Origin of the sequence: Pseudarthrobacter sp. NamE2, from assembly GCF_005796205.1 — a bacterium.
In the GTDB taxonomy this organism is placed as follows: domain Bacteria; phylum Actinomycetota; class Actinomycetes; order Actinomycetales; family Micrococcaceae; genus Arthrobacter.
The window spans coordinates 56,344-113,062 of record NZ_VAHN01000012.1 but is presented as its reverse complement, the minus strand read 5'-3'; the positions used below and the strand labels follow the sequence as shown (position 1 = coordinate 113,062).

General features: G+C 62.2%; 52 protein-coding genes, 1 pseudogene and 1 riboswitch (2 of these 54 running past the window's edge). Of the genes and pseudogenes, 29 read left to right on the top strand and 24 right to left on the bottom strand.

Annotated elements, in window-relative coordinates; translation table 11 throughout:
* From FDW83_RS14655 to FDW83_RS14630, 6 genes are all read left to right on the top strand, one after another.
* Positions 1-437 carry the 3' portion of a dimethylamine monooxygenase subunit DmmA family protein gene (locus FDW83_RS14655; RefSeq protein WP_138138813.1) on the top strand. 169 nt of this gene lie to the left of the window's left edge, so the window shows 437 of its 606 coding nt (coding positions 170-606); its start codon lies off the left edge, out of view; the stop codon is at positions 435-437.
* Entirely contained in the window at positions 434-1,405 is a 972-nt protein-coding gene (locus tag FDW83_RS14650) for a PDR/VanB family oxidoreductase (RefSeq protein WP_138138812.1), read from the top strand. Before FDW83_RS14655 ends, FDW83_RS14650 begins: the two co-directional genes overlap by 4 nt.
* A 10-nt stretch (positions 1,406-1,415) precedes the next feature.
* On the top strand, positions 1,416-2,510 hold the full coding sequence (locus tag FDW83_RS14645) for a DUF3445 domain-containing protein (protein ID WP_138138811.1): 1,095 nt from the start codon (positions 1,416-1,418) through the stop codon (positions 2,508-2,510).
* Positions 2,511-2,747 (top strand): hypothetical protein, encoded by a 237-nt coding sequence (locus FDW83_RS14640; protein WP_138138810.1) that lies wholly within the window; start codon positions 2,511-2,513, stop codon positions 2,745-2,747. It abuts the gene before it with no gap.
* Positions 2,748-2,763: 16 nt separating this feature from the next.
* The gene (locus FDW83_RS14635; RefSeq protein ID WP_138138809.1) at positions 2,764-4,140 is read left to right on the top strand and encodes an NAD-dependent succinate-semialdehyde dehydrogenase; all 1,377 of its coding nucleotides are present in this window, start codon (positions 2,764-2,766) and stop codon (positions 4,138-4,140) included.
* Between the two features lie 220 nt (positions 4,141-4,360).
* On the top strand, positions 4,361-4,792 hold the full coding sequence (locus FDW83_RS14630; protein WP_240720997.1) for an HPP family protein: 432 nt from the start codon (positions 4,361-4,363) through the stop codon (positions 4,790-4,792).
* 16 nt (positions 4,793-4,808) lie between these two features.
* On the opposite strand, the gene FDW83_RS14625 is transcribed toward FDW83_RS14630, so the two are convergent.
* Both FDW83_RS14625 and FDW83_RS14620 read right to left on the bottom strand, forming a co-directional pair.
* Positions 4,809-5,873, bottom strand: coding sequence for a glycerophosphodiester phosphodiesterase family protein (locus tag FDW83_RS14625; RefSeq protein WP_138138807.1), 1,065 nt, complete (start codon positions 5,871-5,873; stop codon positions 4,809-4,811).
* 144 nt (positions 5,874-6,017) lie between these two features.
* Positions 6,018-6,866, bottom strand: coding sequence for an alpha/beta fold hydrolase (locus FDW83_RS14620; protein WP_138138806.1), 849 nt, complete (start codon positions 6,864-6,866; stop codon positions 6,018-6,020).
* Between the two features lie 102 nt (positions 6,867-6,968).
* On the opposite strand from FDW83_RS14620, the gene FDW83_RS14615 reads away from it, so the two are divergent.
* Both FDW83_RS14615 and FDW83_RS14610 read left to right on the top strand, forming a co-directional pair.
* A complete protein-coding gene (locus tag FDW83_RS14615; protein ID WP_138138805.1) occupies positions 6,969-8,189 on the top strand; it encodes a hypothetical protein in 1,221 nt (406 codons plus the stop codon).
* A gap of 158 nt (positions 8,190-8,347) precedes the next feature.
* Entirely contained in the window at positions 8,348-8,968 is a 621-nt protein-coding gene (locus FDW83_RS14610; protein ID WP_171027574.1) for a hypothetical protein, read from the top strand.
* A gap of 90 nt (positions 8,969-9,058) precedes the next feature.
* On the opposite strand, the gene FDW83_RS14605 is transcribed toward FDW83_RS14610, so the two are convergent.
* Positions 9,059-9,988 (bottom strand): NADP-dependent oxidoreductase, encoded by a 930-nt coding sequence (locus FDW83_RS14605; protein ID WP_138138803.1) that lies wholly within the window; start codon positions 9,986-9,988, stop codon positions 9,059-9,061.
* A 177-nt stretch (positions 9,989-10,165) separates the two neighbouring features.
* Here FDW83_RS14605 and FDW83_RS19205 point away from each other — a divergent pair, with 177 nt between their 5' ends.
* The 3 genes from FDW83_RS19205 (at position 10,166) to FDW83_RS14595 (ending at position 11,679) form a co-directional block, all read left to right on the top strand.
* The gene (locus FDW83_RS19205) at positions 10,166-10,309 is read left to right on the top strand and encodes a hypothetical protein (protein WP_171027573.1); all 144 of its coding nucleotides are present in this window, start codon (positions 10,166-10,168) and stop codon (positions 10,307-10,309) included.
* A 101-nt stretch (positions 10,310-10,410) separates the two neighbouring features.
* Positions 10,411-10,710, top strand: a complete 300-nt coding sequence (locus FDW83_RS14600; RefSeq protein ID WP_138138802.1) for a glycosyltransferase — start codon at positions 10,411-10,413, stop codon at positions 10,708-10,710.
* Between the two features lie 72 nt (positions 10,711-10,782).
* Positions 10,783-11,679, top strand: coding sequence for a glycosyltransferase (locus tag FDW83_RS14595; RefSeq protein WP_138138801.1), 897 nt, complete (start codon positions 10,783-10,785; stop codon positions 11,677-11,679).
* Between the two features lie 18 nt (positions 11,680-11,697).
* On the opposite strand, the gene FDW83_RS14590 is transcribed toward FDW83_RS14595, so the two are convergent.
* The 3 genes from FDW83_RS14590 to FDW83_RS14580 all read right to left on the bottom strand — a co-directional run bounded on the left by FDW83_RS14590 (position 11,698) and on the right by FDW83_RS14580 (position 13,756).
* Positions 11,698-12,411, bottom strand: a complete 714-nt coding sequence (locus FDW83_RS14590) for a hypothetical protein (protein WP_138138800.1) — start codon at positions 12,409-12,411, stop codon at positions 11,698-11,700.
* Between the two features lie 214 nt (positions 12,412-12,625).
* Positions 12,626-13,183 carry a hypothetical protein gene (locus FDW83_RS14585; protein ID WP_138138799.1) on the bottom strand — a complete coding sequence of 186 codons (558 nt, stop codon included), beginning with the start codon at positions 13,181-13,183 and terminating at the stop codon, positions 12,626-12,628.
* A 6-nt stretch (positions 13,184-13,189) separates the two neighbouring features.
* Entirely contained in the window at positions 13,190-13,756 is a 567-nt protein-coding gene (locus tag FDW83_RS14580; protein ID WP_138138798.1) for a hypothetical protein, read from the bottom strand.
* A gap of 551 nt (positions 13,757-14,307) precedes the next feature.
* On the opposite strand from FDW83_RS14580, the gene FDW83_RS14575 reads away from it, so the two are divergent.
* Positions 14,308-14,919, top strand: coding sequence for a hypothetical protein (locus FDW83_RS14575; protein ID WP_138138797.1), 612 nt, complete (start codon positions 14,308-14,310; stop codon positions 14,917-14,919).
* A gap of 132 nt (positions 14,920-15,051) precedes the next feature.
* Positions 15,052-16,026, top strand: a complete 975-nt coding sequence (locus FDW83_RS14570; RefSeq protein ID WP_138138796.1) for an IS481 family transposase — start codon at positions 15,052-15,054, stop codon at positions 16,024-16,026.
* A gap of 59 nt (positions 16,027-16,085) precedes the next feature.
* On the opposite strand, the gene FDW83_RS14565 is transcribed toward FDW83_RS14570, so the two are convergent.
* Together FDW83_RS14565 and FDW83_RS14560 are read right to left on the bottom strand one after the other, a co-directional pair.
* Positions 16,086-17,747 carry a thiamine pyrophosphate-binding protein gene (locus tag FDW83_RS14565; RefSeq protein ID WP_138138795.1) on the bottom strand — a complete coding sequence of 554 codons (1,662 nt, stop codon included), beginning with the start codon at positions 17,745-17,747 and terminating at the stop codon, positions 16,086-16,088.
* A gap of 119 nt (positions 17,748-17,866) precedes the next feature.
* Positions 17,867-18,370 carry an Lrp/AsnC family transcriptional regulator gene (locus FDW83_RS14560; RefSeq protein WP_138138794.1) on the bottom strand — a complete coding sequence of 168 codons (504 nt, stop codon included), beginning with the start codon at positions 18,368-18,370 and terminating at the stop codon, positions 17,867-17,869.
* 93 nt (positions 18,371-18,463) lie between these two features.
* On the opposite strand from FDW83_RS14560, the gene hisC reads away from it, so the two are divergent.
* Positions 18,464-19,564: a histidinol-phosphate transaminase gene (gene hisC, locus FDW83_RS14555; protein WP_138138793.1), complete on the top strand. Its 1,101-nt coding sequence runs from the start codon at positions 18,464-18,466 to the stop codon at positions 19,562-19,564.
* A 54-nt stretch (positions 19,565-19,618) separates the two neighbouring features.
* Complete coding sequence (locus FDW83_RS14550) at positions 19,619-21,031, top strand: amino acid permease (RefSeq protein ID WP_138138792.1); 1,413 nt, start codon at positions 19,619-19,621, stop codon at positions 21,029-21,031.
* Between the two features lie 281 nt (positions 21,032-21,312).
* Here FDW83_RS14550 and FDW83_RS14545 read toward each other — a convergent pair whose 3' ends face one another.
* The 6 genes from FDW83_RS14545 to FDW83_RS14525 all read right to left on the bottom strand — a co-directional run bounded on the left by FDW83_RS14545 (position 21,313) and on the right by FDW83_RS14525 (position 28,463).
* Positions 21,313-21,846, bottom strand: coding sequence for a hypothetical protein (locus FDW83_RS14545; RefSeq protein WP_138138791.1), 534 nt, complete (start codon positions 21,844-21,846; stop codon positions 21,313-21,315).
* A gap of 78 nt (positions 21,847-21,924) precedes the next feature.
* Positions 21,925-22,635: an HNH endonuclease gene (locus FDW83_RS14540; RefSeq protein ID WP_171027572.1), complete on the bottom strand. Its 711-nt coding sequence runs from the start codon at positions 22,633-22,635 to the stop codon at positions 21,925-21,927.
* A 541-nt stretch (positions 22,636-23,176) separates the two neighbouring features.
* Positions 23,177-23,374 carry a transposase gene (locus tag FDW83_RS19560; RefSeq protein ID WP_240720998.1) on the bottom strand — a complete coding sequence of 66 codons (198 nt, stop codon included), beginning with the start codon at positions 23,372-23,374 and terminating at the stop codon, positions 23,177-23,179.
* A gap of 45 nt (positions 23,375-23,419) precedes the next feature.
* Entirely contained in the window at positions 23,420-23,626 is a 207-nt protein-coding gene (locus FDW83_RS19555) for a hypothetical protein (protein WP_240720996.1), read from the bottom strand.
* 47 nt (positions 23,627-23,673) lie between these two features.
* Positions 23,674-24,939, bottom strand: coding sequence for a hypothetical protein (locus tag FDW83_RS14530; protein ID WP_138138789.1), 1,266 nt, complete (start codon positions 24,937-24,939; stop codon positions 23,674-23,676).
* Positions 24,940-25,052: 113 nt separating this feature from the next.
* On the bottom strand, positions 25,053-28,463 hold the full coding sequence (locus tag FDW83_RS14525; protein WP_138138788.1) for a serine/threonine-protein kinase: 3,411 nt from the start codon (positions 28,461-28,463) through the stop codon (positions 25,053-25,055).
* Between the two features lie 564 nt (positions 28,464-29,027).
* Between FDW83_RS14525 and FDW83_RS14520 the strand changes: the two genes are divergently transcribed.
* The 6 genes from FDW83_RS14520 to FDW83_RS14495 all read left to right on the top strand — a co-directional run bounded on the left by FDW83_RS14520 (position 29,028) and on the right by FDW83_RS14495 (position 38,020).
* The gene (locus FDW83_RS14520) at positions 29,028-30,920 is read left to right on the top strand and encodes an ATP-binding protein (RefSeq protein WP_171027571.1); all 1,893 of its coding nucleotides are present in this window, start codon (positions 29,028-29,030) and stop codon (positions 30,918-30,920) included.
* Entirely contained in the window at positions 30,913-32,094 is a 1,182-nt protein-coding gene (locus tag FDW83_RS14515; protein ID WP_138138786.1) for a hypothetical protein, read from the top strand. The genes FDW83_RS14520 and FDW83_RS14515 overlap by 8 nt, the downstream gene beginning before the upstream one ends.
* 397 nt (positions 32,095-32,491) lie before the next feature.
* Positions 32,492-33,799 (top strand): DNA cytosine methyltransferase, encoded by a 1,308-nt coding sequence (locus FDW83_RS14510; protein ID WP_138138785.1) that lies wholly within the window; start codon positions 32,492-32,494, stop codon positions 33,797-33,799.
* A gap of 144 nt (positions 33,800-33,943) precedes the next feature.
* Entirely contained in the window at positions 33,944-35,350 is a 1,407-nt protein-coding gene (locus FDW83_RS14505) for a hypothetical protein (RefSeq protein WP_138138784.1), read from the top strand.
* Complete coding sequence (locus tag FDW83_RS14500) at positions 35,350-37,182, top strand: DEAD/DEAH box helicase (RefSeq protein ID WP_138138783.1); 1,833 nt, start codon at positions 35,350-35,352, stop codon at positions 37,180-37,182. The genes FDW83_RS14505 and FDW83_RS14500 overlap by 1 nt, the downstream gene beginning before the upstream one ends.
* Before the next feature lie 184 nt (positions 37,183-37,366).
* Positions 37,367-38,020 (top strand): protein NO VEIN domain-containing protein, encoded by a 654-nt coding sequence (locus tag FDW83_RS14495; RefSeq protein ID WP_138138782.1) that lies wholly within the window; start codon positions 37,367-37,369, stop codon positions 38,018-38,020.
* Between the two features lie 1,127 nt (positions 38,021-39,147).
* Here FDW83_RS14495 and FDW83_RS14485 read toward each other — a convergent pair.
* The 3 genes from FDW83_RS14485 to FDW83_RS14475 form a co-directional block, all read right to left on the bottom strand.
* Entirely contained in the window at positions 39,148-40,083 is a 936-nt protein-coding gene (locus FDW83_RS14485) for a NaeI family type II restriction endonuclease (protein ID WP_138138781.1), read from the bottom strand.
* A gap of 631 nt (positions 40,084-40,714) precedes the next feature.
* Positions 40,715-41,224 carry an N-acetyltransferase gene (locus tag FDW83_RS14480; RefSeq protein WP_171027570.1) on the bottom strand — a complete coding sequence of 170 codons (510 nt, stop codon included), beginning with the start codon at positions 41,222-41,224 and terminating at the stop codon, positions 40,715-40,717.
* Positions 41,221-42,090 carry a ribokinase gene (locus FDW83_RS14475; RefSeq protein WP_138138780.1) on the bottom strand — a complete coding sequence of 290 codons (870 nt, stop codon included), beginning with the start codon at positions 42,088-42,090 and terminating at the stop codon, positions 41,221-41,223. The genes FDW83_RS14480 and FDW83_RS14475 overlap by 4 nt, the downstream gene beginning before the upstream one ends.
* 148 nt (positions 42,091-42,238) lie before the next feature.
* Between FDW83_RS14475 and FDW83_RS14470 the strand changes: the two are divergent.
* Positions 42,239-43,683: pseudogene (locus FDW83_RS14470) on the top strand (MFS transporter).
* A gap of 29 nt (positions 43,684-43,712) precedes the next feature.
* Positions 43,713-44,708, top strand: coding sequence for a nucleoside hydrolase (locus tag FDW83_RS14465; protein WP_138138779.1), 996 nt, complete (start codon positions 43,713-43,715; stop codon positions 44,706-44,708).
* 145 nt (positions 44,709-44,853) lie between these two features.
* On the opposite strand, the gene FDW83_RS14460 is transcribed toward FDW83_RS14465, so the two are convergent.
* Entirely contained in the window at positions 44,854-45,132 is a 279-nt protein-coding gene (locus FDW83_RS14460; protein WP_138138778.1) for a DUF4190 domain-containing protein, read from the bottom strand.
* A 312-nt stretch (positions 45,133-45,444) separates the two neighbouring features.
* A riboswitch (TPP riboswitch) is annotated at positions 45,445-45,540 on the top strand.
* 106 nt (positions 45,541-45,646) lie between these two features.
* Between FDW83_RS14460 and FDW83_RS14455 the strand changes: the two genes are divergently transcribed.
* Positions 45,647-46,411 carry a 3-oxoacyl-ACP reductase gene (locus FDW83_RS14455; RefSeq protein WP_138138777.1) on the top strand — a complete coding sequence of 255 codons (765 nt, stop codon included), beginning with the start codon at positions 45,647-45,649 and terminating at the stop codon, positions 46,409-46,411.
* Positions 46,412-46,425: 14 nt separating this feature from the next.
* Entirely contained in the window at positions 46,426-47,799 is a 1,374-nt protein-coding gene (locus FDW83_RS14450; RefSeq protein ID WP_138138776.1) for an LLM class flavin-dependent oxidoreductase, read from the top strand.
* 40 nt (positions 47,800-47,839) lie between these two features.
* Here the strand turns inward: FDW83_RS14450 and FDW83_RS14445 are convergent, their stop codons facing one another.
* From FDW83_RS14445 to FDW83_RS14430, 3 genes are all read right to left on the bottom strand, one after another.
* A complete protein-coding gene (locus FDW83_RS14445; RefSeq protein ID WP_240720995.1) occupies positions 47,840-48,487 on the bottom strand; it encodes a hypothetical protein in 648 nt (215 codons plus the stop codon).
* Positions 48,488-49,084: 597 nt separating this feature from the next.
* Entirely contained in the window at positions 49,085-49,543 is a 459-nt protein-coding gene (locus FDW83_RS14435; RefSeq protein ID WP_138138774.1) for an SRPBCC family protein, read from the bottom strand.
* Between the two features lie 36 nt (positions 49,544-49,579).
* The gene (locus tag FDW83_RS14430; RefSeq protein WP_138138773.1) at positions 49,580-50,305 is read right to left on the bottom strand and encodes a hemerythrin domain-containing protein; all 726 of its coding nucleotides are present in this window, start codon (positions 50,303-50,305) and stop codon (positions 49,580-49,582) included.
* Positions 50,306-50,418: 113 nt separating this feature from the next.
* Here FDW83_RS14430 and FDW83_RS14425 point away from each other — a divergent pair, with 113 nt between their 5' ends.
* Entirely contained in the window at positions 50,419-50,844 is a 426-nt protein-coding gene (locus tag FDW83_RS14425; RefSeq protein WP_138138772.1) for a hypothetical protein, read from the top strand.
* 197 nt (positions 50,845-51,041) lie between these two features.
* Here the strand turns inward: FDW83_RS14425 and FDW83_RS14420 are convergent, their stop codons facing one another.
* The gene (locus FDW83_RS14420; RefSeq protein WP_138138771.1) at positions 51,042-51,815 is read right to left on the bottom strand and encodes an SDR family NAD(P)-dependent oxidoreductase; all 774 of its coding nucleotides are present in this window, start codon (positions 51,813-51,815) and stop codon (positions 51,042-51,044) included.
* Complete coding sequence (locus FDW83_RS14415; RefSeq protein ID WP_138138770.1) at positions 51,812-52,540, bottom strand: FadR/GntR family transcriptional regulator; 729 nt, start codon at positions 52,538-52,540, stop codon at positions 51,812-51,814. The genes FDW83_RS14420 and FDW83_RS14415 overlap by 4 nt, the downstream gene beginning before the upstream one ends.
* A gap of 154 nt (positions 52,541-52,694) precedes the next feature.
* Between FDW83_RS14415 and FDW83_RS14410 the strand changes: the two genes are divergently transcribed.
* On the top strand, positions 52,695-54,188 hold the full coding sequence (locus FDW83_RS14410; RefSeq protein WP_205754683.1) for a GntP family permease: 1,494 nt from the start codon (positions 52,695-52,697) through the stop codon (positions 54,186-54,188).
* A gap of 87 nt (positions 54,189-54,275) precedes the next feature.
* Here FDW83_RS14410 and FDW83_RS14405 read toward each other — a convergent pair whose 3' ends face one another.
* Complete coding sequence (locus FDW83_RS14405) at positions 54,276-55,052, bottom strand: GntR family transcriptional regulator (RefSeq protein WP_138138844.1); 777 nt, start codon at positions 55,050-55,052, stop codon at positions 54,276-54,278.
* Between the two features lie 113 nt (positions 55,053-55,165).
* On the opposite strand from FDW83_RS14405, the gene FDW83_RS14400 reads away from it, so the two are divergent.
* Positions 55,166-56,053 (top strand): cyclopropane-fatty-acyl-phospholipid synthase family protein, encoded by an 888-nt coding sequence (locus FDW83_RS14400; protein ID WP_138138769.1) that lies wholly within the window; start codon positions 55,166-55,168, stop codon positions 56,051-56,053.
* 69 nt (positions 56,054-56,122) lie between these two features.
* Positions 56,123-56,719, top strand: the 5' portion of a protein-coding gene (locus FDW83_RS14395; protein ID WP_240720994.1) for a class I SAM-dependent methyltransferase. 45 nt of this gene lie beyond the right edge of the window; only the first 597 of its 642 coding nucleotides appear in the window; the start codon lies at positions 56,123-56,125; its stop codon lies off the right edge, out of view.

Below are 56,719 nucleotides of genomic sequence, written 5' to 3'. Positions count from 1 at the left end.
CGGAGTCATTCACCGGGCAGAACTACCTTGCCGAACTTCAGCAATTCAAGGTCCGCAACCTGGCCGTGTTCACAACCAACGCCGATGCCGTGCGTGGACTCGACGCCTCACTTGCCGACGCGAAGATGGGCACCCGACTCTACCTGTCCGGTTCCGAAGGCTTCATCGGCACCTCAATGCAGGTAGCCACCTCCTACGGAATGAACCGGGACGAGGTGCTGCGCGAGCAAGCAGGGTCATCTGCCAGACGCGTGTGGTGCGCCCACTGCGGGCACTATTCCGAAAATGTCACCCACAGAGTGTTCACGTGCCCCGGCTGTGAACTCAACCTGATCGTTCGGGATCACTACTCCGGAAGGCTCGCCGCGTTCCAGGGAGTAAAAGCAGACGGCGAAGTCCCCGGCGAAATGCCGGACAACGAGGAGTTGGACACATGAGCGAATCCCAGCACGGAGCCCTCAAGCTCCGGGTCAAAAGCATCGAAGCAGTCACGCCGGAAATCAACCGGTACACCTTCTGCCCGGCCGACGACTCCTGGCTTCCTCCATTTTCCGGCGGCAGCCACCTCACCGTCCTGATCCCGTCCGAGGAGGGCACCAAACGCAACGCATACTCGCTGATGAGTTCGCCCTACGACACCAGCCAGTACCAGATCGCCGTCCGCAGGGTCGACGACGGCAAGGGCGGGTCCTTGGCCATGCACAACAACGTTCGCGAGGGCGATGTCCTCCTCGCGGGCATCCCGGCGAATCTCTTCCCGGTCTCGAAACACGCACGGCACCACGTCTTCATCGCAGGCGGAGTGGGCATCACTCCGGTCTTTGCCCAAGTCGAAGAACTCAGCCTCAAAGGAAGCCCCTTCGAACTGCACCTTGCCGTCCGCGGCCCCGATCACGCCGCCCTTGGCTGTGAACTCAAGGAGCGCTTCGGCGACCAGGTCACCCTCTACGGCCATGACGGGCAGTCCCGGCTGAACACCATGGAAATCCTGGCGGGACGTCCCCTCGGTACCCACGCTTACATCTGCGGGCCGACACGCATGATCGACGACGTCGTCACATCGGCTCACTCCCTTGGCTGGTCCGATGCAAACATCCACTTCGAAAGGTTCGAGGACCTGGGATCCACCGGCGATCCCTTCTCCGTCACGCTGGCACGCTCCGGCGCAGTCATCGAAGTGTCTCCGGAGCAGTCCCTGCTCGAAGCCGTGGAAGAAGCTGGCCACAAGCTGCCCTACCTCTGCCGCGGAGGGGCCTGCGGGGAATGCGAGACCGAGGTCCTGGAACTCGACGGAACCATCGACCACCGCGACGACTGGTTGTCCGAATCGGACCGCGCAACCTGCAAGCTCATCATGCCCTGTGTCTCACGGGCCACCTGCACCAAACTCGTCATCAACGCCTGAGGAAAATCACGTGACAACTGCACCCGAAACCACCGCATTCAAGACCAACGAAACCTACACCCCAGAAGGGGACTACCAGTTCCGCAACTCGGCCGAAGGCGTCCGGCGGCTGCCGTTCCCGTTCCCGGACGACGACTACATGTACTCGATGAACCTGGAACCGCACGTTCCGGCCGGGGATGGCGCTCTCAGGGCGGCCTTCGACATCGACGAACACTACGTGTCCGAGTGCGCCCACCGCGACCAGATGCTCAGGGATATGCCGGGCGTCCATTACCTGGCCCTGCCGCACATGATGGAAGCGCAGTGGGACCTGCTTGAGCTCATTTTCGAGTCATACGCCAGGGACTTCCCGGAACAGTTCACGCTCACGAAAAACGGCAATGAGTGGCGCTGGCAGAACCGGCTCCTTGGAATCGACGATTCCTTCACCTTCGGCGACCCCGCGACTCTGCCCATGGACCCCATGGAATACGCCACCCGGCAGGCCCAGGGCGAGTTCGTAGTCCTGGAGGAGAAGGACAACACGCTCGTCATCGGCGCCGGGATGACAACCCAGCGGGCCGACTACTCGCTGAAGTTCAACCTGGGCATGAGCTTCTTTGAATTCCACGGACCGGTACCCAAGCTGCATGACATGGGCATCCTGGACAGGGCGCTGAAGTTCCTGCTCCGCATGAAGCCCGGCCACCCGGTCCGGCGCGTCAACTGGTCCCTTACGGTCAACCCGCGGCTTGAGACTTCAGTGGAAACGCTCCCTGAATGGGCTCCTGACCGGGCCACCGTGGACAGCGAAAACGCCGGTGAAAAAGTGTACCTGCGCATCGAACTGCAACCGCTCCACCGCCTGCCCCGCTCCAACGCCATAGTTTTCCCCGTGCGCACCTACCTGGTCAGCCTCGCTGAACTGGTCCAGCACGCTCCCAACTGGGCCAAGCGCATCCACCGCGCCCTCGCTTCCTTGGACCACGAGCTCGTTGATTACAAGGGTTTCCACCGCTACCACGCCGCGGCGGTCGAGTGGCTTTCCCAGTACGACGACGGCGCCCCGCTGGCCACCGGCTACCCCTGGGCCCCTGACGGAATACAGCCCAACGGCCAGTAGATGAACGTCAAGCCCGCAACGCGTTCTGACTGGGCCCGGGTGGAGCTCGGCACCCAGGTCTCGCTCTCCGGCAACGGCCAACTGCTGCACCAGGGGACGGTCGTGGCCAAGACCACGAGCGGCTCGGCGCTGTGGATAGTTTCCGCTAACCGGGAGCGCCGAATGTACCGCAACGGCAGCGGCCACCACCTCACGGTGGAGGAAGCGCCACAAAAGGGCAGCCGAGTGCCGCTGTAAGACAAGAAGGAGCAACATGTCACGCTACCGAACCCAAAACCCTGCCACCGGTGAAGTCGTCAGGACCTTCGAGGCAGCCTCCGTGGAAGACATCCAGCAGGCCTTGGCCAGTGCTGAGACCACATACCGTCAGTGGTCCGACCGCAGTATCCAGGACCGGGCAGCTGTTGTCCGCAGGGTTGCTGAGCTGTTCACCGAGCGCAAGGAAGAGCTGGCCAGGATCATTGCCGGGGAGATGGGCAAGCCCCTGTCCGAGGGCATCGAGGAAGTCGAGTTCGCCGCGGCCATCATCGACTACTACGGCGTCCACGGCCCCAGCCTCGCCGTGGACCAGGAAATCCCCAGCACGATTCCGGGAAAGGCAATCATTGAGAACCGCCCCGTAGGAGTTCTACTGGGGGTCATGCCGTGGAACTTCCCCTATTACCAGGTTGCCCGATTCGCCGGCCCCAACCTGGTCCTCGGCAACACCATCCTCCTCAAGCACGCGGACATCTGCGCCGCCTCGGCCTTAGCAATCGAGCAGATCATGCTCGACGCGGGCGTTCCTGCCGGTGGTTACACGAACGTCTTCGCCTCGCACGAGCAGGTTGCGGCGATCATCGCCGATCCCCGCGTCCAGGGTGTCTCGGTCACCGGGTCTGAACACGCCGGCTCGATCATCGGCGAGCAGGCAGGCCGGCACCTGAAGAAGGCCGTACTCGAGCTCGGGGGCACCGACCCGATGATCGTGCTCGACTCCGACAACCTCGCCGCCGTTGCCGCCGACGCCTGGGGCTTCCGCACGTACAACGCCGGCCAGGCCTGCAACGCCAACAAACGGATGATCGTGATGGACAACATCTACGACGAGTTCGTCGCGCAGTTGAAAAAGCATGCTGAAGGCCTCGTACCGGGTGATCCGCTGAACATGCCGGATAACGGCTACGGTCCGCTCTCAAGCCGTGCCGCTGCCGAGCAGGTCAACGCCCAGGTGCAAAAGGCGGTCGCCGAGGGCGCGACCCTGGAAGCTGGCGGCGTGCTGTCGGAAGGGGAGGGCGCGTACTTCTCGCCTGCCGTCCTCACAGGAATTAGCCCGGAGTCGGCGTCGTTCAACGAAGAGATTTTCGGCCCGGTTGCCATCGTCTACAAGGTCTCCAGCGACGAGGAAGCCCTGGAACTCGCGAATGCTTCCAGCTTCGGCCTCGGCGGCTCGGTCTTTTCCACCGACACGGCACGGGCCGCAAGAATCGCCTCCCGCCTTGACGTTGGCATGGCCCACGTTAACATCATCGCCGCGGAATCGGCGGAACTGCCCTTCGGCGGTGTGAAGCGGTCAGGCTACGGGCGGGAGATGGGTCCGCTGGGCATGGGCGAATTCGTTAACAAGCGGTTGTACTTCGTCGCGGAGTAACCATGCCCAACGGCCCGTGGCCCATATTCCGCCGGCCCTTCACCACCACTGACTGGAGGACCCGCCAGGTTCCAACTGGCGGGTCCTCCAGTGCCCCAAGCCATGTCAGGGAATTACCATGTCCGTCACCACTGATGTCCCATCAAAGGCTGGTTCAGCTCCTGCTGTTCCGCTGTGGTCCTCCCGGGCCCCCAGCAGGCCTGCGGCAACAAGGCTCTTGATGATCAGCCTTGCCAGCATCATCGCCCTGGGCAGCCTTGCACTCCTCGGGGAGGTGTCGGGACACCTCCTCCTCATCCCGCCGATGGCTGCGTCGATGGCACTCGTGTCCTCAGCACCCCTGTCTCCGTTGTCCCAGCCCAGGAGCGTCATCGGGGGTCACTCGATTGCCGCCGTCGTGGGTGTTTGCGCCGGGCTCGTGAGCCACTCGGTCTGGGCCGCTGTCATCGCCGGTGGCCTCACCATCGGGATCACATTGTGGATGCGGATGCCGCATTCACCGGCTGCTGCCACGGCGGTGATCGGTACCCTGGCCACAACGGAACAAGTGGCCTTCGTCGTGTGCTCCGTCATCGCTGCCTGCGTGCTGGTGGCCTTTGAAATCCTCAGAAGCAGGCTCAGCAGGGGCAGCTACCCGGTCTATTGGATTTGAACCGGAGGCGGGGAGGTTACCCCTTCACCTCATAAGCCTTTGGCAGCTTCAGCCCGCGTTCCTCCACGAGGGTGCGCAGGCGGGTGGGGTAGTCGGTGATGATGCCGTCCACGCCGAGGTCCATAAGGCGTTCCATGTCGGCGGTGGTGTTCACGGTCCAGGGAATGACGGGCAGGCCCAGCTCGTGCGCTTCGGCGATCATCTCCGGGGTGACGGAGCGGAACGTGGGGGAGATGACGTCGTACCCCTGGGCGGCTGCCGCCTTGGGGAGGGAGCCGTCGTAGTCGTCGATGTCGATGCCACCCAGGTTGCGGCTGGCACCGGGCTGGCCGACGCCCATCCACGCGTCGCCGCTGGAGAGCGCGACGAGCGGCAGCTCCGGGGCGAGTTCCTTGGTGAGGTTCAGCGAGGACCAGTCGAAGGACTGCAGGGTGGTGCGGGCGGCCATGCCGGAGGCCTGGATCTCGGTGACGACGGCGCGGGTGAGCGATTCCATGCCGGCGCCGCCGACCTGGCTGGACTCGACCTTGGTTTCGACGTTGAAGCGGACCTTGGCGGCGCCGGCGTCGCGGACCAGCTGGTAGACGTCCTTAAGCTCGGCGATCCGGTTGCCCTCGATGACGTCCTGCTCCGGGTAGCCGGGCAGTTGCACGTAGCCGCAGTTGAGGGTTTTGATCTGGGCCAGGGACAGCTCGGCCACGCGGTCGCCCACGTAGGGGAACTCGGGGTCGCCGGCGGTGGCGGGCGCGGTGTCGATGCACTTGGCGGCCTGGATGGTGTCGTCGTGCCAGACGATGACCTTGCCGTCCTCGGTCAGGTGGGTGTCCAGTTCGAGGGTGGTCACGCCCAGCGCCAGCGAGTTCTTGAAGGCGGCGAGGGACTCTTCGGTCCATTCGCCGCGGCCGCCGCGGTGGCTCTGCAGGTCGAAGGAGCCGTTGCGCTCGTTCACCTTCAGCCCCGAGGTGGCGGCGCCGGCAGCGTTCGACGGCGTGCCGGCTTCGGTCTCCGAGCTTGCGACGGCGGGGCTCGCCATGGCGGCGATAAGGGCGGCGGCTGCCGCTGCGGTCAGGACTGTGCGCATGGGTGGTTTCCTCCAGCAAGAAACGGGGCGGCCTCTGGGCCGGTGACCCGTCAACGCTAGGGAGGGCAGGTTGCGGTTGTGGTGCCGGGAGTTGGAGCGGAGGTGAATTGCGGGTGGTGCGGAATGTATCCGCGGCCTTGCTGTTTAGAACTCTTTGTTGTGTTCTTTCCGCAGTAGCTTCGCGAAGGCCGAGGCGTGGGTCGTCGGCCACCAGTGCCCGGCCCTTACTTTCGTCACCGAGAGCCTGGGAACCCAGTCATTCAGACCGTCGGTCAGGCTTGGGGAGACGAATGGGTCCCTGACCGGGACGATCACGTGGACGGGAATCGACACCCGACCCGGAGGCCGCCGCTTGGCTCGGAAATTTGCCCGGTAGAGGGCAAGTCCGCGGACGGGATTGTTGCCTACGGCGCGCCCGGTGGCACGCTCGTAGGAGCGGGTGAGGAAAAAGCGCCAGAGCACCTCGGGCAGCAGGGGAATCTGGAACACGGCCACATAGGAGCTGCGCAGGAGTTGTCCCAACAGCTGGGACCAGCCCCGCGGGTGCCGCAGCCTTTCGCGTATCCACCGGGAAAAGTGCTGCAGGTCCGGCCCGGACACGCTCGTGAAGCGGCTGATCCTTCCGGCGGCACGTGGGTCCTGGACTGCTGCCCAGCCCTGGATGGACCCCCAGTCGTGGCCCACGAGGTGAACGGGTGAGGCGGTCGTGGCCGCCAGAACCGCATACAGGTCATCCACCAGGGCCTGCAGCACAAAGCTCCCCAGCTTGTCCGTGACACACGATGATCCGGCGTTGCGGGTGTCATAAGCGATGATGTGGAATGTTTCCGCCAGTTCGCGGATGAGCGGAAGGTATAAGCGGTGGTCGTCCGGGTAGCCATGGACCAGAAGCAGGACAGGAATATCGGCTGCCGGGTCCAACCCGTACTCAAAGACCGCCAGGTCCGCCCCGTTGGAACGGATTGTCCGCTGCCTTTCGTTCCAACTGCCCATCGGCAAAGACTATAGCTCTATGCGGCAACACATGGCTCCGCCGGTAGGCCGGTAGGATCGGAGGATTGCCGAGGGGGTCGGCAGGATTCTGGGGGAATATTAATGACATCCAAGCCACCACGCCGGCGTGCCTCGCCACTTCCAGCCGTTCAGCGGGTGCTGCTCGCCGGCGTCGCGCTCTCACTGGCCACCGCCGTCGTGGCCGTCCCAGCGTCCGCCGCGGACGCAAAGGTCATCCACGTGGCCGGTCAGCCGCTGGGCGTTGCGACGGGGCCGGACGGCACGCTGTATGTCAGCGACTATGGCTGGGACGGCGCCGTCAGCGTGTACCGGCCGGGAGAGACCATGCCGTCACGCACCATCAAGACCGGGGGCTTCCCAACCTCGCTGGCCGTGACGCCGGACGGGACGTTGTACGTGGCGCAGAGCGATGGCGCGCAGTCCGAAATTGGTGTGGTGGCGCCAGGCGCGGGTGAAGTGTCCCTGGTGATGAAGGTGTCTGCCGGCACGCACTGGCTGACGGTGGGGCCGCAGGGCTCGCTCTACGTGGTCGATCCGGCCGAGGACTCGGTGTCAGTGGTGAAGCCGGGCGACGCATGGGTGCACCGGACCATCCAGGCCGGGCCCTATCCCATAGAGGTAGTCCTGGCCAAGGACGGGACAGCCTACGCCACCAACCAGCTTGCCGGCACTGTCACCGTGATTCCGCCCGGTGCACCATCACCGTCGCACAGCATCGAGGTAGGGGCGAAGGCCCATCCGCACGGGATTGCGGCAGCTCCCGACGGGACCGTCTATGTGGCCAACATCCTGACGAACGACGTCGCTGTCATCGAGCCCGGCGGGACGACAGTGGCACGGCGGATTCCAGTGGGCGAGGCTCCGCAGGAGGTGCTGGCCGCTGCCGACGGGACGGTGTACGTGACCAACAGCCTGGACGATACAGTCTCGGTGATTCCGGCCGGAGCGGCGGCTGCCGCGGAAACCATGGCCACGGGTGACGATCCCGGCAGGATGGTGGAGCGGGGCGACGGTTCCGTGGTGGTGGTGAACAGGGGCGGCAAGTCTTTGACGGTGCTCGATAGCGGATCGGCCGGGGCTGTTGCGGCGCGCGCCACCGTTGGGGAAGAGCCTGCAGCAGCCGACGGCGGCGGGTCAAACGGCGAGGCCGTCGCCCAGGGTTCCTTCGACCTGGCAATTCCGGCCGTCGCCGCCGGCTCGGGTGTTGTGCTCCTGACTGGCGCCGTTTTCCTTGTTGCGGTGCTGCGCCGGCGCAGGAAGGTCGCCGGTGCGGACAGCCCTGAGGCCTGGACTTTCGAGTAGGGTCCGCCCACAGCGGCGGCGTCCGCCGTCGGCTGTTAGCGTGCGGCTATCAAAGCGATGGGTGGAACGACAAGGGGAGCATTGTGCGGGGAAGATCTCAGCCGAATGAATCGGCCCAGCCGCGCTGGGCCAGAATTGCGATGGTCGCCTATGTGTTGGTGACATCTGCTGTTGTTGTCACGTCGCTTTTGGCCGGAACCGTCGGAATGGGCTGGGATGCGAGGTTCAAGGAGGGCGTGACGCTCGCCATGGTGGTTCTGACGCTGCCAGTTTCGGCTGCGTATTTCGTCATCGGGACTTTTGACTCCGGGGGAGGACCGATGCCGACGGCGGTCCTCTACTATTCCGGGTACCTCCTCCTTGCGGTGGTCAACGCGGGTTTCTTCCGGTGGGTTGTCCGCAGTGCACGGAAGCGTGCACCGGGCTCGACCCCCATCCCGGACGCCTCGGCCCGGCATCCGGGGGTGAGGCTACGTGGGGTGACGCCGGACGCCAGGAAGCTCTGGTGGACCGTGCCGCTGGCAGTGCTGCTGAGTCTTCCGCAATGGATGGTGGCGAGTTTTGCGTGGTGCGGGATCAGCGGTTGCAGCGGCGGAGGTTTCGGGGTGGCCACCGGAACCGAATGGATCGCCGTCATCCTGAGCGTTGTCAACGGCGTGATTATGGCAGTGGCCGTGTTCGCAGTGCGCTGGCTGTATCCCATTCGGCAGCGTGCCCTCATTGCCCTGGCGGCCGGGACTTTCTTCGGTTTAGTGGGCGCTGCGGTCACCCACGGATAGCGGAGTTCCATGTCCCTGGAGTGTGGACCCCCTCTACACGGCTAAGGCTCCGTTGCGGGGAACGGAGCCTTAGTCAGCCAGCTGCCTGGATCAGGAATCCTGGTCTACGGCAACCACGATCTTGCCGCGGGTATGCCCTTCCATGTTGGACCGGAAAGCGTCAGCGGCTTTTTCCAGCGGAAAGACCTCGGCAACTTCCACGCGCATGTTCCGGTTGTCCACCAGGTCGGCCAGTTCCTGCAGATCGGCTCCCACCGGCTTGACCCACATCCAGTCGCCACCATGCTCTTCCACTGCACTGTCGGCGATCGAGGCATGCCGGCCTCCTCCGGCCAGCACGGCCAGCGTCGCCGCGAGGTTTCCGCCTACGAAGTCGGCAACGACCTCCACGCCGTCAGGACGCAGGGCGCGGACACGCTCAGCGAGCCCGTCCCCGTAGGCGACCGGCTCCGCTCCCAGGGAGCGGAGGAACTCGTGGTTCTTCTCGGAGGCAGTGGCAATGACATTGGCACCAAGGGCCACACCGATCTGGATGCCCAAGGAGCCCACGCCTCCGGCACCTCCGTGGATCAGGACAGTTTCGCCGGACTTCAGGCCCAGTCGGTTGAGCACCTGGTAGGCGGTCAGGCCGGCCAGCGGCAGGCCCGCCGATTCGTTCCACCCGAGCGAGGCAGGCTTGCGGGCCAGGAGCCGCTCCGGCAGCGCGATGTACTCGGCAAAGCTTCCGCCGTGGACGTAGTCCTTGCGGCCGTAGGCGATGACCTCGTCGCCCGGCTGGAACTGCCGGACGTCAATCCCCACCGAGTCCACAACCCCTGCCACATCCCAGCCGGGGATGGCGGGAAACTGCAGATCCATGACGGCATCCAGGTACCCAGCCATGATTTTCCAGTCCACCGGGTTCACCGCGGCTGCCTTGACTTTGATCAGGACCATTCCCGGCCCAACCTTCGGCATTGGCTGGTCGCCGAATTCGAGGACATCGGGGTTTCCGTATGAGCTGTAAGTGATTGCCTTCATGCCTTTCACAATGGCACAGGCATGCTGCGCTATTCCGAATCCCGGGGCAAAGTGGTGTATCGCACGGCCGGGCTAGCCGCGGGAGCGTACGACGGCGGCGCCCGCCTCCGTTCCTGAACAGGCCAGAAGCCCGTGTCACGAAAGCGGGTCAGGCTGTGGCGCCCTTAAGGTCGGTTCATGGGCACTAAGCGGAACGGCGAGCTGGAAGGGCAGAGCTCCATCAACGAGTTGCTCGACGAGCCCATCGGCGACAAGCCGATCCAGCTGCCGCTGCCGTTCCATCTCCAGCTCCGCCCCGGAGAATTCCGCCGGGCATCCTGAATTGACGGTGTAACATCCCAAATGGAGTGCCGGGAAGCCTGGTCGGCGGCGATGCCGCCCTGCCTTAGGGCGGCATCGGAGCCCGTCTGGAGGAGACTGCCATGCATGTCTTGATCATGTCTTTCGGAACCCGCGGCGATGTTCAGCCTTACGCCGCCCTCGCCGGCGAGCTTGCCCGTGCAGGCCATGATGTCACCCTCGCTGTTCCTGAAGGGTTTGCGGAGCTGGTGCCGCACGCCGGTCCCGGAACCATCACCCACCAACCGGCCGGCTCCACGATGTTGCGCCTGGTCCAGGAGGTCATGCCCGAGCTGAGCGGTCCCAGGGATGCATTGCGAACACTGAGGATTATGACCTCCGCGATGCGTGAGTTGAACGCGGAATGCTGGGCCGCCGCCTAGGCGGCGCAACCCGACGTCGTCGTATACCATCCCAAGTGTCTTGCCGGGCCGCATATCGCCGAAGCGCTGGGGGTGCCCGGCGTCCTTTCCCTCCCGTTGCCGTTCTTTACCCCGACGCGCGCGCACGCCATGCCGTTCTTCGGCGGCGCCTCTTTCGGGGCGCTGGGCAACCGGGCGTCCTACGGGCTGCGCCGGATGAGTGGGGCCATGTACGGCGGCATGATCAACGACTTCCGACGCGGGATCGGCCTGGGGCGCATCCGCCGCCTCACCGATCCGCTCCGGAATCCGGACGGCAGCCCCGTCCACGTCCTGTACCCGTACAGCAGGCACGTTGTTCCTGTCCCCGACGACTACCCTCCGTCGGCCCACGTCACCGGCTACTGGTTCCTGGATCACAGCGACGACGGCTGGGATCCGCCCGCGCAGCTGGTGGACTTCCTCGCAGCGGGCGAGCCTCCGGTCTATATCGGGTTCGGCTCCATGGGCTTCGGCAAGGGAGCGGACGAGCGCCGGGAGATTATCCTGGCCGCGCTGCGTGCTCATGGCCTACGCGGAATTGTGGCGACCGGGTGGGGCGGCATCGCTCCGGGCGAGTCAGGGACCGACGACGTCCTGGTCCTGGAGGGCGCACCCCACGAATGGCTCTTCCCGCGGGTCGCGGCAGTCGTTCATCACGGAGGTGCGGGCTCGACGGCGGCGGGCATCCGGGCGGGCCGGCCGACGCTGGTGGTGCCGTTCCTCGCGGACCAGCCGTTCTGGGGCGCGCGGGTCCATGCACTCGGCGTCGGACCTGCCCCGCTACCGGCCAGGCGATTCCACACAGGCTTTACCGACCGTCTCGGCGACCTGGTCCACACCGGCTCTTACGCCTCCCGTGCCAATGAGTTGGGTGCCGCCGTCCGGGCCGAAAACGGTCTCGCAGCCGGCGTGCTCGCCCTGGAGCAAATCACGCGTGACGGCAGGTAGCGCCGGTAGACGCCGGTGTTAGAGGTCGTGCGGACAAATTTCCGTGTTCGCGAACTCAGGCCTTCCCTGTCCGAATGAGGAGTCGTCCTCGCTTCCTGCCCAGATGACACCGCCTCCTGGGCAGGGCATCACAGCGAAGGCCCGGCCATTGAGGTGTGCCCGCAGTTGGCGCCCGTCATCCTCGACCACTTCCCAGCCCGCCGCTGCTAGCGCTCCGCGATAGTGCTCCAACACATCGGCGTCTCCTGAGAGCTTGAACCCGCGGGTACAGCCGCCGACACCGCCAATGCCGCCACCACTGAAATGGCCGATATGGCTGATCGAATCGAACACCTGCTGGGCCTCACGATCCGCGCTGGCCATGGGCTCCTGGGTGCCCTCGATCACGCACTGCGGACTTGAGACGTATTGCGTCTCAAGCCGCTGCCCTAGTGCGGAGGGGGTTACAGCGAACATCCCGGCCAGCATGAGGACAGGGATGGCCACGGCCGTCAGCCGCATCCACCGTCGCGTGGAGAGCATGAAGGCGCTTATGGTAACCACCGCCACCAGACTGAGTCCCAGTCCTGAGGGGCCGGCCGTGAGCCCCCAGGTGAGTCCCTCGAACGCGGTGCCGGTGACATCGCCGTAGATCCGCATGAATTCGTAGTGGACCAGCACGGCCAGCAGAGCCAGGCCTGCCCCTATGAAGAGCAGCACCGTGGCGGAGACGGCTCGGCCGGTCACGGGCATGGCTCATAGTAATCCTGCTGGATCGCACCTCAACAGATGCCGATGTCCATGAGTACGACGGCGGGACCGGCCGCTATCCGCCGACGTCAATATTGGGGTAGTTGTCCCTGACCCACCTGGCCATCCGACTGCTTCGTGGGCAGACGAGTCCATGTGGCCGAACCGAAACGCTGCAGGGCCGACCCTGCATCTTGGTATGCGAGTCTGAAGGCCGTCAGTCGGTGGCCACGGTCGCCATAAGTAGCCGATCGAAACTGGCGGTTCCATAGTCGGGTGCGCTAGCGCTAACTACGACTTGTGTTGTCCAGACTCTGTCACTGACCCTTGCTATGGCGGCCAGGTGTTCTTGCCGTGGCGCGTCGCTGACAACGCTAAGAGACAGTCCCGAGACACCATTGACGGTTATCGGCATACCGTAGCCGGATTGCCGCAAGGCCACTAGGTCGGTCACGGATAATATGGCCTCCCTGTTGCCAGTAAGTTCGACAAGGGTGTCATTCACATCCGCCAGAAGGGCGTTCACAAAATGCTGTTGGGGGGAGAGGCTTCCCCTGGTCCTATTTATAGCGACAATTACGGCTATAACAGCGAAGACCAAGAGCGCGAGCCAGAAACCGGCGAGGTTCGCGAATATGGCGAAGACAACGAAGCCGATGCACAAGCCCTTTCCGTCCATCGCTGCGAAGACATTCACAGGTCTTGGATTGCTGAGGCCATCCCACTGCCCTGATGTGAAGGTCCGGATAACCACGCTGTCCGATGATGGTTGCATAGCGAGTCACTTTTCCTTCAGTTCCAGCAGCGCTTCGGCCAACTTGATGGCTCTCTTAGCATCGTTAAGATCTTCCCGGAGGCTTGGGTCTGTTGAGGAGGGGGCCGCAAGCTGAACTGTTCCGGACAAGTCGGCTACGACCTTATTGAGGTACTCATGATCGCGTGACTGCATACGCGATGTATGGAGTTTGATCTTGCTTCTGTCCAACTCGACAAGAGACTTATCGATCTCATCAAAGTTGGCCGCTACTGCGAACTGTTTCTCTCGGATTCGCTGCGTGCGAAGCTTGAACGTCGATTCCATCTGATTGGCGACCTCATACAACTCCCGCAAAGAGTCTGCCTTTTTGAGAGGTAAGACTTGCTGGCTGAGCAACTCCTCCAACGCGGTCCGTCTTTCTTCCCAGAGCTTTAGTCCAAGCTCGTTCTGTTTGAACAGCACGCCCGCGATTTGGAGAGTCATACCGAGCGAATCTTGACGGGCATGAAGGTTCTTCGAAGCGGTGTTCAATTGCTCGATGAAATGCGCATAGTTGTCCGTCAACTCTCGCTCTTGCTTTTTCCATTTCACGACGGGTAGTTGTCCTTTCCGTGAAGCATGAGTCCGCGGTGTAGTTCGAATAACTGGGAAACTGATATCGACAGGATAGATGCCCTTCAGCAATGCAAAGACAGGAGTCAATCAAGATCGGGACAAGATTCCTTCTACTCGCTTTGTCGGCTAGGGACGGCTGATTGGGACTTCACATCGGGAAGTTGCGGGCTCCGTATTCGACGTTCCCGGGCTATGCCACGCGGTCCCTAGGTTGTCGCGAGTGATTAGTGAGTCGCCGTTTCATCCCATCACCGATGGCGCCCGTGCGGCGCGATTTATCAGCCCGTCCAGCCTGGTTAATGTACTTACGGGGTTAAGGATCAAGATTGGCGCAAGAACTTCATAGTATTGGCCGAGGAATGTCATCTCACGCCAATGCGGGGTTCACAGGAGACGCTTTGGAATGGTTTTATTTTGTTCCGGGGGGACGAAACAGTTATCTGTTTGGCGCAGGCTCTATCTGAGTGATATCGCAGGCAGACAAGCCACCCAGAGAAAATTAGCCGACCAGTTAGACAGGATCTGCAGTGACAGATAACACGATGCTGCAAGACGCGCAGCGCCATGGAAAAGCACAAGCGGCAGCCGAGAAGGCTTACCGAAAGGCATCCCGCCCATGGTTTAAAAAGAAGCGTTTCATAATCCCGCTTGTATTTGTTCTGATAATGATCATTTCGTCCATCGCCAACGGTGGCAAGGACGAAAATGCAACGAGTTCCACTCCTGCCGCGGAGGCGCCGGCAGTTGCACCCGCTGCGGCAGCAGCACCGGCGGCACCCGAGGCCCCCGCGCCGGCGGCCGCTCCTGCTCAAGCGGCTCCTGAGGTGATGCAAGTCGAAGCTGGTCAGCTGTTGGCGGATTTCGAGGGCAATGAGGCCGCTGCCGATGCGAAGTACAAGGGAAAGGTTCTGCAGGTTACCGGCTTCGTCGATAAGGTCGACACAGAATTCCTGGATAAGGATCAGTACGTCGTGCAGGTCGACAACGGGGACAAGTACAGCTTCATCCACGTCAACTGCAATGATGTGGACGCAGCACGGGCAGCCGCCATTGTGCCGGAAAGCGCAATCACCGTGCGGGGCACGTTCCAGGATGGCGGCGACCTCGGCGTCGAGCTGAAGGCCTGCGAAGTCCTCTAATCAGACTCATTCAGTCTCGCGGTCCAGGCCTGCGCCTAGATGTACTAAGTCAGGACATTGGTTACATCGTGAATAGGTGAAGACCTCTTAGGTTGGTGGTTACCACACACAGCCAACGACTAAGAGGTCTTCATGTCCCACCGTAATGCCCGCCTGACCCCAAGGGGTAGGCGGATCATCGTCGAGCGCGTCCTCTCAGGCCGCCCAGTTGCCCATGTCGCCAAGGAAATGGGCGTCTCGCGGGCTTGCGCACATCGCTGGCTTGGCCGATATCGGGCCGAAGGCTGGGACGGTCTTGAGGACCGCAGCTCCCGGCCGAAGTCGTGCCCACATGCCACACCGGCGAACGTGGTTGCCGATGTTCTGAGTCAGCGTGTCAATCACCGTGAAGGACCGGCCGATCTGGCACGGCGTTGCGGTACCAGCGCCCGGACCGTCTCCCGCATTCTGGCTCGGGCGGGCATGCCGAAACTGTGGGACCTTGACCCGGTGACCGGTGCAAGGATCCGGGCCTCCCGGGCCACGGACCGCCGCTATGAACGCGACGCCCCGGGCGACATGCTCCACGTTGATGTCAAGAAACTCGGGCGTATCCCCGAAGGCGGAGGCTGGCGGGCCGACCCAGACCAGAGCCCTGCCAACCACCGCTCCTCGGGCAAGAACCTGGGCTTCGACTACGTCCACGTGGCTGTCGATGACCACACCCGTCTTGCCTACGCTGAGGTCCTGCCCGACGAGAAAGGCCCGACCTGCGCCGGGTTCCTCACGAGGGCATCGGCGGCCATGGCAGCCAACGGAGCCCCGGTGCGCCGGGTGATGACCGACAACGCCTTCGCCTACCGGCGCTCCCGCGACTTCCAGGACGCATTGGCTGCACTCGGCGCCAAACACATCCTGATCAAACCCCGCCACCCCTGGCAGAACGGCAAAGCAGAGCGCTTCAACCGAACCCTCCAGGAAGGCTGGGCCTACCGGCAGCCCTTCACCTCAAACCAGGCACGCACCGATGCCCTGCAGCCATGGCTAGACTTCTACAACAACCACCGGCCACACAGCAGCCTCGGAGGCAAACCACCCATCAGCAGGAGTAACCAACCTACTGGCTGAGTACACCTAGATATCTAACTAGGCACAGGCCTGGACTTTTTTATGGCCGTCGACCGGGGTCACCCCGCTACCGCCGCCTTCGCCGCAGCCTGGGAGGCCTTCATCCACTCGCTCAGCCATGGCGCCCGGACGGAGGATGTGATCCGGCAGTCGGCCACGAAGGTTCCCTTCGCGCCGGCATCGATCCAGTCCTGAAGCGCGGATAGGTCAGACAGGGAGCGGATGATCGCCGACTCCGCACCTAAAGCGCGGGCGATGCCGCTGAAGTCCACCTCGGGGATCAGCATCGGCTTCTCGGTCAGGCCCTGGGAGCCGTACTGGTGAATCTCGGCTCCGTAGGCGGCGTCGTTGTAGATCACCACAATGGCGCTGCGGGCCGCGGCAATCAGCGACTCGAGGTCGGACAGGCCCATCAGGAAACCGCCGTCGCCGGAGGCCAATACCAGGGTGCGGTCGTCCTCCACGGCACGGGCTGCCCCGACGGCGCTGGCCAGGCCCAGCCCGATCGTCTGGTAGGCGGTGCCCACCATCACCAGGTCCTGCGGCCGGGGGATGTTCCAGTACATGGGCGCCCAGCCGATGAAGTGCCCGCCGTCCTGGACCACCGTGCGGCGCTCCGGCAGCACGGCATCCAGCGCCATGGCAAGGGCACGCGGGTCCAGCCGGCCGTCCACAGTTTCCGCCGAACCGGCATCATGGCCGGGTCCCAGAGCCAGTCGCCGGGAAACCTCCGCGCGCCAGCCCTTCGCCACACCCTCACCGTTCAGCAAAGACGAAAGCCGCGAAGGAGCAACCTTCGCGTCCGCGCGAACAAACACGTCCACCCGTGGATGCGTCGGCTGCAGCGCGGTGTCGATCTGAATAAGGATACTGTCCGGGCCGAGCAGGTGCCCGAACCGCATGGTGAACGGGCTCAGGCTTGCCCCGGCCACCAGGACCACGTCGGCCTCGCCCATGAGCCCGGCCGCGGTGTCGGTGCCGAAACCGCCCGCGACGCCCAGGTACCCCTCGCCATTGAGGAGGTTGAGCGCGAGGGCGGTTCCGGCGGTCAGTGCGCCGAGCCGGTCGGCGAGTTCGCGGAGCTCCGGCCCGGCGCCGGCGAGGTGCGCACCTCGGCCGGTCAGGATCAATGGCCGCCTGGCCACGGCGAGCAGGTCAGCGACCTGTCCAAGGCCGCCGTCGACGTCGTCCGCCACCTTGGATGCCGTCGGCTCCGGAAGCTCCTCGTCCGCAGCCTCGAACGCCGCGAGGTCGTAGGGGATGGCAAGCACGACGGCGGTGCGCCGGGTGAGTGCGTACTCCACAGCCTGCCGGGTGACGGCGCCCGCGGCATCACGGGTGACGGTGAAGGTGGCCGCGCCGAGGCCGGTGGCGATGGCCGCCTGATCCACGTCCCACGGCCGGGCGCCGCTGCTCGGCGCGTCCCCGGTGACCAGCACGACCGGGATCTGGGCCTGGACCGCCTCGGCGAGGGCGGTGAGCGCGTTGGTGTAGCCGGGGCCGTAGGTGGTGGTGCCTACGGCGAGCCGTCCCGAGGCCCGGTAGTAGGCGTCGGCCGCGGCGATAGCGGCGCCTTCATGCCGGACCGGGGTGAAGCGCAGGCCCTGCTTCTCTGCGGCGTCCAGGAAGTAGGCGTTGCCGTTGCCCATGACGCCGAAGACGTCGCTGACGTAGCTGCTGAGAACCTGGGCCACGCGGCCGGAGACGGTAAGTGAAGTCATGCAGGAATCCTGTGGCGCAGCTCTCTCACAAGCAAGAGACGAGATTGCAGCTGGGATTTTTGGCAGCAGAAGTGAACAGGGGTGACAAAACGCCCACTTATGGCGCGCGTCACCCGTGCTTAGTCCGCGTCGCGGGCTTCCTGCTCGGACAGCCGGCTGATGAGGCCGTCGTACCGCGGCGGCATGAGTTCCATGACCGAGATGGCGGTGCTGGTCCGCTGGATCCCGTCAATCTCCAGGATCTGGTTGGTGATGCGGTAGAGGTCGGCGGTGCCGCGGGCCACCACCTTGGCCATGAGGTCCGCGTCGCCGGTGGTGGCGTGCACCTCGATGACTTCCGGGATCGCTGCGAGGCCGCTTTCCACGGAGCCGAACCGCGTCTGGCTGATTTCCAGGGAGAGGAAGGCCATGAGCTCGTAGCCGAGCGCGGCGGGGTCCAGCCTGCGGCTGAAGGAGCGGAGCGCGCCGCTGCGCTCCAGCCGGGCCAGCCGGGCGTGGACGGTGTTGCGGGCGACGCCGAGTGTCCGGGAGAGTGCCAGGGCGCTGGCTTCGGGGTCCTTGTCGAGGGCAAGGATGATCCTGCCGTCGAGGGAATCGAGGGTGCGAGAGTTCGCGATGGTCATATTTTCACCACAGGTATTAGAAGTTGAGCAGAAGTCCCAGGCACCAGAGCGTACCTTGCAATGTGGCACGGGTCACTTCCATGATCGGAAGTCATGAGCCCTGATCAACTCCTGGCCCCTCCGGCAACAGCGCTGCCCACCCTTCGTACCGCCGTCACCGGACTTCCCGCGTACGTCCCGGGCCGGCGCAGCGCAGGCGCGGACATCGCCGCCCTCGCCAGCAACGAAAGCCACTACGACCCGCTGCCCGCAGCCACCGCCGCGGTGGCCGAGGCGGCGGGCAGGATGAACCGCTACCCGGACATGGCCGTCGTCGAACTCCGCGAACGGCTCGCCCGGCACCTGGGCGTGACCGCCGCGGAGGTGGCCGTGGGGCCCGGCAGCGTGGGCGTCCTGCAGCAGATCATCACCGGACTGTGCGACGCCGGGGACGAGGTGGTCTTCGCGTGGCGCTCCTTCGAGGCCTACCCCATCCTGGTGGAGCTGGCAGGCGCCCGGCCGGTCCGCGTCCCGCTGGATGACGCCGAGGGCCACGACCTCGACGCCATGGCCGCCGCCGTCACCGACCGCACCAAGGTCATCCTGCTCTGCACGCCCAACAACCCCACCGGCGTGCCGATCAGCCACCACCGCCTCGAGGCCTTCCTGCAGTCCGTCCGCCCCGACGTCCTGGTGGTGATCGACGAGGCCTACGTGGAATACGCCGACGCGGGCACCGGCCCCGATTCCCTGGCGCTCTACCGCCGGTATCCGAACGTCTGCATCCTGCGTACCTTCTCCAAGGCCCACGGGCTCGCCGGCCTGCGCGTCGGCTGCGCAATTACGACGGCGGCAATCGCCGAAGGTCTGCGCCGCACCGCCCTGCCGTTCGCCGTGAGCGCGCTGGCCCAGAAGGCGGCGATCGCGTCACTGGACGCGGGGGAGGAGATGGCAGCACGGGTCTCCGCGGTGAAGGAGGAGCGCGCCCGGATGGCCGCGGAACTGGACGCCCTGGGCTGGAAGCTGCAGCGGAGCCAGGGCAACTTCCTCTGGATCCGCGCCGATGACCAGTTGCTGGCGCGGCTGGTGGACGCGTTCGACGCCGCGGGCATTATGGTCCGCGCGTACCAGGGCGACGGCGTGCGCATCACCGTGGCCGACCCCGCCTCCAACAACCGCGTGCTCCGGCTCCTCGCAGCCCACACGGCCGCCTGACAACTTTCTGACCTGTTACCCCAAACCGTTCCACCTACAACCAGAGGACTCCCCATGGAACAACAGACAACGACGTCTGCCCGCGCCCTCGGCGCGGCCCTGAAACCCCGCCAGCTCACCATGATGGGGCTGGGCAGCGCCATCGGCGCTGGCCTGTTCATCGGCTCCGGCGCGGGCATCCAGGCCGCCGGCCCGGCGGTGCTGATCTCCTACCTCGTGGCCGGCACCCTCATCATCCTGGTGATGTGGGCGCTCGGCGAGATGGCTGCCGCCAACCCGGACAGTGGCGCCTTCTCCGTCTACACCGCCAAGGCCTACGGGCCGGTGGCCGGCGCCACGGTGGGCTGGCTCTGGTGGATCCAGCTGGTGGTGGTCATAGCGGCCGAAGCACTCGGTGCGGCGGGTCTGCTGGCCACGATTTTCCCGGCACTGCCCGTGTGGCTGATGGCCTTGGTGTTCATCGTGGTGCTCACCGCCGTGAACCTGACCAGCGTGAAGAACTTCGGCGAGTTCGAGTTCTGGTTCGCCCTGCTGAAGGTGGTGGCGATTGTCGGGTTCCTGCTGGTGGGCTTTGCCCTGCTGTTTGGCTTGATTCCGGGAGTGCAGTCGCCGGGCCTGTCCAACTTCATGGGGGAGGGCTTCGCGGTCAACGGCTTCGGCGGGATTGCGACGGCGCTGTTTGTGGTGGCGTTCGCGTTCGGCGGCACCGAGATCGTCTCCGTGGCGGCAGCTGAGACAGCTGAGCCGGCCCGGAGTGTGAAGAAGGCAGTCCGGACCGTGCTGTGGCGCATCCTGGTGTTCTACATAGGCGCCATTTTCGTAATCGCCGCGGTGGTTCCCGTGGGTTCGGCCGGGCTGAAGAGCCCGTTCGCCGCCGTGCTGGGCGCCGTCGGCATGCCCGGTGCGGCCACCGCCATCACCCTGGTCGCCGTCGCCGCCCTGCTCTCCGCCCTCAACGCTAACCTCTACGGTGCTTCCCGGATGGCCTTCTCCCTTGCAGAGCGGGGTGAGGCACCTCGTTGGCTCGCTTCGGTGTCCAAGGCCCGGGTTCCCGTGGTCGCGGTCCTGGCCAGCGTTGCCTTCGGTGTTGTCACGGTGGTGCTGGAGTTGGCTTTCCCTGAGATGGTCCTGGGCGTCCTGCTGAATATCGTAGGGTCGACGTGCCTGCTGGTGTGGACGTCCGCACTTCTGGCTCAGCTGGCACTGCGCCTCCGGGCCGACCGGGAGGGGACGGAGCTTCCCCTGCGAATGCCTGGGTTCCCGTGGCTTACAGTTGTTGGTCTGCTTATCCTGGCAGCGATCTTCACGGTGGGCTTCATCGGCGAGGACTCCCGTCCCCAACTGCTGAGCACCTTCGGACTCGTGGCGCTCCTGGCGGTGGCGAACTGGGTGAACCACCGGAAAAGGAGAATTACGGCGGTTGTCGAATCTTCGGAGGGTGACAAGGAGCCCATGCTTATCGACTGACTCAGCCACTTCTAACCACTTCATGGGTTGAGGGCACACGAAGGGCGCGTCCGGCTTTGGCCGGGCGCGCCATTTGTAACCTGTGACAGCGATGGCCGCGCTGGCTGTCCTAAATTCGGGCCTGCCACGGAGGTGCACTATTGCCCACCGAAGCTCCGCCCGGTCCGGGGGGCGAGAGGCTGTCCGGGTTCCTCCTGGACTAGAAACGGTGTGACGGCAGAACCGTTTCGGTCCACGCATAGGGAAAGCCCTTAAGCAGCAGGCCGATCTGCGCTTGAAGCTCAAGCTTCCAGGGAACTTTCGGCGTCCCCCGAGGAACTGTCGGGCTTATCTCCGCTTTCAGCCATGAATTTGCCGCCGACAAAAGCTAAAGCTAGGGCGGCTACAGCACCACCGACTATTGCCATCTTATTCAGAGCATCTGCCAAGAACTGCTTATCCTCAGTGTTCTTTTGGGAGGCCATCCTTGCAAGTTCCATGAGTCGGTCGAAAATCTTCTCTCTGTCCTCCGGGCTCAACCCGTCCTTGTCGAGTTCACCCCTTAGGATTTCTCTAGTGTCCTGAAGTGCCTGATAGACGTGGTCCGTACTCTGCTTGTTAGCCGCGAGTGTTTTTTCGTGTGCTTTCCCTATCGCGTCCAAAATTTCTAGGGCGAACTTTGTGAATGCGGGGAATTGCTGAATGATCTTTAGGGCCACTTCCCTGTCCATGTCAGGCATCATGGCTGCGAACTTGATTACGTTGCTTTTGGAGAGATTCCTCCATGACTCGATTCCGAGCTTGCGCTTAATCTGATCTTCGTTCGTATACTTCATGGCGTGTTCCATCCTCGTTCTGCCTGGGTTCCCAAATCTTATAGCCGCCCCATGCAGGCAGTGGTGCACGTTCTGCAGCTATGGCGTTTGCACCAACAACGACTTGAGGTCCTTCGGTGTCAGCCACGGATCGCCGTGGTGGATCATGCGGTGGCAGTTGGCGCAGAGCAGGACGAGATCGGAAAGGCGCGTGGTCGTGGGGCCGGAAGCGTGTAGCGGCAGTACGTGGTGAACTTCGATGTAGTCCAGGCCTCGCTGGCCGTATGTTTCTCCAAAGTCGAACGAGCAGACTTCGCAGGCGACAGGTAGGCCTGCTTTCTTTACGCTTTCGACTTTTCGGTTCCGCAAGCCGCGATTCCGCTCCCGCTTCAGGTGTCGGGCCAGCAGTAGGCGCCCCTCCGATGCCTCTATTTCGGCATAAGGATCGTCCTGGTTGGGGAGCGTAGTTTCGCCTCGAAGTATCTCCGCTCGGATCGCAGCGGCCACGGTCTGCATCTTGGCCGGCGCAGAGAGGAAGTCGTTCAGCACGATCGCGTCGAGCTTGTTGCCCTTGGTCTTTTGGCCGGTGTAGTCCGGATGCTGGGTTGCGATGTCCCATGTCTTGCGGGCCACGCCGGCCGGGTTGCGAAACTTGTCATCCCGAAGTTCCACCGGATGTAGGGGGCTTTCATTTAGCAGTGAGGACAGATCCACTACGCGGCGGTCCTTCTCATCTAAGCCGTTCCAGTTGTTTGTCCTGATCAGGTCGCATGCAAGGATTATTTCGTCCCGCGTCCAATTGATGCTCATCTCGCCCCATTTCGGCATTGCTACTTACAGCGGGGCACCAGCCCCAATGAGCCCCTACTGTACTCAGAACCTTGGTTCATTTGGACGTCAATACTATTGTCAGAGCCCTGTAGAAGGGATCGATTCCCAGGGGAGGATTACTACTAAGTGAGTAGCCCCTTCCCCAAAAAACCCGCAGCCCACCGTCGGGACTTTCGAACTGACCCGCGAAGGTAAGAGCAAGAGATCGGGTGACCGAATACAAGCACATCAGGGCAGCGACTTATTCGGAAAGTGCCTCGGGGCCCTGACCGCCCTTGGGTAGCGGGCGTTGATCGACTCGACCACGTCGTGCAGATGACCGTCGCATCTCCACTTCGTACTCCAGGAAGGGCACGAACTCGGCCCACTAGGATTCCCAGATCAGCACGACGTCCGGATATCGCTGGCCCCATTCAGGGGTGAACTCGGCAAATAGGACCTTCGCCGTCTGCTCCGGGGGGGGGGCGTGCAGACGGGCTTGAGCGCCTTGACGATAGCGTCGCGGTGCTTGGCGCCCGGCCTAGCGGAAGCTGTTGCGAATGAGGTTCAGGATGCACTGCTGCATGAGCGTCCACCACCACCTGGTGGTGATCGTCTCGGGCAGGCCCTTGAGCCCGTCGCAGACGGCGATCAACACATCCTCCACGTCCCGGTTCTTCAGCTCGGAGAAGACCTGAAGCCAGAACCATGCGCCGTCGCCAGTGTCGTCGGCCCAGATGCCCAGAGTCTCCCGCTCCCCACCAGCGGTGAATCCTATGGCGACTTAGAACGGGGTGTTATGGCCCTGCCCCTCACGGACCTTGACCACGACCGGGTCAACGAAGAGCACCGGAAAGATCGGATTTAGGGGCCGGGCGACCATTCGGCAATTCCCCGGCGACGTTCTCCGGCCCTGTTCCTTGGCCTGGGCGAGCACCCGCTCCGCAAGTTCCTTCTGATCGATGATCTCTCCCGCCGCAGGATCGATCATCACTCCTGTGATTCCGGTCGTGGCATGTCGGCAGAGGTCAAAGGTCGTCAGGAGCGCGCCCGCGGATCTGCACCATCCGAGTCGAGTACGTCGGTATACCGCTTAAACGCCTTATCGACTTCGCTCTGTATCTGCACGAGCGTGCCCTCTTCCATGCGGTAGGTTCTGTTCGGATCACCTTTGAAGGAGAGCCAGTTGAAGCTTGTGGTGACCCATAGATTGTCGGAGATCAAGATCTTGGCGTGGGTGTTCTGAAGGCGGACGACTCGCAGCTTGTCGTAGCGGGCAGCAAGATTGATGAGCTTGCGAAGCGCGAAGTCGTCGGACCCGCTGTCGTCGGGGCCATAGCCGTGACCGATATGAACTTCAACCCCAGCGCGGAGGCGCCGCTCAAGGGCAGCGACGAAGTCAGTGTTGACCACTCCGCCTTTCACCCATGGCGCGATGATCAGCAGTCGCTTCTTCGCGCCGTTGAGCGCTTTATTGAGAAGTTGCGGATGCTCGTGGACATCGACACTGCGCACCGCAATGTCCTCAACTCGCAGCGGCTTCTGCGTGGATTCTTCGTCGCTCTTTGTTACCTGTTCGACTGCGGCGCTGATACTCTTCACCTGCTCGAGGGCTACCCGTTGCTCCTCGAGCTCGGGAGCAAGAGTAGGACGGGGTTCGGGAGGAGCGACCGAGATGCCGAGCTTCATGATGGCGTCTGTTGCCGCAAGTTCTAGCCCGTGCGCAGGCTGGAGGTCACCATCAATACAAAGGCCCAGCTGTACCTCGCCAGAATCGGAGTCGCCGTAGACGAGCAGCTGTGCTGGCATGTACACGTGTTGTGCCTGAGACGCGATCTTCCTGACACGCAGGACTTCGACCTGACGTTTGCGGTCATCGCGTGACTCGACGAGTTCGTTAAAGCGCTCAACGGAGAGGTCATTGAGGTCGACCCGCGAGGTTTTCTTGGCAGGGAGAATCTCGAGACCGGTTTCTTGGGCATCCCGCTTCCTGATCAGGCTTGACCTTGCATAGTCCTGCGCGTCCCAAACGAGTCTATCGAAGGGCACGTTGAGCTGGGTTAGAACGGGCTGGACGGCGGCAAGATTGCGAGCCGACTCGAGGCCAAGGGCAGTAAGACCGAGCTGCCCATTCCCCGCTCGCGTGAGGTTGTTCGAACTGATCTGGTCTGCAATAGTGTTCACGACCTGGTCGCGTTGCAGTCCGAGAAGCCCTGCAATCTCATCAATTTCACGAACGCCCGAGTGCACAAACCTCAGGATGAACTCTTCGAGGAGGGGAAATGATTTGAGCTCCTGTGCCAAGACATCTACGCGGAGTATGGTGACTGGCAAGGCAGCGTCGACCACCCTGATCAACTGAAGGCCAGGGCGGTGATCACCGAACCGTCGCCGAATAGTATCTGCTGTAGCTAGGCTCATCGTTCCGCCGTTCTAAGTTCACAATCATCCGGATGGGACTGGATGTATGTCAGCACTTTCTTCAAGGCACCGGTTGTACCTCGTATGAATCCTGCATCGCCAACAATGGTTAGGCCGAACCGGGCACGAGAAAGTGCCACGTTGATGCGCCGCCAGTAGTCCGGGCCAATGAACCCGAGTTCCGCACTTGAGTTGCTCCGAGTTACGGAGAAGATAGCAACGTCTGATTCACGGCCTTGGACTGCGTCCACACTCATCACCGTTATTGATAGATGCTTCAGGCGATCGCGTAGAGGTGCGAGCTGCTGCTTGAGGTCGGCGACCTGGGCTACGTATGGCGCAATGACGAGCACATCAAGTTGCTGCTTACCCTTTGGAAGCTGGACGACCTTCTTGTCAACCGAGCCATTTAGTACTTCTAGCCGGCCAATGACGATGCGGGCCTCTGCACGGTTTGCGAAGCTCCTGCCTTTGCCATGAGGGGCGGCCTCACGCCGGTCTCGCCCATGGGAGGAGGTATCCAGCCATAGGACAGGTTTACCGTATCCGAGGAGATACCCTTCAAGTCCGCGGTCGTTTGGCGAGCGAAGTTGCTCCCTGTAGAAACAGGTCGAGATCATGTCGCCGATTGGTCGGATCATCCGATACTGCTGGCTTAGCATGACTTGGGAATGGTCCGGTAGGCGGTCTGTCAGCCGCTGGAATAGCGTCTCCCGTACGTCCTCGGGAAGGAGCTGATGGTCGTGCATTAGGTCCTTATTGCGCAGTATGTCCTCATCAATTGGGGGCAACTGGTTAGTATCACCGACGACGACCCAACGCTTGGCCCGGGATACGGGAACCAGTGCTTCGGTCAAGGTTGCCCGCGAGGCCTCGTCGACGATGCACAGGTCGATGTCGAGCTCGCGAACCGCTGGGTGCCTTAGATAACCCACACATGTTCCTGCAATGACACTTGTTTGGTCGAGAAACGTGTTGGCGAGACCGGAGTCGGACGAAATTCGTTGTAGCCACTCGCCTTGTAGTTGCAGGCGCGTAAGCAGCTGCTGCGCATCGTTGCTTTCACCGATCAGGACATCTACTGCATTTAGGGCATCCCGGGCACTCATGTCGGCCAGTAGTGTCAGGTCGCTTCCTAACTCGAATTGCGCCTCTTTGAGGAGTTCGTCTCGAAGGTCAGCGAGGGCATCGACCTTTTCCTGAACTGAGGTCGAAGCCACCGGTTCAACCAGGGAGGTTGCAATCTCGGACCGCTGCTTCTCTTCATCTTCAGGTCGGAGATTCTGGAGGTAGTCAAGCTGCGACAGGCTTGCAGAGAGCTGCTGAAGGGCGAGAGCTGCACGAAGGTGTGATGGCGAGAGTCCGGCTTCAGTCGCTCGTGCTCCTAAATAACCTTCCGCGTTCTTTCGAACTTCGCGCGCCCAGCGTTTCATCTGGGCATCAAGGAGGAGATGACGCACGGACTCGTCGACACGGTTCCGGTCGGCGCTTGCCAGCCTGACCATGCTCGCCTGCCCGGCATCGGAGAGACGTTGCAGGGCGTTGTCCACTGCAACGTTGGTCTGCGAAGCGATGAGCACCCGTGCGTAAGGATTTGCGCTCAGTGTTTGCTCCACGAGCTCCGCAATAAAGCTGGTCTTACCAGTTCCTGGTGGGCCCTGAACGACGAAGATATCAGGCGATCCCAAAGCGGTTTCGATCGCCTCCTTCTTGCTGCCATCGAGCTCACGCTTCCATTTAAAGACTGAAACAGCTTTAGGTTCCGTATTGCTGCCCGGATCGATGAGCAGTGCCCGCAGATCAGGACGGGCTGACTTGTCACGCTGAACGTCATCGACGGCCCTGCGCTGACGGTTAAGTGCTGCCTCGTCCGGCCCGAGGTGAGGGTCAAGCACCGCTCGATCTGGCAGGCTCTCCCAGCGTCGGGCGCTTACGATAAGGACCCGATCGTCTTCGTGTTCGATGACCTCGCCCCAAGCAAACTTGCGGTCAGTCTTATGGTCTTTCACGCGCCATTCCGAGCCCACCAGATCGTAGTCGACCGCGGATTCGAGTGTGAAAGCGGCCTCCCGGCCGCGGGTCTGCACCTTCTTGTAAGCCAGTGGCTTTTTCTCGCCTCGCGCAAGTTCCTCGCGAGCGTTCAAAACCCTCCGCCACGTGTCAAAGAGTTCATCACCGTCGCGCTCCTCTTTGCCGGCCTGTTCCGTCTTCTCCTTGGCTTCATAAAAGGCGTCGATGGTATCAATCAGGGTTGCTATCCCCGCCCGTGCGAGTCCCATGTTTGGTGGCGGTGCAAACGTCCAGTCGAATACCTGCGGTAGCAGCGCGGCTCGCCGCCGGTGATTTTCGAGTCGCTCGAAGTCGAGTTCTGCAGCCTTGATGACCGTTGCGCCAGCCTCATCGGACTTCAAAGTGAAGCTCCAAGCCGATCCATCCACCCGGATGCTGTCTCGCTGCGGCTTGCCGCTCGACTGATCGTTGTAGAACGAAGCGTAGACGTCCCCGGAAAGATCGGCTTGAACCTTGGCTACAGCTTCTTGCCGCGCGTCATCGCTTCCGCCCAACGACTTTATTGCTGCCCTTGTCAGACGAAGCCAAACGGGATTCCGAGCGACCTGTTGCTGTCCTTCGCGTCTCTCCTGGATTGCTTTAAGGGCGCTGAGAAGGTCGCTGGCATTTTTCGGTCGTTCGTCTGGTTGCGTGGCGATGCAGGATCCGAGCAGGCGTCGAACGTCAGGCGGGACGGGAATTGACTCGAGCGCCCGCTCTACGCCTGCGAGGTCCTTCAGTCGTTCCGTTGTCATGCACTGAATGAGAAGTACGCCCATCGAGTAGACATCGCGCACGTACCGGATATCCGCATTTAGTTCAGGTGGCGCATACGGCTTGGAATGCCAATCTGCAACCGTTTGAAGAGTCGAATTTTCCTCGCCTCGGATCTTCGCAATTCCGAAGTCCGCAAGGAGGGGTACTCCTGAATCGGAGACGAGGACATTCTGGGGTTTGATATCCCGGTGTTCGATCTGTTTGAGATGGGTGTATGCCAGCGCGTCGACCAAGGGCAATGCGATGTCAGAAGCCAGGCGATCCCAGGATTCCCAGGGTCCTGATGCTTTGAGGACATCGTCGAGGTTCCGCTCAACCCAGTCCAAAACAAGAACATAGGTGCCTGTTTCATCAGTGCCCGCCCAGCGACAACTAACGATGTTGGGGTGCGTCAGGCTCTTGAGCGTCTTCGCTTCGTTGCTGAAGACCTTGCGCGTTATGTCGTCTGACTGTCCTGACAGTAGCTTGACTGCCACGAAAGTAGAGTCGCGATCATCCACAGCTTTGCGAACGATAGAGAACGTCCCGCTACGGCGCTCCACCTTCAAGAGCATGTAGTGCTCACCGACGACGTCTGGCACGCCTTACCCCCCATGGTGTTGATATTGGCTTTAACCAAGGCCAATTCAAACACAAGCAACAATTGCGGGCTTGCACCAGTAGCATTGACTCGGTTTGCGTCATCTGCGCGATCAAATCTCGGAGCCGACGGCGTGCGATACGGAGTCTCCTGCTACTCACTGATAGGACAAATGTGACATTGGGGAAGATTGCGAGCGTGTTTCCGGAAGCAGAGGGACTGCACCTCTTCTGTTGTCGGGCGCGGCTCCCGATTGCTTTTGCTGTTGACTGCTCAGCTAAGGCAGGTACGATCCATCCCCGCAACTTCATGAACACGGAACCCGCGCATGATGGAGGGGCTTGCTCCACTCCCCTTGGGCGATCATCTAGCCTTCTTTTGGCCGGGCGCTCAAGACACCAAAAAGCTTACCGTCATCCAAACCATTGGAACGTGATGTCGAGCGCAAAATTTTTGGTGAATTACGCGAAGAGTCTCCTGCTTCCGTCCTGTATTCAGCCAGGAAGGGGTGAGTATTCTGTTGCTTAGCAAACGTGACATTGACGCTGCAAAGAAACTTCGAAGCGTGACGCAGCAATCAGAGTCAATCGAATCGAACCTAATAACGAACGAACGTGTGATCGCTCGGGTTACCGACGGGATCTATCGACAAGCAGGATCTGCGATTAGAGAACTGATCGCTAATGCCTATGATGCCGACGCAACATGGGTCTCAGTGAAAACTGATGCCCCCAAATTCAGTCGAATTACCGTCGAAGACAATGGTGTAGGAATGTCTCCGGACACGGTTGTGCATCTTTTGCACAATATTGGCGGAAGTGCAAAAAGAACCGCGCAGGGAAGCGAACTAGGAATAACCGCAAAGGGTGATGCAACAACAAGCCCCAAGGGGCGAAAACTCATAGGGAAACTTGGAATCGGTATTTTTTCAGTTTCCCAACTTACGCACAGCTTTCAGATCATTACGAAGACTGAGGGCGATAACTATCGAACAATCGTTTTAGTCAACCTTCAACAGTTTGCTGATGAATCCAGCGACGGCGATGAAACCGAGTTCAAAGCTGGCCGCTACAGGGTTTGGCGAGAGCCGACTAACGATACGAGTGTGCACGGCACTACCATTATTCTCAATGCGATACGGCCGCAAACAAGAGATAGCTTGCGCAGCGAGCAACTGTGGAGTGCTATCGATAATCCGCTTAGCGAAGAAGGTGCCGCAAAGTCACTCTCCTCTATACCGCTTTACCATATTGGTCGGTTAGATGCTTCAGACCTTCACATTGAAGATAAGGGTCGAACGCAAAGCTTGCCGTGGGACGAAAAAGACGATCCAGACGAGGCATTTACTAAAATGGTCGATAGCGTCTGGTCTTATGTGCAGGGCCGGACTTCGGTTAAGCTTTCGGACATATTCGACACATACCTGCAAATGGTCTGGAACCTCGCGCTCGCTCTCCCGCTTCCATATGTTGAGAAGAATGTTCTTGATGAAACACTAGCGGAGGACTGGGCCTATATCTACCGACTTTCAAACGCTATCAAAGGCTCGGCTGAAGTCTTACCGATCGACGATCCGCGTAAAACCCTTCGTGAACTGGCCGGTTTTTCGCGTACTGACGACCAGCATGTAGATTTTTCGGTGAATATTGACGGCCTAAGTTTGAGGCGCCCCATCAAGTTCCGGAATCTGCCCTCTACGCAACATGTTCTAAAGAAGCCCATGATATTTTTGGGCTCCATGCGCGAGGACTTTAAGGGTTTTCCGCGCGAGGTTAGTGCGGGTCCTCTAGAATTTGAGGCATATCTTTTCTGGACCCCGAAAATTGCCCCAACGGAACATCAAGGTGTGCTTATCCGAATACATGGTGCAAGTGGGACGTTGTTTGATTCGACGTTTCTAAATTATCAAGTAGCCGAGTTAACGCGACTTAGACAGATAACCTGCGAGATCTTCGTGAAACAGGGCCTTGAGGGTGCGCTGAATATCGACCGGGAAAGCTTTAACTCCTCGCACCCTCACACAGTCTTGCTGACGCGCTGGCTTCACAGTGCTCTACGCCAACTCGCTACGGCTCAGAAGCGTCAGGCGCAGGAACTGCGTGAGGTCGTCCGGCACAGTGCTACCCGTGGTGTCGAGGACCGGATTCGCCAAATCGTCGCCTCCGCTAATGCATTGCGCACCGATAGCGAAGGCATTATTCCCAATGTCACAATCACACGGCCTGGTGATAAAACAACTCCATCACATCAGGAAGTTACTCAGCAATTTAGCCTTCAGCAATTGGTGAATGAGATACCCTGGGACAATACATCTCCCAGTGACAGTAGTCTGCTCAAGCTCAAGGCGATTACGCAAGTTTTGGCTGTATACGGAGTTCTGGATCAACTTTCTCCCAAAGAGCAGGTCAATTTACTTGGTTCCATTCTCGGCGTTTTGGAGGCTGAAAGCCGTGGATAATATGGACCAGTCGTTGTCGAGCAATCACGATGATCTCGCTGCCCTAATTGGTGATGGGCCTGCGCCGTTTCCAGTAAGTGTCGAGCGACCTTTTGAAGCCTGGCACCGACCTCGAAAACAATACGTCCGGAATATGCAGTGGTCGCGGGAGATAGGGTTTCTTGTACGTGATCTGAAGTTGGGTGAGGGAGAATTGCGCTATCTTACTCTCCCTGGAAACGATTTCTTAGACGTGCGCCATCTTCACGAATCAGTCTGTGTTCGCGATCAGCTTCGCCTCAAGTATCTTGGGTTCAACACGGCTGTGTCCGGGAACGATCCTGCCCAATCTGGTTTTCATTCCAACGAGTTCGCCATCAAGCGACTGAAGTACGTAAGCGAAGAGTCTGAAGTCTTCCCCGGCGATTTTCGTGATATTGGAAATCAGAAGTCTCTTCCATGGCAACGTGTTCGGCGAGAGCGTCACTTTCATGCGATCAATATTGACTTGTGCGGAGGGTTCGCACGCGAGATTAGTAACCCGGGAATACCCAGTTATTTCACTGCTTTGCAATGGCTCTTGCAGAACCAGGGAAGCGCTCAGGAAGACTTTTTATTGTTCATCACTACCCGTATGGATGCGGACAACGTCCATGATGATGCGAGGGCTGGTCTTAACGATATAGCGGAGTCGATCTATAACACCTGCGCTGCATATGCATCTGAGTTTGATGCGCTCTGGGGAATTGCGGAATCAGACAGTGTTGCCGTGGCGGAAGCAGCCTCGTCTACAGAGGCATTCATGCTCGGATTGACTCAATGGATCGTGTCACGGGGGATTGCGTCCGGGCTGAAGCCGTTTGTTAAGAGCTTGATGACCTACAGAACCGGTAACGGAGCTGGAGATGATGATCTGGTCTCAATTGCCGTCAGGTTTAAGCCTGCCCCTCAGCTCTCTTTAGATCCGCAAGGCCTAGTTAGGCCAGTCCATCCTCCCTTAAGTCGGGCGGAGAGTGAATGTATACAGTCGGCAGGAATACCTAGGAAAGTCAGCGAACGGATTCTCGTTGACGAGTTACTGGCAGCGCAGGCTGATGCCTTTGAACGGTGCATCGAAGAATCTTCTGCATTGTTGGCGGCGGTGGGCTATGATCCTTCAGCCTATAAAGAATGGGTTTTGGGCGGATATAACTAAACTCTCGAGGTTGTCCGGTACTAGCGGCTTTTCGGTGTTTACGCGTTTGTCCATGCGTTTTTGGTGCAAGCCATGCAGTGTTGCCTACATGCGTGAGGATGCTTTTTCACCCGAGCCGGAGTAGCTGCAAGTTCAACGGTATGCACTTGGGATCCTGCCGCAGGGGCTAAGCACTTTTAGACGAGATCTTCATCGCTTATCTAGAAGGCGAGCAGATGCAACGTGACTTCGCGAGGCTAGTTGTCGTCTGTCCAGGGCGGCGGAGCGTGCTACTGACGTGCTGAGTCATGCGTAAGTTTGGCCCCAGACTTCTGCTGCGGACGTATGTGTGACGTTGTGCATGCCTGTCGGCGAGTGTCCCAGACAGACTTGATGAGTCTGAAAGAATGGCTTCATCATGAATGAAACGAAACGCACGAGTGAGCTGACAGTGGTCGAGATCTGCGCTGGGGCAGGTGGCCAGAGCCTCGGCTTGCACCTTGCGGGATTTCGACACACGCTCGCGGTGGAGCTTGACCGCGACGCGGCTGAAACCCTGAAGCGGAATCTGTCGCGCCTTGCAGCCGCTGAGGGGCAGCCCGAGCCCAGAGTTGCGGTCGGAGATGTTGCTGACGAGTCAGTTTGGGACCCGGCCCAGCATGAGGGGGTTTCGCTGCTTGCCGGTGGAGTGCCCTGCCCGCCTTTCTCGATCGCCGGTAAGCAATTGGGATCGTCGGATGAGCGCGACTTGTTTGCCTGGGCAGTTGAGGCTGCTGGCCGGATGCAGCCTGACGCTGTTCTGCTCGAAAACGTCCGCGGGCTATCGATGCCGCGTTTCGCCGGGTATCGGCAGGCCGTTCTCGACCGGCTTGCGGAGCTGGGGTACCGCGCGGACTGGCAGCTCCTTGAAGCGAAGGATTACGGTGTCCCGCAATTGCGGCCCCGGTTCATCCTCGTGGCTCTGCGAGAAGAATTTGCGCCTTACTTCAATTGGCCTGAGCCGACCCCGGCGGTGCAGACGGTGGGTTCGGCACTCTACGACCTGATGGCGGCGAACGGCTGGCCGGGTGCCGAGGTTTGGGCGAAGAATGCCGACAGGGTTGCCCCGACCATTGTTGGCGGCTCCAAAAAACACGGCGGTCCTGACCTTGGCCCGACACGGGCTAAGCGCGAGTGGCGCACCCTGGGAGTCGACGGCCTTGGGATCGCAGACGCAGCGCCCGGCCCCGATGTCCCGATAAATTTCGTTCCTAAGCTGACCAACCAGATGGTTGCCCGCATTCAGGGCTGGGCGGGCCAGTCATACGAGTGGGACTTTGCCGAGCGTAAAGGAAGAAAAACTACAACCTACAGGCAGATCGGCAACGCATTTCCGCCGCCGGTAGCCCGTGCGCTCGGGGCTGCTATCGCCTCCGCCTTGCGCAAGGAGGGAACTCCCACCGGCCGGCACGGTGCTGGAAGTCATGATGAGGTCTACCGGGCGCTGCGAGAGCACGCTGGCTTTGTCTCGTTTGTGGGGTTGCGGAAGGCGCTTGGGGGCAGTCTCTCCGACAGCGAGATCGAGCGGAGGATTGACTTCATCAGCCGTGACTTTGAGGTCGAGGTGCGCGTTCGGCGCGGTGTGCCGATGTACAAGCTGGGGGAGTGGCGGGCGTTCCGCGGCCAGGCGAACCACGCCCGCCACGAAGTGTTTGCGATCGACCGCTTGCGCGCGAAGGTTAGCTAGGCGTCGCATTAGCCCGCTCCCCGTGAAGTATCTTGTTGGTGCGGTGCAATGCCTGCGTCGCCGATAGCGTGTCGCAGGTTTACTTCCGAGCTTCAACCCTGGCCTTTTGGCACACTGATTTTGATCTATTTTTAGGAGTCCTTCATGCCCGACTTCGGCATTCCTCCAAGGGGAGAGGAAATCAAGGCGGTTATCGACCAGCGGCTGAAATTGGCGATGACGGAGAACGGGGCGAAGGTCACCATTGACTGGCGCGGGGAGCCGCGTCACCTGTACGTGATCTCCGTTCCGGTTGACATGCTCTACTTCAACCCGGATACCCATCGAATCCGCGCTCAGCGCACGCTCGATCCGGAACGCGATAGGGCTATCGATACGGATCCCTGGGGTCAAGTCGCACAGGGCTACCTGCACGATCTTCTTAGGCAGCGGCCGTCAAACCCGGACCAGACGGACCCCGACTACACCGCGTTGATGAACGAGCTGGACGACGTAGGCCAGCGAGAACCCGGCATTGTCACCCCTCACGGGATTTTGGTCGACGGCAACACTCGAGCGGCTGCGCTGATCGATCTCGGTGAGCAAAACATTCGAGTCGGCATTCTGCCGGAAGACACTTCGCGCAAAGATATCAATGCCGTGGAGTTGTCACTCCAGCTGCGCAAGGACCGTCGACGCGACTACTCCTACATCAACCGGCTTATCGCGATTGACGAGGAACTGGGGCATGGACGCTCTGAAGCTGACGTCGCCAAAGACTTTAATATCAAGCTCGGGACCCTCCAACGTGACCGTTGGGTGTACGCGCTCATACTCGACGCGATTGACCGCAGCAGGACCGAAGATGGTGCAACCTTGCGGCTAATCGATTTCGAGCAACACCAGGAAAAGTTGCGTGAGCTTCACCGCGATTTCGCAAAACTAGCAGTGACTGACCCTGATGCTGCGAACGCCTTGATGCAGTCGCGCTTGGCCATGGTCCTCCTGGACTACCCGAAGACTTCTTTGCGTCTCGCTGAGGCAGACTTTCACACTAGATATCTCGAGAGCCGATTGCCGGAGGACCTGAAACCAAATTTGTCCCTCGCGGAGAAGGTCTCAATTCCAGGCATCCCAGGTGCCGTTCTTCCTGCCCAGAGCAACATTTCTGCGGCAGCCGAAGCTCTCACTAACCAGCTTCTTCGGGCCAAGGCAACGGCGACTGATGGCAAGAGCGCAAGCCCGGTCGATGTAGCCTGGGCGTCCGGGGTTATGAAGCAGGCGCGTGAGACTTTCGACATCGCGGTTAAGCTCGCTGGGCAGAATGCAGAACTTGTAAAGCGGCAAACGGCGGTGCCTGAACGGCTCACCGATGCAGCAGACTATGTTACTCAATGTGCAAGCGAGTTTGCTGAGGCAAAAGCAAAGCGAGCCCTTGACGACGAAGCTTTTGATGACGCGCTGATCGTTCTCCGTGACAGTCTCGAAAGTCTCGCTCGCCAGGCCGGACGCACTTTCCCAACGCCAGGGGAAGGCGTTGCTTGGCTCCTTAAGGCTGTTCGATCCAGGTGATGGTGCCTGACAGCCCGAGCCTCGCCGTCGGCCTTGCCGCGGAGGTGACGCGCGCTCGGTTCATTGCTCGGCCAGGGCTGGAAAGTGATCTTCGCAGGCTGGCGGTCGGTTTCCGGACGAGCACTCAGCGGTCACCAGGTGTTGTCGAGATTGAGCTCGACGACCTGCTGACAAACCTTGAGGTTCTCAGCAGGTGGCCGCACACTGCGGACGGCGATGTGACTTGGGACGCGCAATTACAGGCGCTCGTTGTCGACTCGCTTCAGGATGCTCAGATTCTGAGTGGCCGGCTGCATGATAGCGATGCTGAGACAGAAGTGGTGGACACAGACACTGTTCCAAGCCTTCTCGGCTCCGAATGGACAGGAGATCTGACTTCATTCCAGCTGCGAGACATCGCCAAGCTGCTCACGTTGCGGCATGGAGCCAATTTTTCCGTCCCAGGGGCCGGTAAGACGAGAGTTGGGTTGGCCGTATTTCAGGCGCTACGCCGCAAGGAGAACATCGAACGACTACTGATTGTCGGACCCAAGTCGAGCTACGAAGCGTGGCTCTACGAGAACAGGGAGTGTTTACAGCCCTCGCTGACCATGGAAGTGGCTAACGGGATTCCATCAATTACTGCTCAGTCAGTCATCGTCAACTATGAGCGCCTCCCTAGCATGGTCAATATGCTCGGCCGCTGGCTAGCGGAGCAGCCGTCGATGATCATCCTCGACGAAGCGCATCGAATGAAGCTCGGGGCGGACGGCGCGTACGGCGCAGCCTGCCTCGCTCTCGGCCCTCGCAGCAGGCGACGGCTCATCCTCACAGGGACACCCGCCCCCAACGGCGTCAGGGACCTTGAAAACCTTTTTGGATTCGTTTGGCCAGGAACTGGTCGCCAGAACGTCCTCCGGGCTGTGAACGGCGGCGATCTCGCCCAGGCGAGCCGCGCTCTCAAGCCGCTCTTCACGCGCACAACAAAAAATGAGCTGCGCCTGCCCCCAGTAGAGACTAGCCTGCGGGTTGTCCCGTTGCCGCCTTTGCACGCCGAGATTTATGACGCTCTCGTAGGGCAGTTTTCCGCCCGCGCGGCCGGTCATGAGGGCGACTTTCAAGCCCTTGGTCGGATTTTGGTTTACATGCTTATGGCGGCGACGAGCCCCGCTCTACTTGCAGTCGGAACCACGAAGTATGAACCGCTTGCATACCAAGTGCCGCCACTTGCCGTCCCCGAGCGGTCATCACTCTACGAGCTGATGCAGGACCTTCCCACTTATGAAATGTCGCCGAAGTATCAAGAAGTGCTCGCGATCGTCCGTGAAAATGCGGCCCAGGGTCGGAAGACGCTTGTTTGGTCGACGTTCATCCGGAGCATTAACACTCTTCAGCGAATTCTGGCGCTGTTCAACCCTGCGGTGGTCCACGGCGGCACACCGGACCGTGAAGATCAGATTCACCGGTTTAGGAGCGATCCTGACTGCATGGTGCTGCTGTCTAATCCTGCAACGCTTGGCGAGGGGATTAGCTTGCATCATGAGTGCCACGACGCCGTATACGTTGATCGTGACTTCGCCGCAGGTCGCTTTCTGCAAAGCCTCGACCGGATTCATCGTCTTGGGTTAGGCCCCGACGTCAAGACACGAATCACAGTCCTCGCCTCGGAAGGAACCATCGATGAGGTGGTGGCGCTGCGGCTTGCGGACAAGTTGACCTTCATGGGTGGCATACTCGACGACCCAGCAGTCCAGCAGCTAGCTGATCTGGAAGAAGAGCCTGCGGTCGGTGGAGGCCTCGACCAGGGGGACCTTCAGTCGTTGATGGGCCACTTGCGTGCGTCTACCACCTGAGCCGATACTTTTAGCCGCACGGCGATGGCTTGAGCTTCTCCCGTCCAGCGGTGGCATCCCACGTGCGCAGGCACTGCTGACTACCCACAGGCAGTACAGCGACGTGTCACCCACTCAATACGCGGCAGCGCTTAGTTTGTTGAGTGAGTTTGAGCTCCTGGATAAGGTTAGCTCCCCTATTCCGATGGCCAATCTCATACTTGCTGCAATCTTCGAAAAAGCAGCACCTCGTTGGGTTCAGGACGCGGACGAACTCGTTCGCACACCAGACGAATTGCCAACGGACATTGTTTCGGCAGGAGAAGTGTTGGGACTAGATGCGAACGGAGTATTTGAGCAACTCGTCGCCAGCTGGGGTAAGGTCGACACCGCCATTCGGGAGCGCGTTGGTGCTGCAGGTGAAGCAGCTCTTGTCTCTGTTCTCAGGGAGAGTTCGGCCGACAGGGTTGACCACGTGTCCACCTGGTCAGATGGGTTTGGATACGACATCGCTTTTGAACAGGCTGCCACGGTCGCTCACCTCGAAGTAAAAAGCACAACCCGGAGCGGACGTTTCGCTGCTTACCTGTCACGGCACGAGTACGAGGTGATGTTGCGCGATCAACAATGGGTGCTCGTGGCTCTGAGGCTCTCGTCAGAACATGAGATTGTCGCGGCCGGCTCAGTGCCCCGCGACTGGATTGCGACCAACGTCCCACGCGACGGGGGCACCTCCGGAAGCTGGGTTTCCTGCAAGCTTGAGGTGCCTGAAGAAATTATCGAAAACAAGCTCACACAACTCGGAGCGGATGTAGCGAACCGACTTCCGGCGTGGCGAACTGAGCCCCCACAGAAATGACAGCCCGCGAGTTTGGCCTTCGGAGCTTGGGGCTAGATCATTGGACCATGGGGGACTACTCCATGCCCCCGTGTAGCAAGATTACGAGGACTAAATGAAGCAACCGGCGTGGGATGACCCCGATTCAACAGCAGGGACAATGGTCCGTGGGGCCTTGTGGCTCCTGCAGGTTGTTGGTGAGGGCGGGACCTTTACGAAGAATGAGCTGAGAAAGGCCTTTCCTGGCGTCTCGCAGGTAGACCGACGGATCCGAGACCTCAGAGATTATGGATGGGTAGTGCACTCCAGCGCTGAAGACGCATCTCTGCTTGCCGAAGATCAGCGATTTGTTAAAGCTGGAGTAGCTGTGTGGGACCCTCGCGAACGCAGACAGGCCTCACCACGGAAGGCCATGTCGAGCAAAGAGCGGCAGGCAGTGCTGATAAGAGACGGGTACATGTGTACTCTCTGTGGTATTGCGGGCGCTGAGCCTTATCCTGACGACGCCGTCATGACAGCTGTCCTCGCCGTCTCGCGGCGCAGTATCCGGGGCGCTGACGGCAGTGAAACCGAAATGCTGGTCACTGAATGCGTTCGGTGCCGGTCAGGACGAGAGTCATCGACCGTAGATGAACGTGAGGTCCTCATGGCCGCGCGGGAACTCAACCCCGGAGATCGCCGCCGACTGATTCGATGGATGGGGCGTGGTCGGCGGGGAAGCACTGAGCTCGACCGGGCATGGGCTGCCTACCTGCGGACGCCGAAAGATCGACGACATCACATTGCGGACCAGCTTCGCCAGGAGCAGTAACGACGCTCGCAGATATGGCTTGCCGGGCGCAGCAGTCGACGGGACAGCGGTCCACTACCTCGACCTTGATCCCGTTCGGCCCGCAAGACAGGTTTGGCCGGCACCGTGGGGTGACACGGGGAACCTGCGCTGCCTGTGTGACCCGGGCACCGAGCAGGCTGCCAACCGATTTATCAGGGCGCCTCGCTGATGTCGCATTTTTCAACATTCTGGTATCGAGCTATACGTTTTTAGGACTACGCGGAATCGGGTAAGCACCCCCAATTCCGCGTAGTCTTACCACCAGCAACCCAAGCGCCTGCAGGGTGTCTGCGGTTAAGGCCTCTTCCTTTCGGGCTTACTCTTTTAGACCCCTGTCAGGCAAAATTGGCGCACTTTCTGCGACTACATCCCCCTCTTGGGCGCGTCTCCATCTACGTCCATCTATGAGCACTCCATCATGAGTGTCAGTTGGCACAACACGCACCGACACGTATTCGAGCGGGCCCGGCACGGGGACTTGTAAGGCGGAAGCAAGCGCTGGATAGTACTTGCCGCTGAGAATTATGTATCCCTCTGGTGCAAGTGCGGAGCGTGCCCCTCCGTTGTACCTGACACGCTTCTGCGCATCTAGTTGCCTGCTGACGGTAGCAACCGAATTGCGATGAACTATCATCCCCTCCGCGGCCCTAAATAGCCTATTAGTCCGTTCGGTTCCCGCCCAATGGTCGAAAATGTTATCCACAACATCGCGAGGAAGTTGCAGGAGCACATTTGGTGGCATTGGGGCACCCTTCCACAACCAATCGATAGCCATTTTTCCGTCAACATTTAAGGTGCTCTTTTTATCCCTGTTGGCACCTTCCGTCCTATGTTCTGGAATTATTCGAACTAACCCAAGAGACCACTGAGACAAAGCATCGTCTGCTGTTGCAACGAGGGCAATATGGTCAGTTATTTCCGGCGGAAGCATCCATCCGCCGAATCTTTGGCTCCATTTGGCGTCAACTAGTACATTAGAAATCCGGTAGTCGGTAGGATCGTCATCATTGGCCTCGAAACAGAATTCGCGCTGTGCGTTTATTTCGAATAAGGTTCCGAAATGGGTTTTTTCCGTCTTCATCAATTGATCCCAGCGATAACGGCCTGTTTCCTGACCGTTATAAATCATGTCGTAAGTCTTGCGGAATACGCGGCCCCACCGGACTCCCTCGGAATCTTGGTCTTTGAGAGTTCGCGAAACAAGTTGTATGTCCAGGTCGGCAACAAAATTAAAGTCTGCTATTCCACTCATTCTCGTGAGGGTACATGATATGCGCTACCAGACTCACTTTATGTTCCAATAAGTCACATCCGGTGCTGATGCGCTTCTGCAACGTCTTACCTCTCCGTCGCCGGGTTGTCAGCCTGTTTCAGCTGACTTCAAAAAAGGCCGGCACGAAAACCGCAGTGGCGGTCATCTAAAAGACCCGGGGGTATAGGGCGGTGTTTAGCCGTTAAGCGCGAGCTTCGTGAAGCTCTGTAGACGCGCTCTCTTTAGGGAATGCCACTACGAAGGCCGCCTTGCGGGAATATGGAGTCAAGCTCAAAATGGGCGCGAGTCCCTCCAGGATTTCCCTCAGAGGTCATGGAGTGGACGCCTCAGGCAACGAAGGCAGGAGCGCCGTTTCTTGCCGACTGGGATATTGGTCGGTCGCCCGCATGTCCAACTAAGTAGGTGCGGCGGCTTTTATCTCGAGTATCATTGGCCGCGGACTGGCGGTCCGACCTCAGGACGCCGATGATGACACCGGGATTGATTGAGTTCCCCTCGAGTGTAGGGCCAGTGGGTACGGCAAGGTGGTAGTATTCCTCGCGCCGCGCGTTTGCGCTCAACATTTTCCGTCTCCTGCCAATGGAGTCGTAAATCTGCAAGTTCGGACAGTTCAACAGGCCCAGTCAGCGAGCTCTAGCCGGAAAACCCATAGCAGGACGTCCTCTCCCGGCACGTACCAGTCCCGCTCGGGTGCCCGGCGGAAGCCCAGCGATTCATACAGGGCGTGCGCGCGTTCCATGAATGTCGCGCTGGTGATGCTGATCGCATCTATGCCGGGCAGCCGCCGGGCATGCTCCACGATCTCGCGCACGACGGCCCGGCCCACCCCTCCGCCCTGGTGCGCCGGGTCCACGGCCAGCATCCGGAATTCCAGTTCCCCGTCCTGCGCGATCTCGCTGTAAGGCTGGCCAGCGAACGTCAGCGTCACCGCGGCCGCCACCTTCCCGGCGGCCTCCGCCACCCACACCTGCGCGTGCTCGGCGCGATTCTCCACGTCCTCCAGCACGCTCATGTACGGATGGTCGGCAGTGAAGTGCCCGGCCCGGAGGTAGGCGTCACGGGTGATCCTCCGGACCTCCGGGAAGTCCGCCGGCACCGCCCGCCGAAACACAAGAGTCACGAGGAAGCGCCGGAAGCAGCAGCGCTCCGCTCCACGTAGTGACCCAGCTGTGCCAAATCCGGCTGGGAAGAGGGGTCACCCACGGCGTCCGCCCCAACGGCATTCGCCACAGCCAGCGCCCGGGCGTAGCCCAGCCCGCTCCGCAGCGCCAGGACCAGGGCGGCGCAGAACGCATCGCCTGCACCCACCGTGTTCGCCACGGCCACAGACACAGAGGGGGCCTCGGCCACCTTCCGGCCGTGCTCGAACATTGCCGAGCCGTCTTTGCCGTACGTCACCGCCACCAGCTTCGCCTCCGCGAGGGCCGGGATCAGGGCGTACTCGCTCTCGTTGACGATCACCAGGTCGCACCGCTCCAGCAGCTCCGCCGGCAGGTCCATGGCGGGTGCCGCGTTCAGCACAAAGAAGCCCTGCGCCTTCCGGGCCGCCTTCAGCACCACGTCCAGCCCGACCTCGAGCTGGCACAGCACGGTCTCCTCCGGGCCGAACTCCACCCCGTCCAGTGACAGATGCGCGTTGGCGCCCGGGCACACCACAATCTGGTTCTCGCCGTCGCGGTCCACCACGATCAGCGCCGTCCCGGTCGGCTGGGGGAGGACGGCAACGTCGGACGTGTCCACGCCGGCGGCAGCCAGGGCGTCCAGCATCCGCTGCCCGGACGCGTCCTTGCCCACGGCCCCGACCATCCGGGCACTGCCGCCCAGGCGTGCGGCGGCGGCGGCCTGGTTGGCGCCCTTGCCGCCGGGCTGCTCGGACAGGACGGCGCCGCCTATGGTTTCGCCCGCCGTCGGAAGGCGTTCGGCGGTGGCAATCAGGTCCAGGTTGATGCTGCCGACCACGGTGACGGCAGGACGTGTTGTGTTCATGGGAAAACTCTCTCAGGGGGAGGGCCGGAAGCGGCCGGGCTTTCGAAAAAGTGTAGCGCATGGTTGTACTTGTGAGTCATACATGGTTGTATAACAACTCGAACCGCCACGAAAGACGATCCCTTCTGCTCGAACAAAGGAGTTTGATGTGAATACGCCGACCCCCGCCGCAGCCGCGCCGCCTGCGGAAGGAGGCGCCGCCGTCGTCATCCCCTACGATGACGCGACCAAGCTTTCCGGCCGCCGCGCCGCCCTGCTGATCTCCACCCTGCTGCTGGGTGTGCTGTCCTTCCAGCTGAACGCCAGCATGGTCACCCCCGCACTGCCGCAGATCGCCGCGAGCTTCGGCGAAAGCGCGGACAGCGCTGCCCCTGTCCAGTCCATGTTCTTCCTGGCCGGCGCCATCGCCGGGCCCGTGATCGGCCGGTGGAGCGACTTCATCGGCCGCCGCGCCGCGCTGCTGCTGGTCCTGGGCATCATGGGCGCCGGCACCATCCTCTGCATCGCCGCGCCCACCCTGCCGCTGCTCGTCACCGGCCGGTTCCTGCAGGGCGTCTCCAGCGCCGTGTTCGCGCTCGCCTACATCGTGCTCAGCGAGAACCTGCAGGCGAAGGTCTTCGGCACCTCCGTGGGCATCATCGCCGCCATCAACGGGGGAGTGGGCGGCGTGGACGGCTACGTGGGCGGGCTCATGGCCGAGACCCTCGGCTTCCGGTCCATCTTCGTCGTCGTGCTGATCCTCACCGCCATCGCCGCTGTCTGCATTTTCCGGCTGGTGCCCGCCGGGCGTCCTGATGGGGTGCGCGGCGCCATGGACTGGTGGGGCGCCGGCTCCCTCTCGCTGTTCCTGGTGTTCCTGACGTACTTCGTGTCCGACGGCTCGGCCGCCGGCTGGACCTCGCCCACCGCCCTGGCCCTGCTGGCCGGCACCGTTGTGTCCTTCGCCGCGTTCTGGATGATCGAGAAGCGCCGCAGCCACCCGCTCATCGCCGTGCACCACCTGCGCTCCGCCAGGTGTGGCCGGTCATCGCCACCACCGTCCTCACCCTCGCCGGCATCTTCGCGGTCATCAACTTCACCGTGGTGCTGCTGAGCCAGGATAACGACGGCGGCTTCGGGCTTTCCGCCTCCATCTCGGCTTTGCTGTTCCTCACCCCCGCCGCGCTGATCGGCGTGTTCGCCGCACCTTTGGCCGGGTGGCTGGCCGACCGGCGCGGCTGGGTGCGTACGTTGCGGCTGGGGACCTCGCTGAGCCTCGTGTGTGCCATGGTGGCCGCTGTGTTTTCCTCCAGCCCTGTGGCGGTGTTTATCGCCATTGCCTGCCTGGGGATCTTCTACAACGGCTTCTTCCTGACTGCCATCAACGGGCTCTCGGTGCTTTTGTCACCGAAGGAGGCCCCGGCTGCGCTGCCCGGCATCAACGGTGCGTCATTCGGGATCGGGGCGAGCCTCGGCGTCGTGCTCGTGGCGCCGTTCGCCGCCCAGGCCACGGCAGCCGGGTACGCCACCGCCCTCTGGATCTCGGTGGGCATCACCGCCGCGGCGTTCATTGTCAGCCTCTTCGTCGCCGCCCCCAAGGGCGAGACGGTCTGACCCCGCTATCTATTTCGAAGGACTCTATTGTGACTGCCCCCGTTTACCTGGACTGCGACACCGGCATCGACGACGCCCTCGCCCTGGCCTACCTGCTCGCCTCTCCTCTTGCTTCCGTGGTGGGCATCGGGACGGTCAGCGGGAACGTGAGTGCTGCGGTTGGTGCCCGGAATACTCTGGACCTGCTTTCCTTGGCTGGTGCTGCTTCTGTGCCGGTGGCTGTTGGTGCGCACGATCCTTTAGTTGGGTCCTTTGGCGGCGGGTCGCCGTGGGTGCATGGGGAAAACGGTGTGGGGGAGGTTGTACTGGAGCCTTCTGCTGCTTCTGTTGTTGCCGAGTCCGCGGCGGAGATGCTGATGCGGCTAGCGCGTTTGTATCCGGGTTCGTTGCGGGTGGTGGCGATCGGGCCGCTGACGAACATTGCCGAGGCGTTGCGGCTGGAGCCTGCGCTGCCGTCTCTGGTGGAGTCGGTGACCGTGATGGGCGGGGCCGCGCTGGCGCCGGGAAACATCACGCCGGTGGCCGAGGCGAACATCTGGCACGACCCCGAGGCCGCCGCCCTGGTGCTGGCCGCCGACTGGGATGTGACCCTGGTGCCGCTGGACGTGACGATGGCGTCTGTTCTAGAGGAGTCGCACCGTCAGGTGTTGCATTCTTCTGCGGAGGCGGTGCCGCGGGCGCTGGGCGAGATGCTCCGGTACTACTTCCGGTTCTACGAGGGTATCTACGGCCGGCCCTGCTCCGCGATGCACGATCCGCTGGCGGCGGCGCTCGCTGTTGGTGCTGTTAAGCCTGCCCTGGCACCCGTGGTGCGTGCCGCCGTCGACACCTCTGACGGGCCAAGCCGCGGGCAGACCGTGTGCGACATGCGCGGCCTGTACGCGGGATACCCGGAGGTGAAGGGCGCGCGGTGCCGTGTGGTCCTGTCGCTCGAGGAGGACTTCGCCCCGCACCTGGTGGAGACGCTGCTCGGGCACTTTGCCGGCACGACGGCGGCGCTCGCCTCAGCAGGGTCGGTCGCCTGACGGCAGCCCCACCACTAGGAGATTTTGTCCAGATATGCAGGCTTTGGCACGATTCAAGCCTGCATATCTGGACGAAAACTTCTGTCGCGTCAACAGAAAGACCCTCTGCCCGGAATCCCGGGAAGAGGGTCTTTTTGTTGTTCGGTCAGCCCTGGTAGGCGGCGGCCGTGGCGAACATGATGATGATCAGGATGACGGCCAGTGCCATCGACACGTAGCCGATGACCAGCGCGGCAATGGCCAGGCCGCGGCCGCCCTCGCCGGTGGTCTTGATCTGGTTCAGCGCGATGTGCCCCAGGATGACGCCGAGCAGGCTGATGAAAAAGGACGAGACCAGCGCGATGATCGCCAGGGTGTTGGTCTTGGCCGGCGTGTTGGGCTGCTGGTAGCCCTGGTACTGCGGCTGGTACTGAGGTGTGCTCATAAGTGATGCCTTTCAAATCCGAATGATGGGTCCCCCGGCCCGCACATCGCGGAACGGCAATCACAAAGTACCAACATTCGACAGAAAAACGGCGACCTGTTTGCGTCACTAATGGGTGGCCCGGATGGGCCTGGCGCACGCGGAGAGGAAAATCAGGGCGGGCACAGGGCCAAAAGTGTCGCATTCTGGTCCAACCGCACCGCCCATCATCCCGGTGGCGGCCTGCTGGGTGACGCTGTTGGCGTAGTCGTTGCTCGGGTCGCCGTGCTGCACAACATTTCTGCCACTTCCCCCGGCGGAGTAGAGTCGTCCGTTAGTGACACGGGGTGCCCTGCTGGCAGGGCTGAGAGAACACCCGTTGAACCTGATCTAGTTAGTACTAGCGAAGGGATGTCGCGGATGACTATTCGCCTGACGCCTGAACATGCCCGGGGTAAGTCGTGCCCAAACCCGGGCCCGCGCTGGAACCACTAGTGCCATCCATCCTCCTTCCGTGTAGAGAAAGCGGGAAACCGTGCACATTTCAGAACAGCTTGTCCTCGTCACCGGCGGCGGACGCGGCCTCGGTCACAGCATCGTCCAGGCGTTTGCCGAGCAGGATGCCCGGGTTGTCATCAACTACCGCAACAGTGCCGAGGAGAGCGAAGCCCTGGCAGCAAAGTACGGCCCGGGCCAGGCTGTGGCCCTGCAGGCGGACGTGACCGACGCCGAGCAGGTGGCCGCCATGCTCACCCAAGCCCAGGAGCATTTTGGCGGCCCCGTGACCACCGTGGTCAACAACGCCCTGGCGGACTTCTCCTTCAACGGTGACGCCCGCTCCGGCGCGGCCGGCATCACCTGGCCGGAATTCGAAGCCCAGTTTTCCGGCAGCGTCCGCGGCGCGCTCAACACCACCCAGCAGGCGCTGCCGGGCATGCTGGAGACCGGGTTCGGCCGGATCATCAACATCGGCACCAACCTGTTCCAGAACCCGGTGGTTCCCTACCACGACTACACCGCAGCGAAGGCGGCGCTGCTGGCCCTGACCCGGACCATGGCCGCGGACCTGGGCCAGCACAACGTCTCGGTGAACATGGTCTCCGGCGGGCTGCTCCGCACCACCGATGCCAGCGCCGCCACGCCGGAGGAGGTTTTCGACTACATCGCCGCCGCCACGCCCCTGCGCAAGGTCACCACTCCGTCCAGCTTTGCGGACGCCATCCTCTTCTTCGCCTCCCCGTGGGCCCGCTCCGTCACCGGCCAGAATCTTGTGGTCGACGGCGGCCTGGTCATGAACTGACGGAACGGACGGCCATGCAGGACGGGACCCAGCGCCAACTCCATTTCAACGCCTTCCTCTTTGGCTGCGGCCACCACGGAGCCGCCTGGCGCCGGCCGGACTCACCGGTGGAGCAGCTTGGCGACATTGCCTACTATGAGCAGCTGGCGCAAAGCGCCGAACGCGGACTCTTCGATGCGGTGTTCTTTGCCGACGGCCACAGCGTGGGCAGTCCGGACCAGGGCCCAAGGTGGTTCCTGGAGCCCCTGACCGCCCTGGCCGCGATGTCGCGTGCCACCAGCAGGATCGGGCTGGTCAGCACCGTATCCACCACCTTCTGCACGCCCTTCCACGCCGCCAGGATGCTGGCATCCCTTGACCACATCAGCGGCGGCCGGGTGGGCTGGAATGTGGTGACGTCCATGTTCGACGCCGAAGCCCGCAACCACGGCATGGAAGCCATGCCCGGCCACGGGGAACGGTATGCGCGGGCCACCGAGTTCATAGAGGTAGCCGGGCGGCTCTGGGACTCCTGGGCTGACGATGCGCTGGTGATGGACCGCGCCGGCGTTTACGCGGATCCGGACAGGTTGCAGCCGCTGCACCACGCCGGTGATCATTTCCGGGTGGAGGGCCCGCTGACCGTACCCCGGCCGCCCCAGGGCCGGCCGGTGTTGTTCCAGGCAGGCGCCTCCGAACAGGGACGCGATCTGGCGGCCCGGTACGCCGAGGGGATCTATGCCGTGGCGTATGACCTGCCCTCCGCCCAGGACTACTACGCCGACATGAAACGGCGGATCGCGTCGGCCGGGCGGAACCCGGGCAAGGTCGCCATCATGCCGGGCCTGGTCACCTACGTTGGTGCCACCGAGGCGGAGGCCCGCCGCAGGCAGGCCGAGGTGGACGCGCTGCTCCCGGCCACGCACTCGCTGGCGCAGTTGGGCACCTTTATTGGCCAGGACTGCAGCGGGTGGGAGCTGGATGCCCCTGTTCCGGCCCTGCCGCCGGCCAGTGAATTCACCGGCCCGCAGGGACGCTACACCACGATCCTGCGGATCATCGAAGCGGAAAAGCCCACGGTGCGGCAATTGCTGGGCCGGCTGGCCGCCGGCGGGGGTCACTGCACCATGGTGGGAACGCCGGAGCAGATCGCCGACCAGATCGAGCTGTGGTTTTCTTCAGGCGCCGCCGACGGCTTCAACCTGATGCCCCCGCTGCTGCCGGAGTCACTGGACGAGTTCGTGGACCGTGTAATCCCTGTACTGCAGCGCCGCGGTCTCTTCCGCAGCCGCTACACCGCGGAAACCCTGCGCGGACACCTGGGACTCGAACGCCCCGCTGCACGCCGGCATCAGGGACGTGAAAAGGCATTGCAGGAGGTTGGTGCCCGCCCACCTGGCCGGGGCTGATCAGGCACCTGGGTAATAAACCGCCGCCGGGCAAATTCCCTCAGCCGGGACTTCCACCCAGCACGTCCACGTGTACATGGTCGAGGTGACGAAGGATCTCGTTGCCGGGTGCAGGTGCGTCGTAGTCCCGCCATTGCCCTCGTAAGCTGTGTGCGCTCCAAAACCGGTCGTCGAAAATGACGTACTGGATGTCCAGGTCCTCGGCATGGGCGACGAGCCAGTGCGCCAGTATCCACCCCTGGCGACGGTTCTCCTCGGTCACCGGGCGGAAGAAAATGTCGATCGCCCGGCCGTCGTAGTGCGTCGAGTCCGCCCCGTGCCCCTGATCTACGCCACCCGGGGCAAACCCGCCCAGGCTTTGGTCACCGAACACCTCGGTCATTGCTGCGCGCAGCTGCTCGGCGCGCGGTGTCAGCCCGGTGGCACCTAATTGCTGTTCCTGCAAATCCCTGTCGGCCGAACCCCGGCAGGTCAGGGAAGGGCCGACGTCTCCGGGTGGCCCGTCGACCAGCCGCTGCAACACCGCCGCGTCGATGCCGGAGGTGTCCGGACCTGCAACCCCGCGGGCGAGGAGCGCCACCGCTGTAGTAGCTCGCTTCGCTGCATCACGATCAAGTCCCACCTCCCCCTCCGGGGTTTCGACGACGCACTCTGGCCGCCAGAGCAGCGAGCCGTCCTCTGTGCGCAATTCACTGAGTAAGCGGGGACCGAAAAGTACCAGCACTGACGCGAGCCCTCCGAGCAGAAAAACACTCAAGAGCAGCCGACGCACACGGTGCTGGCCCCGATATGTCTTGTCGGCGGTCATCGCCTAAGGTGACGCGCATGCGGGCTGGCATAGGTGGCGGGACCGGCCAACTCAGGGGACAGCGCTGAGGTTGAGCTTGCAGTGGCGAGCACGGAGATTCTGTTCACCACGACGTGCCCCTTTGGTAGCTGGATGCTGCAGTGTTAATTGTTTCAAACCCGGGGGCTTGCAGTGCAATGCAGCTTGGTCCTCTCGCTGGTGGAGGACTTCGCCCCGCACCTGGTGGAGACGCTTCTGGCTCCGGTGGTCAACCCTGTCGAAACCGCACTCGTTGGTTGAGCCTGTCTGAACCACCCACCACTAGGAGTTTTTGTCCAGATATGCAGGCCTTGACACGATTCAAGTCGGCATACCTGGACAAAAACTCCGGGAATGTCCCGAAGGATTCGGCCGGGGGCACACCCCAGGAAGCATGCCTCCGGGGAGGGCGGCGCTGGCCATGAAACCGGGGAGGCCTGCTGGGTGATGCGGTTTGGCTTAGTCCTTGCTTCGACGATATTGCTCGGCGGCAGGCACCCACCTTCGGAAATCGGCCGCCAGCATGGGAACGAGCAGGGGGCGGAGCAGCATCATAACCAGCCGCTTAGGCAAGTTGCGGGGTGCCAGCTCGATGTGCATGTCCGCGCGTGTCCCCAAGCCCTCGGGATGGAGATCGATATAGGCTGTTCCGCCGTCGAACAAGCCACCTATAACGCTGTTGACGCTTCTACGCGGCCTTTCATAGACAAGGTAGTCGGAAACGCTTCGCAGGCGGAGGGGGCCGGCCTTCATGACCATCGTGTAGCGGGGCGTCCCGTCCGACCGGAGTTCGTAATCCTCTATCCTTTCGACCATCTTTGAAGCAGCGGCGACACGCTGCAGCCCGTCGCCGAAAATGAAGTCCCAAACTGCTTCCGGCGTCTGGTGAAAACGGGCAGAGACACTTATTGGCTTCATGAAGGTACCTCCGGGACGCTTCCAGTTGCCCTGCGCCTAGAGTGTTTCCGGGATCGGGCGCCCCGGGAAGAGCGTCGCGTACTGTTTCCGGTACAGCTTCCGTCCGACCAGGCGGTACGCAAGCCGCACCGGCACGGGGATTTCCTTGAACAATTCCTCCCGCTCTCCGGGCGGATTGGTAGCAAGTACCATTCCGAGATAGCCCACCAGGAACTTCTTGTCGAACTGCTCAATCCCGTGCTGGCCGAGGGCGGACAGTTCCTTTTCGCTCATGACCCGGTCCACGGCTGGCATCACCTCTGTGACCTCCCGGCGCAGGTGCACGTTGAGGAGAGACTTCAGGTCCTCGTACCGTTTTGCAAGTTCTTCGCCGGTCTCCCTGTCGGCTGTTTCCATCCAGCGCAGGCGGATGGGCTCGACTCCTTCCAGCCGTTGGGTTACCTGTTTGTGGTGCTCGAGCATCTGTGCGATATGCAGCGCGCAAGCCGGTGCCCGCTGCCCCAGTTGCGGGTACATGAGCAGGTCCTCGCCCTCGTGGTGCACATGGAGCACCTTGTCGAAGTTCCCCAGTACTTCCCCGACATATTCGGCGCGGGCGGTGTCTCCGGACGTGACCGACCGGACCAGGCCCGGAGCCTCGTCGTAGGCCCAGAGGAAAAAGCGATGAACACGCCGCATGGTTGCGGTTCCGGTGCAGAGCACAGGACCCGGCGGAAGAGGAGCTGCGGTCTCGCCGGGCTGCATGGTGAAGAAGTCGGTCATTGTGTGCGCCCCTAACTGGAATCAGCAAGACCAGGACCTCTCCCCGCGAGCATCGTAGCGTCTACGTTTTTGCCGCACAATGGATTACTCCATTGGCCTCGGAAGGATTAGCTATGAAGGCATTGGCCGTGACCTCCGCCGTCCAGCTCGTTCTCGGGCTTATGGGGCTCCGCAAGGCGCTGCGGGACCGGACCTCGTACGACGTGTGGAAGTTCAAGGGGGACCCCAAACACATCGAACGCGACCACTGGGTTTGCGGGACAAACCTCTCGGCGCCGGGCGTGATGCTCGTCCTTCAGGGACTGGCCATCGTTGGGCTGCTGGTGCCGGGGAAGCGGCGCACGGCTGCGAAGACGCTCTGCATCCTCGGTGCAATCATGAGCGGCGGCTACCCGGGTGAAAAGTCAGTCCGCCAGGCTTGGCGGGGAAAAGTCCCGGACAGGGCGATGGTGCAACTGACTGCATCAGCCACCGCTCTGGCGGTTTTGATGGGTTTGCTTGGCTGGCGTGAGGTGAAGCGGCTGCCGAAGGATGGCTGAGGTAGTTTCTGGCAGCCCGGCCTGCTAGGACTGGAGCTGCTGCATTACCGAGAGGTGCCCCGCCCGGGCCACTGGAGCTGGCCGAGGCTGACTGACCAACAGCGGACGGGCGGCCAACAGACATGCCGGCCGCACCGACGTCGTACTTCCTGCGTGGGCTTCCCGCATCCTCCGCATCCGGGCAATCCGTAACCGCTCTACGAAATTTGCAGTCCGCCGTTGATGTCGTAGGTTGCCGCGGTGATGAAGCCGGCGTCTTCTCCCATGAGGAAGGCCATCAAAGCCGCCATTTCATCCACGGTTCCCACGCGGCCCACCAGGATGTCCTTGGACATCTCTTTCTTCCGCTCGTCGGTCAGCTTGCCGCCCATGATGTCGGTGTCCACCGGGCCCGGGGCAATGCAGTTGACGGTAATCCCGTGTTCACCCATCTCCCGTGCCAGGGCGCGGGTGAAGCCGATAATGCCAGCCTTGGCCGAGCTGTACGCGACCTTGGAGTAGGTGCCGCCGCCGCGCTGGGCGGAGATGGACGAAATACTGACCACGCGGCCCAGTTTCCGGTCGATCATTCCCCCGAGCACGCGCTGGGTAACCAGGAAGGTTCCGGTCATGTTGATCGCGAAGACCCGTTCCCAGCCTTCCTTGGTTTCCTCCATGAACGGGCGCGGCGAGCTGATGCCGGCGATGTTGGCCAGGGCCACGATGGGAGGCAGTTCTGCTTCCACCCTGCTGATGGCTGCATCGATTGAGGCTTCGTCCGAGACGTCCGTCTGCAGGCCCAGGGCCTTGACCCCGTGCTTTTCGCCGATGTTCTTGGCTGCCAAGGCAGCGGCCTCGCCGTCGATGTCAAGGATGGCAAGGTTCCACCCTTCGCGGGCCAGCCGGTCGGCGGTCGCGCGGCCGATCCCGCGCTCTGATGCTGCGCCGGTCAGGACAGCGGTGCGTTCAGCGGGAAAAGGGGTCTCGGTCATTCTGTTTCAACTCCTGTGTTGGATTCCTGTGCTTTGATAAAGCGCGCATAGTCGTCGTAGGTCTGGTTGATGTGGTCGTCCATGGCCCTGCGGGCCGTTTCCGGTTCTCCGGTCGCAATCGCCGCCAGAACCAGCCGGTGATGCTCCAGCGCATGACGCTGGACCTCGGGGAACGCTGATGTCTCCCGGCGCGTGGTGTAGAGCAGATGCCCGAGCTGGCCGAGCAACGCGGGGAGGAACGGGTTCGCCGACGCTCTGAAGACCACGTTGTGGAAGGCAAGGTCAGCCAAAGTCACGGCGTCCAGGTCGCCGGCCTCATGGGCCGTCTCCAGATCTGCGATCGCCTTGTCCATGGCGGCAAGATGCTCAGGCGTGGCATGCCGGGCAGCCAGTTCGGCCGCCCCCGTTTCCATGATGCGCCGGACCTCGAGGAGTTTGAGTGCTGCTTCATCAATCCCAGTGCCGCGCGCCGCTGCGCGGAGGATGGCCTCCAGCCCCGTCCATTCCTCGGGCGGGTTCACATAGGTGCCCAAGCCCCTCCGCACCGTCACGATGTTTTGGGCCTGCAGCGTCTTGAGCGCCTCCCGCACGGTGAGCCGGCTGACATCGGCGGTCTTGGCGATCTCCGCCTCCGCAGGCAGCGGCGCCTGCGGCTGGAGGGTGCCTGAGAGAATGCGCTCCAGCAGATCAGCGAACACGGAGTCCGCGAGGGTCTGACGGCTCATCTGCATCCCTCCTTTGGCAGCTTGTCAGATGTCTTATGTCCCGATAGTGTGGCACCCATCACTCGACGGAGTCAATTCCACCAGGCACTGGCCCCGTTCGAAAGGAGCAGCCGGGCAGCGCGCCCGCGCTCTTGTCCCCAAGGAGTACATCACCGTGGATATACAACTATTGCTTGCGCTGGTACTGGGCATCGCGACCATCGTCGTGCTCGTACTTCGCACCCGGCTGGACGCCTTCGTGGCGTTGCTGATAGCCGCCCTCGTGACCGGCCTCGTCGCCGGCCAGGCCCCGCTGGACATCGTCAAAGCCATCACCACCGGCTTCGGCAACACCCTTGCCTCTATCGGGATCGTGATCGGACTCGGTGTGGCCATCGGCAAGATCCTTGAAGTTTCCGGGGCGGCCAACGCGCTGGCCCTGGCTTTCCTTCGCTTCTTCGGCAAAGGCCGGGAACCTTGGGCGATGGGTACGGTCGGTGCCTTGGTATCGATCCCGGTCTTCTGCGACTCCGGGTACGTGATCATGAACCCGCTGGCCCGTTCCATCGCACGGGTCAAGCGCGCCGGTTATGTGGCACTGGCGCTGGCGCTGGGCGTAGGCATGACCCTGACGCACCATCTCGTACCGCCCACGCCCGGCCCCTTGGCCGTGACTGGCCTGCTGGGCGCGGATATGGGCGCGGTAATCCTCACCGGTTTGGCCTTCACCGTCCTCCTCCTCCCGGTTGCCGTGGCCTACGCAAAGTGGATCGGACCCAAGCTCGAAGATTCCGTCTCGGAGGAGGTCCGCGAGGCTGTTTACGGCCGAGCCGCTTTGGTGGGCGCCACCGAGGGATCAGACCGCGGCGGCTCGGAAGCGGGCGCCGGGTATGATGCCGCCGGCGTCCGGGAAGGAGAGCTTCCGGATGATCCGGAGCTGGAACTGGGTACTGCACCCGCCGGTGCCAAGCCGCACCGTGTCAGCGCCTTCCTCGGTTCCCTGCCGCTCCTGGTCCCGCTGCTGCTGATTGTGCTGAACACGGTCACGGGCGCCATTGACCAGAACGCCCAGGGGGTTGTCGGCGGAACGTACGAGCCGTCCGCATGGGTTGTTCCCTTCGCCTTCATCGGGAATCCGGTCATCGCCCTGATCATAGGCGTCCTGCTTGCCGTCTACGTGCTGTTGCCGCGGTGGACTCCGCGCGGTAGGGTCCAGGGCTGGTTTGCCGAGGCTGCTGCCTCCGCCGGCCTGATCCTGCTGATCACCGGTGCCGGCGGTGCACTGGGACAGGTGCTTCGAAGCTCAGGTGTCGGTGATGCACTGGCGGAGGCCATTGCCGCCAGCGCGCTGCCGGCCTTCCTTGTGCCGTTCCTGGTGGCCACCCTCGTGCGGCTCGCCCAGGGCTCGGGTACGGTGGCGATGATCACCGCGGCGTCCGTCACTGCCCCGCTGGTGGGAACACTCGGCATTGATCCGCTGGTGGCCGCAATGGCTTGCACCGCCGGTTCCATGATCCTTAGCTACTTCAATGACTCCTACTTCTGGGTGGTTACCCGGTTCACCGGGCTTGGCGGCACCGCAGCGCTTCGGGGCTGGTCGGGCATCACCACCGCCGTCTGGGCCGGATCCATCCCGCTGCTGTTCATCCTGAACCTCGTTATGGGCTGAGTCCCATTAGGCAGAGGGCCCCGGAATGCAGCATTCCGGGGCCCTCTGCCTTGCCAACGCCTTATCGAGGGGGCCAAGGACTTTCAGTCAGGACTGGAACTGCTGCATTACCGAGAGGTGCCCGGCCCGGGCGGACACCAGGCACTTGGCCAGGTAGAAGGGCCGGTTGCCGTTCCGGACGTACTGCGTCAGGACCAGCACCGGGTCCGACGGGCGCAGGTCCAGCAGCTTTGCCCGGCTCGGTCCCACCTGGCTGAGGCTGATCTGGCACTCGCCCGGCCCGGGCAGCCTGCCCAGCTGCCTGGTGAGCGTGGCAAGCAGGGTGGCGCCGCCGTCGTCGTTAATTTCAAGGGGGGCGTTCTTGCCGAAGCTGACCGGCTGGGCCGTGACGTTTTCCTGCAGGTGGGCGATGGCCTCGCCGTCGCGGATCAGGACGGACTCCCAGAGCCAGCTGTCGGTGCCGGGCTCGACGCCGACGCCGGGGGCGACGAATTCGGACGCGGGCTGCCGGACCACCTGGGTGCGCTTGACCTCCACTCGCTGCCCGGGACTGCCAAGGACGTCCTCGAACGGCTGGATGCGTTCGATGCCGATGCGGGGGAGCGTGTCCGAGACGAAACGTCCGACGCCGCGCCTCGCCCTGATCAGCCCGTCCTCCTCGAGGAGCATGAGGGCTTCGCGGACCACGGTGCGGCTGACCTTCATGTCCGTGCCGAGTTCGGTCTCGGTGGGGATCATGGAGCCGGGTGTGAGGAGGCCGTTGCGGATGGCTTCGGCGATCCGCGAGTACACCGCCACCCGCAGCGGCGAACCGGGCTGGGCTGCCACCGGCTGGGACAGGAACCGGGCGGCGTCCTGGTGCACGTTGTTGCCTCGCTCTTTTGATTGGTCTAGGGACTTCCAGCCTACCGGTGAGACGCGCGTGTTGGACAAGCACGCTCTTCCTTTGGCCCGGAGCGCCCCTGTAGTGTCAGGGCGTGATAGTCCCCGATATCTCCCAGGACGAAGTGGCGGTCGCGGATCACTACGACGAGCTCGATCCCCTTTACCGCCGGGTGTGGGGGGACCATGTCCATCACGGGCTGTGGGCGACGGGCCGCGAGACGACGGGCGAAGCCGTCGAGGCGCTGGCCGACACCGTTGGGGACCGGTTGCGACTCAAGCCCGGCCAGGGGTGCGTGGACATCGGCTGCGGCTACGGCGCCACTGCCAGGCGGCTCACGGCGACACGCAGGGTGCGCGTCACCGGCTTTACGCTTTCCACTGAGCAGTCCCGCTACGCCGCCGCGCATCCCGTGCCGGACGTGGACATCCATGTCCGGGACTGGCTGGTCAACGGTCTGTCCGAAGCGTCGGTTGATGCGGCATGGGCGATCGAGTCCAGTGAGCACATGGTGGACAAGCCAAGGTTCTTCGCCGAGGCGCACCGCGTGCTCTCGCCCGGCGGCCGCCTGGTTGTCTGCGCGTGGCTTGCCGGGACTGACGCCGGCGGATGGAAAGTCCGACACCTGCTGGAGCCCATCTGCCGCGAAGGGCGCCTGCCCTCAATGGGCACGCGCGAGGAATATGAGGCGATGGCAGCTGCGGCCGGCTTTGCGGTCACTGGCTACGAGGACGTCAGCCGGCGGGTTGCCCGTACATGGTGGATCTGCGCCGGCCGACTTGTGAAGGCCATATTCGTTGACCGCGAGACGCGCCGCCTCGCTCTGGGCGCACGCAATCGCAGCGCTGTCCTGAGCATTCCCCGCCTGATCCTGGCATACCGTACCGGTGCGATGCGCTACGGGATATTCACGCTGTCGAAGGCCGGGGATGATGGGGCGCGCCGGGAACCCGGCACATCAACGCAGCAGGAGCCGGCCTGAGCGCAGGCACCCTCTCAGGAAAGGCACCGCATGGACCAACCGGCTGAAGGCCCCGCTCACAATCAAAAGTTGGAGCGTGCCAAGCATCCGCGGTTTGCGCGGGCATACGCCCGGGCTGTTGACAAGATGGACCGCCGCGGAGCCACGGAGCACCGCCGGCGCCTGCTGGCGGACCTGCACGGATCCGTCGTGGAGATCGGCGCCGGGGCCGGATCCTCCTTTCCGCTCTACCCGCCTGCGGTCACGCACGTCCTGGCACTGGAACCTGATGATTACTTGAGGGACCTGGCTCAGCAGGAGACCTCCAGGGCGTCCGTGCCGGTGACGGTGGCTGCCGGGGTGGCTGAGCGGATCCCGGCGGACACTGCCAGCCTCGACGCCGTGGTGGCCAGCCTCGTCCTATGCAGCGTGGAGAACCAGGCCGCCGTCCTCGCGGAAGTCCGCCGTGTCCTGAAGCCCGGCGGGACGTTGGCCTTTTACGAACACGTCCGTTCCGAACAGCCTCTCCTGGCCGCAGTTGAAGACGTGCTCACGCCTCTCTGGCAGCGCGCTGCCGGAGGCTGCCATCCGAACAGGGACACGCTCCGCTCGATCAGGGAAGCGGGATTCACCATCCAAGACAACCGCCGGTTTGGCTTCGCTCCGTCGGCCCTGACCCCTCCCATG

What these genes read in the sequence shown, in the direction of transcription:
- FDW83_RS14650 (WP_138138812.1), top strand. Translation starts at nt 434, where the DNA reads ATGAGCGAATCCCAGCACGGAGCCCTCAAGCTCCGGGTCAAAAGCATC.
- FDW83_RS14640 (WP_138138810.1), top strand. Translation starts at nt 2,511, where the DNA reads ATGAACGTCAAGCCCGCAACGCGTTCTGACTGGGCCCGGGTGGAGCTC.
- FDW83_RS14635 (WP_138138809.1), top strand. Translation starts at nt 2,764, where the DNA reads ATGTCACGCTACCGAACCCAAAACCCTGCCACCGGTGAAGTCGTCAGG.
- FDW83_RS14630 (WP_240720997.1), top strand. Translation starts at nt 4,361, where the DNA reads ATGATCAGCCTTGCCAGCATCATCGCCCTGGGCAGCCTTGCACTCCTC.
- FDW83_RS14625 (WP_138138807.1), bottom strand. Translation starts at nt 5,873, where the DNA reads ATGCGCACAGTCCTGACCGCAGCGGCAGCCGCCGCCCTTATCGCCGCC.
- FDW83_RS14620 (WP_138138806.1), bottom strand. Translation starts at nt 6,866, where the DNA reads ATGGGCAGTTGGAACGAAAGGCAGCGGACAATCCGTTCCAACGGGGCG.
- FDW83_RS14615 (WP_138138805.1), top strand. Translation starts at nt 6,969, where the DNA reads ATGACATCCAAGCCACCACGCCGGCGTGCCTCGCCACTTCCAGCCGTT.
- FDW83_RS14605 (WP_138138803.1), bottom strand. Translation starts at nt 9,988, where the DNA reads ATGAAGGCAATCACTTACAGCTCATACGGAAACCCCGATGTCCTCGAA.
- FDW83_RS19205 (WP_171027573.1), top strand. Translation starts at nt 10,166, where the DNA reads ATGGGCACTAAGCGGAACGGCGAGCTGGAAGGGCAGAGCTCCATCAAC.
- FDW83_RS14600 (WP_138138802.1), top strand. Translation starts at nt 10,411, where the DNA reads ATGCATGTCTTGATCATGTCTTTCGGAACCCGCGGCGATGTTCAGCCT.
- FDW83_RS14590 (WP_138138800.1), bottom strand. Translation starts at nt 12,411, where the DNA reads ATGCCCGTGACCGGCCGAGCCGTCTCCGCCACGGTGCTGCTCTTCATA.
- FDW83_RS14585 (WP_138138799.1), bottom strand. Translation starts at nt 13,183, where the DNA reads ATGCAACCATCATCGGACAGCGTGGTTATCCGGACCTTCACATCAGGG.
- FDW83_RS14570 (WP_138138796.1), top strand. Translation starts at nt 15,052, where the DNA reads ATGTCCCACCGTAATGCCCGCCTGACCCCAAGGGGTAGGCGGATCATC.
- FDW83_RS14565 (WP_138138795.1), bottom strand. Translation starts at nt 17,747, where the DNA reads ATGACTTCACTTACCGTCTCCGGCCGCGTGGCCCAGGTTCTCAGCAGC.
- FDW83_RS14560 (WP_138138794.1), bottom strand. Translation starts at nt 18,370, where the DNA reads ATGACCATCGCGAACTCTCGCACCCTCGATTCCCTCGACGGCAGGATC.
- hisC (WP_138138793.1), top strand. Translation starts at nt 18,464, where the DNA reads ATGAGCCCTGATCAACTCCTGGCCCCTCCGGCAACAGCGCTGCCCACC.
- FDW83_RS14550 (WP_138138792.1), top strand. Translation starts at nt 19,619, where the DNA reads ATGGAACAACAGACAACGACGTCTGCCCGCGCCCTCGGCGCGGCCCTG.
- FDW83_RS14545 (WP_138138791.1), bottom strand. Translation starts at nt 21,846, where the DNA reads ATGAAGTATACGAACGAAGATCAGATTAAGCGCAAGCTCGGAATCGAG.
- FDW83_RS14540 (WP_171027572.1), bottom strand. Translation starts at nt 22,635, where the DNA reads ATGAGCATCAATTGGACGCGGGACGAAATAATCCTTGCATGCGACCTG.
- FDW83_RS19555 (WP_240720996.1), bottom strand. Translation starts at nt 23,626, where the DNA reads ATGATCGATCCTGCGGCGGGAGAGATCATCGATCAGAAGGAACTTGCG.
- FDW83_RS14510 (WP_138138785.1), top strand. Translation starts at nt 32,492, where the DNA reads ATGAATGAAACGAAACGCACGAGTGAGCTGACAGTGGTCGAGATCTGC.
- FDW83_RS14505 (WP_138138784.1), top strand. Translation starts at nt 33,944, where the DNA reads ATGCCCGACTTCGGCATTCCTCCAAGGGGAGAGGAAATCAAGGCGGTT.
- FDW83_RS14500 (WP_138138783.1), top strand. Translation starts at nt 35,350, where the DNA reads ATGGTGCCTGACAGCCCGAGCCTCGCCGTCGGCCTTGCCGCGGAGGTG.
- FDW83_RS14495 (WP_138138782.1), top strand. Translation starts at nt 37,367, where the DNA reads ATGGCCAATCTCATACTTGCTGCAATCTTCGAAAAAGCAGCACCTCGT.
- FDW83_RS14485 (WP_138138781.1), bottom strand. Translation starts at nt 40,083, where the DNA reads ATGAGTGGAATAGCAGACTTTAATTTTGTTGCCGACCTGGACATACAA.
- FDW83_RS14475 (WP_138138780.1), bottom strand. Translation starts at nt 42,090, where the DNA reads ATGAACACAACACGTCCTGCCGTCACCGTGGTCGGCAGCATCAACCTG.
- FDW83_RS14460 (WP_138138778.1), bottom strand. Translation starts at nt 45,132, where the DNA reads ATGAGCACACCTCAGTACCAGCCGCAGTACCAGGGCTACCAGCAGCCC.
- FDW83_RS14450 (WP_138138776.1), top strand. Translation starts at nt 46,426, where the DNA reads ATGCAGGACGGGACCCAGCGCCAACTCCATTTCAACGCCTTCCTCTTT.
- FDW83_RS14435 (WP_138138774.1), bottom strand. Translation starts at nt 49,543, where the DNA reads ATGAAGCCAATAAGTGTCTCTGCCCGTTTTCACCAGACGCCGGAAGCA.
- FDW83_RS14430 (WP_138138773.1), bottom strand. Translation starts at nt 50,305, where the DNA reads ATGACCGACTTCTTCACCATGCAGCCCGGCGAGACCGCAGCTCCTCTT.
- FDW83_RS14425 (WP_138138772.1), top strand. Translation starts at nt 50,419, where the DNA reads ATGAAGGCATTGGCCGTGACCTCCGCCGTCCAGCTCGTTCTCGGGCTT.
- FDW83_RS14420 (WP_138138771.1), bottom strand. Translation starts at nt 51,815, where the DNA reads ATGACCGAGACCCCTTTTCCCGCTGAACGCACCGCTGTCCTGACCGGC.
- FDW83_RS14415 (WP_138138770.1), bottom strand. Translation starts at nt 52,540, where the DNA reads ATGAGCCGTCAGACCCTCGCGGACTCCGTGTTCGCTGATCTGCTGGAG.